At 71.6% G+C, this 56938-nt stretch carries 50 protein-coding genes and 1 pseudogene (1 of these 51 cut by a window edge); 24 read left to right on the forward strand and 27 right to left on the reverse strand.

From position 1 onward, the window contains the following. Positions 1 to 425 (reverse strand): annotated as a pseudogene (locus ABEA43_RS34515) (DNA-directed RNA polymerase subunit beta); the annotation flags it as partial. Between the two features lie 425 nt (positions 426 to 850). On the opposite strand from ABEA43_RS34515, the gene map reads away from it, so the two are divergent. The 4 genes from map to ABEA43_RS34535 all read left to right on the forward strand — a co-directional run bounded on the left by map (position 851) and on the right by ABEA43_RS34535 (position 4714). Then, positions 851 to 1618: a type I methionyl aminopeptidase gene (gene map / locus ABEA43_RS34520; protein WP_345568518.1), complete on the forward strand. Its 768-nt coding sequence runs from the start codon at positions 851 to 853 to the stop codon at positions 1616 to 1618. Between the two features lie 242 nt (positions 1619 to 1860). Continuing rightward, positions 1861 to 2625: an SDR family oxidoreductase gene (locus ABEA43_RS34525; RefSeq protein ID WP_345568520.1), complete on the forward strand. Its 765-nt coding sequence runs from the start codon at positions 1861 to 1863 to the stop codon at positions 2623 to 2625. A gap of 323 nt (positions 2626 to 2948) precedes the next feature. After that, positions 2949 to 4442, forward strand: coding sequence for an alpha/beta fold hydrolase (locus ABEA43_RS34530; RefSeq protein ID WP_345568522.1), 1494 nt, complete (start codon positions 2949 to 2951; stop codon positions 4440 to 4442). 29 nt (positions 4443 to 4471) lie between these two features. Continuing rightward, positions 4472 to 4714, forward strand: a complete 243-nt coding sequence (locus ABEA43_RS34535) for a hypothetical protein (RefSeq protein WP_345568524.1) — start codon at positions 4472 to 4474, stop codon at positions 4712 to 4714. Positions 4715 to 4743: 29 nt separating this feature from the next. Here ABEA43_RS34535 and ABEA43_RS34540 read toward each other — a convergent pair whose 3' ends face one another. Further along, the gene (locus tag ABEA43_RS34540; protein WP_345568526.1) at positions 4744 to 5928 is read right to left on the reverse strand and encodes a cytochrome P450; all 1185 of its coding nucleotides are present in this window, start codon (positions 5926 to 5928) and stop codon (positions 4744 to 4746) included. A gap of 164 nt (positions 5929 to 6092) precedes the next feature. Between ABEA43_RS34540 and ABEA43_RS34545 the strand changes: the two genes are divergently transcribed. Then, on the forward strand, positions 6093 to 7079 hold the full coding sequence (locus ABEA43_RS34545; RefSeq protein WP_345568528.1) for a LacI family DNA-binding transcriptional regulator: 987 nt from the start codon (positions 6093 to 6095) through the stop codon (positions 7077 to 7079). A gap of 127 nt (positions 7080 to 7206) precedes the next feature. Here ABEA43_RS34545 and ABEA43_RS34550 read toward each other — a convergent pair whose 3' ends face one another. From ABEA43_RS34550 to ABEA43_RS34590, 9 genes are all read right to left on the reverse strand, one after another. After that, entirely contained in the window at positions 7207 to 8193 is a 987-nt protein-coding gene (locus ABEA43_RS34550; protein ID WP_345568530.1) for a substrate-binding domain-containing protein, read from the reverse strand. Further along, positions 8190 to 9248 (reverse strand): ABC transporter permease, encoded by a 1059-nt coding sequence (locus tag ABEA43_RS34555; RefSeq protein WP_345568531.1) that lies wholly within the window; start codon positions 9246 to 9248, stop codon positions 8190 to 8192. The genes ABEA43_RS34550 and ABEA43_RS34555 overlap by 4 nt, the downstream gene beginning before the upstream one ends. Further along, the gene (locus tag ABEA43_RS34560) at positions 9245 to 10750 is read right to left on the reverse strand and encodes a sugar ABC transporter ATP-binding protein (protein ID WP_345568532.1); all 1506 of its coding nucleotides are present in this window, start codon (positions 10748 to 10750) and stop codon (positions 9245 to 9247) included. Before ABEA43_RS34560 ends, ABEA43_RS34555 begins: the two co-directional genes overlap by 4 nt. Then, positions 10747 to 11301, reverse strand: coding sequence for a hypothetical protein (locus ABEA43_RS34565; RefSeq protein ID WP_345568533.1), 555 nt, complete (start codon positions 11299 to 11301; stop codon positions 10747 to 10749). Before ABEA43_RS34565 ends, ABEA43_RS34560 begins: the two co-directional genes overlap by 4 nt. After that, complete coding sequence (locus ABEA43_RS34570; protein ID WP_345568535.1) at positions 11288 to 11470, reverse strand: hypothetical protein; 183 nt, start codon at positions 11468 to 11470, stop codon at positions 11288 to 11290. The genes ABEA43_RS34565 and ABEA43_RS34570 overlap by 14 nt, the downstream gene beginning before the upstream one ends. Positions 11471 to 11658: 188 nt before the next feature. After that, entirely contained in the window at positions 11659 to 12660 is a 1002-nt protein-coding gene (locus ABEA43_RS34575; RefSeq protein ID WP_345568537.1) for a LacI family DNA-binding transcriptional regulator, read from the reverse strand. Between the two features lie 70 nt (positions 12661 to 12730). Next, positions 12731 to 13813, reverse strand: a complete 1083-nt coding sequence (locus ABEA43_RS34580; RefSeq protein WP_345568539.1) for a glycoside hydrolase family 172 protein — start codon at positions 13811 to 13813, stop codon at positions 12731 to 12733. Positions 13814 to 14002: 189 nt separating this feature from the next. Beyond that, positions 14003 to 16024 (reverse strand): DUF8189 domain-containing protein, encoded by a 2022-nt coding sequence (locus ABEA43_RS34585; RefSeq protein ID WP_345568540.1) that lies wholly within the window; start codon positions 16022 to 16024, stop codon positions 14003 to 14005. Between the two features lie 215 nt (positions 16025 to 16239). Then, positions 16240 to 17661, reverse strand: coding sequence for an FAD-dependent oxidoreductase (locus ABEA43_RS34590; protein ID WP_345568541.1), 1422 nt, complete (start codon positions 17659 to 17661; stop codon positions 16240 to 16242). An 84-nt stretch (positions 17662 to 17745) separates the two neighbouring features. Here ABEA43_RS34590 and ABEA43_RS34595 point away from each other — a divergent pair, with 84 nt between their 5' ends. Continuing rightward, positions 17746 to 18369: a TetR family transcriptional regulator gene (locus ABEA43_RS34595; protein WP_345568542.1), complete on the forward strand. Its 624-nt coding sequence runs from the start codon at positions 17746 to 17748 to the stop codon at positions 18367 to 18369. A gap of 88 nt (positions 18370 to 18457) precedes the next feature. Here ABEA43_RS34595 and ABEA43_RS34600 read toward each other — a convergent pair whose 3' ends face one another. Beyond that, positions 18458 to 19288 (reverse strand): helix-turn-helix transcriptional regulator, encoded by an 831-nt coding sequence (locus tag ABEA43_RS34600; RefSeq protein WP_345568544.1) that lies wholly within the window; start codon positions 19286 to 19288, stop codon positions 18458 to 18460. Between the two features lie 84 nt (positions 19289 to 19372). Here ABEA43_RS34600 and ABEA43_RS34605 point away from each other — a divergent pair, with 84 nt between their 5' ends. From ABEA43_RS34605 to ABEA43_RS34620, 4 genes are read left to right on the forward strand one after another with little or no spacing between them, the layout of a single operon-like run. Beyond that, entirely contained in the window at positions 19373 to 20380 is a 1008-nt protein-coding gene (locus tag ABEA43_RS34605) for an ABC transporter substrate-binding protein (protein ID WP_345568545.1), read from the forward strand. Beyond that, positions 20377 to 21192: a siderophore-interacting protein gene (locus ABEA43_RS34610; protein WP_345568547.1), complete on the forward strand. Its 816-nt coding sequence runs from the start codon at positions 20377 to 20379 to the stop codon at positions 21190 to 21192. Before ABEA43_RS34605 ends, ABEA43_RS34610 begins: the two co-directional genes overlap by 4 nt. Beyond that, complete coding sequence (locus tag ABEA43_RS34615; RefSeq protein ID WP_345568548.1) at positions 21182 to 22207, forward strand: FecCD family ABC transporter permease; 1026 nt, start codon at positions 21182 to 21184, stop codon at positions 22205 to 22207. Before ABEA43_RS34610 ends, ABEA43_RS34615 begins: the two co-directional genes overlap by 11 nt. Next, positions 22204 to 23235, forward strand: a complete 1032-nt coding sequence (locus ABEA43_RS34620; protein WP_345568549.1) for a FecCD family ABC transporter permease — start codon at positions 22204 to 22206, stop codon at positions 23233 to 23235. Before ABEA43_RS34615 ends, ABEA43_RS34620 begins: the two co-directional genes overlap by 4 nt. Before the next feature lie 29 nt (positions 23236 to 23264). Here the strand turns inward: ABEA43_RS34620 and ABEA43_RS34625 are convergent, their stop codons facing one another. Beyond that, a complete protein-coding gene (locus ABEA43_RS34625; protein WP_345568550.1) occupies positions 23265 to 24242 on the reverse strand; it encodes a DUF3500 domain-containing protein in 978 nt (325 codons plus the stop codon). A 154-nt stretch (positions 24243 to 24396) separates the two neighbouring features. On the opposite strand from ABEA43_RS34625, the gene ABEA43_RS34630 reads away from it, so the two are divergent. Both ABEA43_RS34630 and ABEA43_RS34635 read left to right on the forward strand, forming a co-directional pair. Next, a complete protein-coding gene (locus ABEA43_RS34630) occupies positions 24397 to 25257 on the forward strand; it encodes an SDR family NAD(P)-dependent oxidoreductase (protein ID WP_345568551.1) in 861 nt (286 codons plus the stop codon). Positions 25258 to 25267: 10 nt separating this feature from the next. Then, a complete protein-coding gene (locus tag ABEA43_RS34635) occupies positions 25268 to 25759 on the forward strand; it encodes a MerR family transcriptional regulator (RefSeq protein WP_345568553.1) in 492 nt (163 codons plus the stop codon). A gap of 70 nt (positions 25760 to 25829) precedes the next feature. Here the strand turns inward: ABEA43_RS34635 and ABEA43_RS34640 are convergent, their stop codons facing one another. Continuing rightward, complete coding sequence (locus ABEA43_RS34640) at positions 25830 to 27167, reverse strand: cytochrome P450 (RefSeq protein WP_345568554.1); 1338 nt, start codon at positions 27165 to 27167, stop codon at positions 25830 to 25832. A gap of 174 nt (positions 27168 to 27341) precedes the next feature. After that, positions 27342 to 28052 carry a helix-turn-helix transcriptional regulator gene (locus ABEA43_RS34645; protein WP_345568555.1) on the reverse strand — a complete coding sequence of 237 codons (711 nt, stop codon included), beginning with the start codon at positions 28050 to 28052 and terminating at the stop codon, positions 27342 to 27344. Positions 28053 to 28138: 86 nt separating this feature from the next. Here ABEA43_RS34645 and ABEA43_RS34650 point away from each other — a divergent pair, with 86 nt between their 5' ends. Then, positions 28139 to 28543 carry a hypothetical protein gene (locus ABEA43_RS34650; RefSeq protein ID WP_345568557.1) on the forward strand — a complete coding sequence of 135 codons (405 nt, stop codon included), beginning with the start codon at positions 28139 to 28141 and terminating at the stop codon, positions 28541 to 28543. Here ABEA43_RS34650 and ABEA43_RS34655 read toward each other — a convergent pair. Then, positions 28540 to 29433 carry a diacylglycerol/lipid kinase family protein gene (locus ABEA43_RS34655; protein WP_345568559.1) on the reverse strand — a complete coding sequence of 298 codons (894 nt, stop codon included), beginning with the start codon at positions 29431 to 29433 and terminating at the stop codon, positions 28540 to 28542. The two genes, ABEA43_RS34650 and ABEA43_RS34655, sit on opposite strands and share 4 nt — an antisense overlap. Before the next feature lie 79 nt (positions 29434 to 29512). Further along, positions 29513 to 29728: a hypothetical protein gene (locus ABEA43_RS34660; RefSeq protein WP_345568561.1), complete on the reverse strand. Its 216-nt coding sequence runs from the start codon at positions 29726 to 29728 to the stop codon at positions 29513 to 29515. Positions 29729 to 29943: 215 nt separating this feature from the next. Between ABEA43_RS34660 and ABEA43_RS34665 the strand changes: the two genes are divergently transcribed. The 4 genes from ABEA43_RS34665 to ABEA43_RS34680 all read left to right on the forward strand — a co-directional run bounded on the left by ABEA43_RS34665 (position 29944) and on the right by ABEA43_RS34680 (position 34016). Then, positions 29944 to 30819: an alpha/beta fold hydrolase gene (locus ABEA43_RS34665; protein ID WP_345568562.1), complete on the forward strand. Its 876-nt coding sequence runs from the start codon at positions 29944 to 29946 to the stop codon at positions 30817 to 30819. Positions 30820 to 30843: 24 nt separating this feature from the next. Continuing rightward, positions 30844 to 32268: a sensor histidine kinase gene (locus ABEA43_RS34670; RefSeq protein WP_345568563.1), complete on the forward strand. Its 1425-nt coding sequence runs from the start codon at positions 30844 to 30846 to the stop codon at positions 32266 to 32268. Between the two features lie 162 nt (positions 32269 to 32430). Further along, positions 32431 to 33342, forward strand: coding sequence for a hypothetical protein (locus ABEA43_RS34675; protein WP_345568564.1), 912 nt, complete (start codon positions 32431 to 32433; stop codon positions 33340 to 33342). Between the two features lie 179 nt (positions 33343 to 33521). Continuing rightward, a complete protein-coding gene (locus ABEA43_RS34680) occupies positions 33522 to 34016 on the forward strand; it encodes a DoxX family protein (protein ID WP_345568565.1) in 495 nt (164 codons plus the stop codon). A 47-nt stretch (positions 34017 to 34063) separates the two neighbouring features. On the opposite strand, the gene ABEA43_RS34685 is transcribed toward ABEA43_RS34680, so the two are convergent. Together ABEA43_RS34685 and ABEA43_RS34690 are read right to left on the reverse strand one after the other, a co-directional pair. Further along, complete coding sequence (locus ABEA43_RS34685; RefSeq protein WP_345568566.1) at positions 34064 to 34951, reverse strand: alpha/beta hydrolase; 888 nt, start codon at positions 34949 to 34951, stop codon at positions 34064 to 34066. Further along, the gene (locus ABEA43_RS34690) at positions 34948 to 36114 is read right to left on the reverse strand and encodes an indoleamine 2,3-dioxygenase (protein WP_345568568.1); all 1167 of its coding nucleotides are present in this window, start codon (positions 36112 to 36114) and stop codon (positions 34948 to 34950) included. The genes ABEA43_RS34685 and ABEA43_RS34690 overlap by 4 nt, the downstream gene beginning before the upstream one ends. Positions 36115 to 36320: 206 nt before the next feature. On the opposite strand from ABEA43_RS34690, the gene ABEA43_RS34695 reads away from it, so the two are divergent. Beyond that, positions 36321 to 36995: a hypothetical protein gene (locus ABEA43_RS34695; protein WP_345568570.1), complete on the forward strand. Its 675-nt coding sequence runs from the start codon at positions 36321 to 36323 to the stop codon at positions 36993 to 36995. A gap of 59 nt (positions 36996 to 37054) precedes the next feature. Further along, positions 37055 to 39373 carry an ATP-binding protein gene (locus tag ABEA43_RS34700; RefSeq protein ID WP_345568571.1) on the forward strand — a complete coding sequence of 773 codons (2319 nt, stop codon included), beginning with the start codon at positions 37055 to 37057 and terminating at the stop codon, positions 39371 to 39373. Here the strand turns inward: ABEA43_RS34700 and ABEA43_RS34705 are convergent. Together ABEA43_RS34705 and ABEA43_RS34710 are read right to left on the reverse strand one after the other, a co-directional pair. Next, a complete protein-coding gene (locus ABEA43_RS34705; RefSeq protein WP_345568573.1) occupies positions 39348 to 40079 on the reverse strand; it encodes an alpha/beta hydrolase in 732 nt (243 codons plus the stop codon). The two genes, ABEA43_RS34700 and ABEA43_RS34705, sit on opposite strands and share 26 nt — an antisense overlap. A 76-nt stretch (positions 40080 to 40155) precedes the next feature. Beyond that, complete coding sequence (locus tag ABEA43_RS34710; RefSeq protein ID WP_345568575.1) at positions 40156 to 41109, reverse strand: alpha/beta hydrolase; 954 nt, start codon at positions 41107 to 41109, stop codon at positions 40156 to 40158. A gap of 175 nt (positions 41110 to 41284) precedes the next feature. Between ABEA43_RS34710 and ABEA43_RS34715 the strand changes: the two genes are divergently transcribed. Beyond that, positions 41285 to 42013 carry an alpha/beta fold hydrolase gene (locus ABEA43_RS34715; protein ID WP_345568578.1) on the forward strand — a complete coding sequence of 243 codons (729 nt, stop codon included), beginning with the start codon at positions 41285 to 41287 and terminating at the stop codon, positions 42011 to 42013. A gap of 149 nt (positions 42014 to 42162) precedes the next feature. On the opposite strand, the gene ABEA43_RS34720 is transcribed toward ABEA43_RS34715, so the two are convergent. Beyond that, positions 42163 to 43161, reverse strand: coding sequence for a LacI family DNA-binding transcriptional regulator (locus tag ABEA43_RS34720; RefSeq protein WP_345568580.1), 999 nt, complete (start codon positions 43159 to 43161; stop codon positions 42163 to 42165). A 116-nt stretch (positions 43162 to 43277) separates the two neighbouring features. Next, a complete protein-coding gene (locus ABEA43_RS34725; RefSeq protein ID WP_345568582.1) occupies positions 43278 to 44792 on the reverse strand; it encodes an alpha-N-arabinofuranosidase in 1515 nt (504 codons plus the stop codon). 159 nt (positions 44793 to 44951) lie between these two features. Between ABEA43_RS34725 and ABEA43_RS34730 the strand changes: the two genes are divergently transcribed. Further along, positions 44952 to 47015 (forward strand): beta-galactosidase, encoded by a 2064-nt coding sequence (locus tag ABEA43_RS34730; RefSeq protein WP_345568584.1) that lies wholly within the window; start codon positions 44952 to 44954, stop codon positions 47013 to 47015. A gap of 51 nt (positions 47016 to 47066) precedes the next feature. Here ABEA43_RS34730 and ABEA43_RS34735 read toward each other — a convergent pair whose 3' ends face one another. The 3 genes from ABEA43_RS34735 to ABEA43_RS34745 are packed head-to-tail and all read right to left on the reverse strand — an operon-like array spanning position 47067 to position 50304. Next, the gene (locus tag ABEA43_RS34735; RefSeq protein ID WP_345568586.1) at positions 47067 to 48413 is read right to left on the reverse strand and encodes an ABC transporter substrate-binding protein; all 1347 of its coding nucleotides are present in this window, start codon (positions 48411 to 48413) and stop codon (positions 47067 to 47069) included. A 44-nt stretch (positions 48414 to 48457) separates the two neighbouring features. After that, positions 48458 to 49381: a carbohydrate ABC transporter permease gene (locus ABEA43_RS34740; RefSeq protein WP_345568587.1), complete on the reverse strand. Its 924-nt coding sequence runs from the start codon at positions 49379 to 49381 to the stop codon at positions 48458 to 48460. A 2-nt stretch (positions 49382 to 49383) separates the two neighbouring features. Next, positions 49384 to 50304 (reverse strand): carbohydrate ABC transporter permease, encoded by a 921-nt coding sequence (locus ABEA43_RS34745; RefSeq protein ID WP_345568588.1) that lies wholly within the window; start codon positions 50302 to 50304, stop codon positions 49384 to 49386. 293 nt (positions 50305 to 50597) lie between these two features. On the opposite strand from ABEA43_RS34745, the gene ABEA43_RS34750 reads away from it, so the two are divergent. From ABEA43_RS34750 to ABEA43_RS34760, 3 genes are all read left to right on the forward strand, one after another. Then, the gene (locus ABEA43_RS34750) at positions 50598 to 51689 is read left to right on the forward strand and encodes a LacI family DNA-binding transcriptional regulator (RefSeq protein ID WP_345568589.1); all 1092 of its coding nucleotides are present in this window, start codon (positions 50598 to 50600) and stop codon (positions 51687 to 51689) included. Positions 51690 to 51855: 166 nt separating this feature from the next. Next, complete coding sequence (locus ABEA43_RS34755) at positions 51856 to 52443, forward strand: TetR/AcrR family transcriptional regulator (RefSeq protein ID WP_345568590.1); 588 nt, start codon at positions 51856 to 51858, stop codon at positions 52441 to 52443. A gap of 228 nt (positions 52444 to 52671) precedes the next feature. After that, positions 52672 to 53919: a serine hydrolase domain-containing protein gene (locus ABEA43_RS34760; protein WP_345568591.1), complete on the forward strand. Its 1248-nt coding sequence runs from the start codon at positions 52672 to 52674 to the stop codon at positions 53917 to 53919. Positions 53920 to 53933: 14 nt separating this feature from the next. Here ABEA43_RS34760 and ABEA43_RS34765 read toward each other — a convergent pair whose 3' ends face one another. Beyond that, positions 53934 to 56938 carry the 3' portion of a NaeI family type II restriction endonuclease gene (locus ABEA43_RS34765; RefSeq protein ID WP_345568592.1) on the reverse strand. The gene runs 58 nt beyond the window's last position, so 3005 of the gene's 3063 nt are visible here — the last part of the coding sequence; its start codon lies off the right edge, out of view; it ends in the stop codon at positions 53934 to 53936.

Genomic DNA, 56938 nt, shown 5'->3' on the forward strand with positions numbered 1-56938 from the left:
AGCGGGAAGTCGCCCATGAACACCGTCTGGCTCTTGATCTCACCGGTGGTGTTGTTGATGAACTCCGCCGTCACGAACATCGGGGCGGAGAAGGTCATGTCCTTGTCTTTGCACTCATCGACCGAGTGCTTGGGCGGCTCGAACCGATGGTCGCGGAACGACAAGGACATGGTCCCGGAGAAGTCTTCGATGGGACTGATCTCTTCGAAGATCTCTTCGAGGCCCGACTGGGTCGGGACGTCCTTGCGCCCGGCCTGGCGGGCCGCCTCTACGCGGGTCTTCCACCTCTCGTTGCCCAGCAACCGGTCGAAAGACTCGGTCTGCAGAGCGAGAAGGTCAGGAACTTCGAGGGGCTCCTGGATGCGCGAAAAAGAGACGCGATGGGGACCAGCGGGTACGGCGGAGGCATTAGGCGAGGCTGCCAACAGAGGTCCTTCCGAAAGGCACGGATGGAGGCGAACTGCGCGCATGCCAAACGCCCCGAACGAGCTCCGGGGCGTCGCGAGAGGCAGCGCGAGGGAGCAGCATAACGCACGTGACAAACAAAAATCCAATTTTGTTGTCACCGTCAACCTCGGTGCCGCCGTCAGCTTTACACAGCCAAGGTGGAGCCGTCAACTCTTCTGCGCGTACTGTGCGAGCAGCGCACCGCCTCGGACGACGTTCAGAGTCGTCAGGGGGAGGACGGCCGGCACTCGCCCGGTCGTGACCGGTGAGATCGGCCGAGTGGAGCTCCCCGGCACCATCCGCCCAGTGCGGGTAACGCTTTCTTGAGGGCACGGGCCTCCGGTCGACACGGTCGCAAGGACACGATAGTAATACCGGTATAGTTATCGATGAAGGAGGGGCCGTGATCGAGCTCAAGTCCGCCGGTGAGATAGCGGCGATGCGGGAGGCGGGCCGGATCGTGTCCGGCGTTCACGCCGCCGTGCGCGAACGGGCCGCCGTGGGAGTGTCGCTGAAGGAACTGGACCTGGTGGCCAGGACGGTCATCGAGGAGGCGGGGGCGGGAGCCTCGTTCCTCGGCTACCACCCGTCGTTCGGCGCTATGCCCTATCCCGGTGTCATCTGCACCTCAGTGAACGGGACCATGCTGCACGGGCTGCCGACGCCGTACCGGCTGCGTGACGGAGACCTGCTCAGCGTGGACTGCGGCGCTTTCATCGATGGCTGGCATGCCGACGGCACCGTCAGTTTCACGGTCGGCGAAGCTCGCGAGGAGGACCTCAAGCTGATCAGGGTCGCCGAGGAGACACTCGCCGCCGGCATCGAGGCCGCGCTGCCCGGCGGCAAGATGGGCGACATCGGCCACGCCATGTCCACGGTCGGGCGCGGCGCGGGCTACGGCATGCAGAACGACTTCGGCGGCCACGGCATCGGCCGGGCCATGCACGAGTCGCCGTTCGTGCCCAACGAGGCCCGCCCAGGACGCGGCTTGCGGCTGCGTCCTGGGCTGGTGATCGCCATCGAGCCGAGCCTCATGGCGGGCGGCGCCGACGACTACTACACGGCCTCCGACGGCTGGTCGCTGTGCTCGGCGGACGGCAGCAGGAGCGTGCACGTCGAGCACACGGTCGCCATCACCGAGGACGGCCCGGTCATCCTCACCCTGCCGTAGCCGGGCGCACCCCTGAACGGCGCTCGAGTACGTGTCATGCGATCCATGAACGAACACCGTCCGCGCGTCTCTCAGCGGCGCGCGCTTCGTGGCCAGGCTTCCGCTCCGCTGAGCATGAACCATACGTGAGCACCCCGACGGCCTGGCTGATCGCGCACCGATAACGTGGCGGACGCCACCGGAACGACCGAGCAGCTGCCCGGCCGTCCCGCAGGATGCGCTGAATCGAGGTAACCAGCCCTATGAACGACCAGAGCGCGAGTGAGCGGGTCGCCGTGGTCACCGGAGCCGGCTCGGGCATCGGCAGGCGCACCGCGCTGGCCCTGCACGCTGCCGGATACCGCGTGGTGCTGGCCGGGCGGCGGGCCGCGGCGCTTCAGCAGACCCTGGACGCGGCGGGCGACGGGGACGGCCTGCTCCCGGTGCCGTGCGACGTGGCGGATCCCGGCGCCGTCCGGCACCTGTTCGCGCGTACCCGCGCTCACTTCGGCCGCGTCGACGTGCTCGTCAACAACGCCGGCATGTTCGGGCCGTCGATCCCGTTCGACGAGATCGATCACGAACAGTGGTCGCAGGTCGTGGGGACGAACCTGACGGGCGCGTTCCTCTGCGCCCAGGAAGCGTTCCGGCAGATGAAGGATCAAGTGCCCGGCGGAGGACGGATCATCAACAACGGATCCCTGTCGGCGCACACCCCGAGGCCCCACGCCGCCGCGTACACCGCCACCAAGCACGCGATCACCGGCCTGACCAAGGCGATCTCCCTCGAAGGGCGCGCCTTCGGGATCGCGTGCGGGCAGATCGACGTCGGCAACGCGGCCACCGACATGACCGCGGCCATGACCCGGGGGGTCCCGCAGGCCGACGGCTCCCTCGCGCCCGAGCCGACGATGGACGCGCGCGAGGTCGCCGAGGCCATCGTGTTCATGGCCGGCCTGCCGCTGGAAGCGAACGTGCAGTTCATGACCGTCATGGCGACGGCGATGCCGTTCATCGGGCGGGGCTGACCGCCACCACCGGCGTCAGACCCGTCGGCGTCGAGGCACTCCTCGTGGAGCCGGTCCTTGCCGCTGCCAAGGTGTCCTGATTTCGGCGTCGGCGTCAACGGCGGAGCCGCCGCCTGTTAGATTCTGGAGTCATGATCAAGGGGAGGCGCACGCCCGCGGTCCGGCTACGGGCCGCTGAGGCGTAGGAGGGCGCTCCTCGGTTCGAGGAGGATCGGCGACCCCTCGACGGGGCTCTGATCCTGCCTCCGCGGCCGGTCAGTGCAGGTCAGGACCGGTCGTGTGCCGTGCGAGCAGCCCACCAGCCGATCAACGATAGGAGCAATGTGCCGAAAAGAACTTCTCGGCTCGTCACCGCCCTCGTGGCGGTGGCGGCGCTGTTAACCGTTCCGATGGCCGGAATGGCCAACGCGACGATAACCGGAGAGGACGTCACGGATGCCGTCGGCAAGCGCGGCATCACCTGGGGGCCGTGCGAGGAGGAGCCCACCGTGGAGTGCGGCACGCTGGCCGTGCCGATCGACTGGTCCAGGCCGAACGGGAACACCGTCAAGCTGACGCTCGCCCGCCGCAAGGCCACCGACCCCTCCGCGCGGATCGGGTCCCTGCTGACCAACCCGGGCGGACCCGGCAACTCCGGCGTGAACGACATCCTCCGCCCCTCCGGCTTCAGCGAGGACGTCCAGCGGCGGTTCGACATCGTCAGCTACGACCCCCGGGGCGTGGCCCGCAGCGGCTCGGTGACCTGCTCGGCCTCGGTGTACAACGAGATGCCGTACCCGGTCATGACCAGCCAGGCCGACTTCGACACGTGGGTCGCTTTCGACAGGAAGCTGCGCGCGGACTGCCGCAAGCTCACCGGCCCCCTGTACGACTACCTCGACTCGGCGAACGTCGCGCGTGACATGGACGCCATTCGCGCCGCGCTCGGCGAGGCCAAGCTGACCTCGTACGGCGTCTCCTACGGCACGCTCGCGCAGCAGATGTACGCCGAGATGTTCCCGAACCGGATCCGGGCCATGGTGCTGGACAGCAACATGGACCACAGCCTGAACGCCAAGGCGTTCCAGGTGACCGAGGCGGCCACCGTCCAGGACAGCTTCAACGAGTTCATCGCCTGGTGCGAGCGGGACACCGAGTGCGTCCTGCACGGGCGCGACATCCGGGCGCTGTGGAAGGGGCTGCTGGAGAAGGCGGACCGCGGCGAGCTGTACTGGCCGGGCGAGACCGACCGCCCGGTGAGGGCCCACAACCTCCTCTGGCTGGGCGTGGTGCTCAACGAGGCGCCCGTCTGGCGGCTGGAGGCCAAGGTGCTCCTCGCGCTGGACGGCGGGCCGGTGCCGGACGACATGCCGGGCCCTCCCGGCAACGGGCCCGTGAACGGTGAGTTCGCCGAGCTCCCGACCGCGATCCTCTGCGAGGACTGGAACCTGTCGCTCCGGAACTACGACGAGTACGCCGACGTGATGCGCAGCTCGAACGCGGTAGCGCCGGACATGCGGTACAACCCGATGCCGATGGGCGACATGCCGATCTGCCAGGGTCACCCGGTCAACAACCCGCAGCACCGCCTGCGGTACACCGGCAGCGCTCCGCTGCTGGTGGGCACCTCCATGCACGACCCCGACACCCCCTACGAGTGGTCGGCCAACGTGGCCCGCCAGCTGGGCTCCAAGGCCAGCCTGCTCACGTACGAGGGCTGGGGTCACGGCGTCTACGGCATGACGCAGTGCACCACGGAGGCGATGGACGGCTACCTGATCTCGCTGACCGTGCCCGCACAGGGCACCCGCTGCCCGGCGGAAGAGCCCCAGGGCTAGGTACGGCATAGCCGGCGGCTCGCCGCACGGTGGCCGCGAGGTACGGCAAGTTCGCTGTACCTCGCGGCCACCGCGCGGTGGAGCAGGCGGAGCGCGTCATCGGGCTCGTCGGCGAGCTGGAGCAGTACGAGAACACCTATCGGCTCTGTTACGACGGCCCAGGACCAGGTGCCCAGGTCCGGCAGGTCGACCGCGACCGTACGCACACCGGCGGCCTCCAGCAGCGGGCCGGCCGGCATCGCAACGTGCTTTCGGCGGCCGCCGCCGGTTGAGCTCGCGCCTCACCTGGAGCTGAGAGAGCTCATTCCTTGCTGACGATCAGCTTCGCCGGGCGGACGGAGAGACTGCCCTCGGTCCATGGCACGTCCCCGGCCCGCCCGGTCAGCCGCAGGTTCGGCTGCCGCGTGACCAGCACGCCCAGGATCTCCTGCAGCTCCATCCGCGCCAGGTTCGCGCCCAGGCAGAAGTGCGCCCCGCGCCCGAAGGTCAGGTGCGCGGCCTGCCGCCCCGGCCGCAGGACGTCCGGCTCCGGGAAGGCCGCCGGGTCGGCGTTGGCCGAGGAGATGGCGGCGATCACGGCCTCGCCCTGGCACACGGTGCCCGAAGGCAGCTCGACGTCCTCCCTGGCCACGCGCACGAACGGGATGTCACCCACCATCTCCAGCCTGAGCAGCTCCTCCACCGCGCTCTCGATCAGCTCGGGCTCGGCGACCAGCCGCGCGTACCCCGCACGCGGGTCGAGCAGCCGCAGGATCGACCTGGACAGCGCCGTCCCGGTCGTCTCGTGCCCGGCGAGGAACAACACGAGTGTGTTGGTCACCAGCTCTTCCTCGCTCAGCCGGTCCTCGCCGTCGCGGGCGTGGATCATCGTGGCCAGCAGGCCCTCGCCCGGGTTGTCGCGGTGCGCGGCGATCATCTCGGCGATGTACGCGCCGAACTCCGTGGCCGCGCCCAGCATCTCCTCCTCCGACAGGCTGGAGGTGGAGAGCATGGCGTCCGACCAGGCCCGTACCTTGTCGGTGTCGATGTCCGGCACGCCCATGACGTCGCAGATGACCTGTACGGGCAGCGGGAACGCGAGGTCGCGCACGAAGTCGAACTCGGCGGGCAGGGCGTCGATCAGCTCGGCGGTGAGCGTGCGCAGCCGGGGCCGCCACGCGTTGACCTGGCGCGGCGTGAACACCCCGGAGAGCAGCCTGCGCAGCCTGGTGTGCTCGGGCGGATCCATGCTGGAGAGCATCCCCGGCGCCTCCAAGAGGGAGAACCCGCTGAACATCCGGGGCGAGCCGGGCCCGCTGAGGTCCTTGCCGAACCGCGGGTCGCTCAGCACGGCGACCGTGTCCTCGTACGTCGTGGTGAGGTACGCCGTGCAGCCGCTGGGCAGCCGTACCTTCCCCAGCGGGTCCTTGTCGCGGCGTACGGCGTACGAGTCGGCCAGAGCCCCTTGTGGGCCTGGCCCGAACGGGTATTGCTCGAAATCGGCCATGGCTCGGACGGTAACCAGTGAGCGGGACGCCGAACAGACCCCAGATCGTCCTCGGGGAAACCGGTCCGGCTTCGTACCAGGTCAAGGGCTTGAGTGCGGCGAAGCGACGCCCTCCACGAGCCGGGCGGGAGTGTCCGGGCCCGCGATGGTAGAAACTTGATCTGATGCCCACTATCTACGATGTCGCCCGCGAGGCCGGCGTATCCGCCGCCACCGTCTCCCGCGTGCTCAACGGCGCCCAGACCGTCGATCCCGCGATGGTCGCCCGCGTCCTCACCGCGGTCCGCGAGCTCGGCTACCGCCCCAACGCGGTGGCACGTAACCTGCGGCGCAGCCGCACGACCCTCTGGGCCGTGATCATCTCCGACATCGGCAACCCGTTCTTCACCGCGACGGTCCGCGGCATCGAGGACGTCGCCCAGCAGGCGGGCTACTCGGTCGTCCTGTGCAACAGCGACGAGAACCCGGCCAAGGAGGAGACGTACGTCGCCGCGGCGCTGAGCGAGCAGATGGCCGGGGTGATCATCGCCTCCTCGGGGAGCGTCAAGGCGGCCAAGAGCCTGCTGGAGTCGCCGATCCCGGTCGTCGCCATCGACCGCGAGCTGCCGCGCGGCGTCGTGGACACCGTCGTGGTCGACAACGTCGCGGGCGCGCGCATGGGCACCGAACACCTGCTCGCGGCCGGCTACCGGCGCATCGCCTGCATCACCGGGCCCAAGGGGGTGAGCACCGCCGACCTGCGGCTGCGCGGCTACACCGAAGCGCTGCCGGGGCAGCCGGAGCAGGAGCGGATCGTCGTACGGACGGACTTCCGCGAGCAGGGCGGCTACGACGCCATGGCCTCGTTGCTGTCCTCTTCCGACCGCCCCGACGCGGTCTTCGTGGCCAACAACCTCATGACCGTGGGCGCGCTGCGCTGCCTGGCGGAGCGGGGGGTGGACGTGCCCGGGGAGATGGGGCTGGTCGGCTTCGACGAGATCCCGTGGGCCGACCTCGTCCGTCCCTCGCTCACCACGGTCGCGCAGCCCACCTACGAGCTGGGCCGGATGGCCGCCCGCCTCCTCGTGGACCGCATCGCCACCCCGTCCGCCAAGGCCGCCACGGTCGTCCTGCCCGCGGAGCTCCGCCCGCGCCAGAGCAGCACCCGCTGATCTCAAAGCCCGCGCCAGAGCAGCACCCGCTGATCTCAAAGCCCGCGCCAGAGCAGCACCCGCTGATCTCAAAGCCCGCGCCAGAGCAGCACCCGCTGACCCCGCCGCCCACGGGTGCCGAGGGGCGTCAGTTCTGGCCGGACAGGTCGTACTGCTTGTAGAGCTGGGCCGCGTTGTCCTTGGTGACCTGCGTCGTGCCGAGGACCTGCTTCTTCTCGGCCTGCTGGCCGTGCAGGATCTTGCTGACCGTGTCGGCGGCCTCCTTCGCGCCGGTCGGGTAGATGAAGGTGGCCGAGAGCTGGCCGAGCTGCACCGCGCGGATGCCGCCGTCGGGGATGGCCAGGCCGTCGATGCCGATGAACTTGATCTTGTCGGCCTTGCCCGCCGCCTGGGCCGCCAGGTAGGCGCCCAGCGCCATCGGGTCGTTGTGGCCGTACACGAGGTCGATCTGGGGGTGCTGGGCCAGCCACTGCTGCATGATCGGGGTGGCCTGCTCCTTCAGCCACTTGCCCTCGCGGTCCGCGATGATCTTGATCTTGGGGTTGGCCGCGATGGCCTCGCGGAAGCCCTTGTCGCGGTCGATCTGCGGCTGGTTGGACGTGATGCCGCGCAGCTCGACGATGTTGCCGCCGTCCGGCAGCAGCTTGACCGCCTCCTCCCCGGCCTTCCTGCCGATCAGGACGTTGTCGCCGCCGATGAAGGCGGTGTAGCAGTCGGTGTTCACCGTGCGGTCCAGGACGATCACCGGGATCTTCGCGTCGCACGCCTGCTGCACGGCCGCGGTCAGCGGGGCCGGCTCGGTGGGCGAGACGATGAGCGCGTCGACCTTCTGCGTGATGAAGTTCTGGACCTGGGAGACCTGCGTGGCGCTCGACTGCTTGGCGTCGGCGATGGGCAGCAGCTCGATGTCCGGATACTGCTTCAGGAAGTGCTCCAGCTGCAGGTTGAGCTGCGCCCGGTACGGCTCGGCGTTGTTCGACTGCGAGTAGCCGACGACGAACTTGGTCTTGCCTCCCGCGGCGGTGGAGGCGGACGGGGCGGGCGCCTTGGACGCGCACGCGGCGGCGAGCAGCACGCACAACGCGACGGACGACATGGACACGATGGCCTTCATGATCGAGACCCTCCTCGGAAGAATGTGAAGAGATCGGGACGCTGCAGGACGACCGCCACGACGACGATCAGTCCCTTGATCACGAGCTGCCAGTTGTCGCTGACGGCGTTCAGGCCGAGCACGTTGTCGAGCAGCGTCAGGATGAGAGCCCCGACGAACGTGCCCGCGATGGTGCCCTTGCCGCCCGCCAGCGACGCGCCGCCGATGACCGCGGCGGCGATGGCGTCCAGCTCGAACGACTGCCCGGCCTGCGGATCGGCCGAGGCGCTGTAGGCGGCGTCGATCGGCCCGGCGAACCCGGCGAGCATGCCCGACAGCGTGAACACCGCGATCGTGACCGCCGTGACGTTGACGCCGGACAGCCGGGCGGCCGTCGCGTTGCCGCCGACGGCGTAGACGTGCCGGCCGAACCGCGTCTTGGTCAGGATCAGGTGGAAGACGACGCAGACCACGATGAAGGCCAGCACCGGGTAGTAGATCCGGTCGAACAGGTTGTGCCCGGGCGTGCCGAACAACTGGAACGACTCCGCCTGCGGCGTCAGCTTGCCGTCGTCGCCGGCGATCTGGGTGCCGACGCTGACGTTGCCGCTGACCTGCCGGTCCAGGCCGCGTACGACCGACAGCATGGCCAAGGTCATGACGAACGACTGGATGCGCAGCCAGGCGGTGCCCGCGCCGTTCAGGAACCCGAAGAACGCGCCCACCAGCATGCAGACGGGCACGATCTGCCACGGCTCCAGCGAGAAGTTCGACAGCATCATCGCGGCCGTCATCGAGGCGATGCCCAGCAGCGATCCGACGGACAGGTCGATGCCGCCGGTCAGGATCACCAGCGTGACGCCGACGGCCAGGATGCCGCGCGAGGAGAAGGCGCCGATGGCGTTGGTGAGGTTCGTCTCGTTGAGGAACATCTCGCCCTTGGTGGCGATCCCGACGGCGAGGACCAGCACCAGGCCGATGTAGGCCTGCGCCGCGCCGAGGGCGGAGAGCGTGCGCCGCATCCGGTTCTCCCCCGGAGCCTTGGCGGGAGTGGGCGGGGCGGTCTTGGTCGTCACAGTGTCAACACCTCTTGTCGGGCCATCGCGGCCTCGAGAATCGCCTCCTGCGTGGCCTGGCCCCTGCGGAACTCGGCGGTGATCCGGCCCTCGCAGAGGACGAGGATCCGGTCGCACATGGCGAGCAGCTCGGGCAGCTCGGACGAGGCCACCAGGACGGCCTTGCCCGAGGCGGCGAGCTCGGACATCAACGCGTGGATCTCCGCCTTGGCCCCCACGTCGATGCCGCGCGTGGGCTCGTCCATGAGGATCAGCGACGGCGCGGTCAGCAGCCACTTGGCCAGCACGACCTTCTGCTGGTTGCCGCCGGACAGGTTGCCGACGGTGAACCGGATGCCGGGCGCCTTGACGCGCAGCTCGCGTACCTGCCGCTCGACGGCGGCCCGCTCCCGCCGGGCGTCCACGGTCCCGAACCGCAGGAACCGTTTGAGCGAGGGCAGGCTGGCGTTGAAGGCGATGGTGTTGCCGAGGACGAGGCTCTGCGCCTTGCGATCCTCGGCGACCAGCGCCACACCGCGCCTGATCGCCCGCCCGGGGCTCTTCGGACGGTACGGCCGGCCGCCCAGGGTCATCGAGCCCGCCGCCGGCCGGTGCACGCCGAAGATCGATTCCAGCAGTTCGCTGCGGCCCGCGCCCATCAGGCCGGCCACGCCGACGATCTCGCCCGCCCGTACGGACAGGGAGACCTCGCGCAGCGCGGTACGGCCCGAGCCCGGCTCGCCGGGCACCGACAGCCGCTCCACCCGCAGCAGCTCCGCCCCCGCCGACGCGCCGTCGGGGCGCGGGAACAGCTCGCCCAGCGGCCGGCCGACCATCATCTGGATCAGCTCGTCCCTGTCGATGCCGGAGCGCTCGCCGATGTAGCGGCCGTCGCGCAGGACGACCACCCGGTCGGCGATCTCGGCCAGCTCCTCCAGGCGGTGCGAGATGTAGATGACGGCCACGCCGCGCCCGGTCAGGTCGCGGATGACCGCGTACAGCCGCTGCACCTCGGCGTCGGCCAGGGCCGAGGTGGGCTCGTCCATGACCAGGACGCGGACGTTCTGCGACAGCGCCTTGGCCACCTCGATGAGCTGGCGTTCCGCGATCTTGCACTGCTTGACGAGCGTGCGCGGCGACAGGTCGAGCCCGAGGCCGCGCAGCAGCTCGGCGGTCCGTGACTCCATGGCCTTGCGGTCGAGGAGCGCGCGTTCGCGGCCGAGGAAGATGTTGTCGGCGACGGACAGCTCGGGCACCAGGTTGAGCTCCTGGTGGATCATGGCGATCCCGTGCCGCCGCGCGTCCTTGGGGGAGTGGATGGAGGCGGGCCTGCCGCCGATCTCGATCTCGCCCTCGTAGTCCTTGAACACCCCGGCCAGGATGTTCATCAGCGTCGACTTGCCGGCGCCGTTCTCCCCGAGCAGGGCGACCACCTCGCCCTCCGCCACGGTGAGCGACACCTCGTCGAGAGCCCGCACGCCCGGGAAGGACTTGCCGATGCCGCGCATCGCCAGCACCGTCACCGCAGGCTCCAGGCCGCGTACTGGAAGAGCGGATTGTGCTCGGTGGTGATGCGCATCGAGCGGGTGTACGGCATCGGCACCTCGACGTGGACGCCGCCGGAGCTCTGGTCGGCGTTGCCCACGAGCGGATGGACGAAGGGCGCGCCGAGCTTGCCGTCCACCAGGTCCTGAAGGGGCGCGTCGACGGCTTTCCTGCCGTCGAGCTCGATCGTGATCCTGCCGGTCCTGGTGACGTCGCCCTCGTCCCTGGTGAACCAGATCGCCTCGACCTCACCGGCCCCGGTGTGCTCGGCGATCACGCAGCCCGCCGCCGAGGTGCTCAGGCACGAGTAGCGGCCGCCGAACCCGTCGTCGTTGTCGCCCGTCCTGTCGAAGCTGGAGAACTGCTCGGTCTGCACGCCCACCGGCAGCTCCGCCAGCCGGTCGAGCCGCCGGTAGAGGTCCCAGCCGATCGGCCCCTTGCCGTCCACGGCCGCGTGCGCCGGCGCCGGGACCGTCAGGAGGCCGGTGGCCAGCGCCGCCAGCAGCAGGAAGTGCCTAGATCGCGGCATCGCCGAACCCTTCGAACTCGACGCCGAGCAGCCTGGTGAACGCGTGCGGCCATTCGAACGTCGACTGCCTGGCCATCGACTCGTTCGTGGCGCCGTCCATGTGATCCACGAGGTCGCGGGCGACGAAGTCCCGCCCGTCCGAGATGCTCAGCAGTCCGATACGTGCCACGGAGTTCTGTCCTTCCATCTCGGGAAATCGATTGCTGAGAAATCGATTTCCACCCAAGTTAGATCTCACCCTTCGGACCGTCAATGCCGTTTCACATCACAGAATCGCAACGGTGAAGGGTCGCGGCAGGCCGCCGCCCGCGCATCTGAAGAGCGGCGGGCCGCCGTACGCGCACCTGAAGAAAGGCGTCAGGTGGCGCGCGGGCGGGAGCTTTCGCGGGGGTGCAGCTCGGTCTGCAGCACCATCCGCGCCGCCGGGCGGGCCGGATTCTCGATCCGGTCGGCCAGCAGCTGCGCCGCCGCCCGCCCCAGCTCGTACGTGGGCTGGCGCACCGTGCTGAGCCCCGGCCGGAACAGCCGGGCCCAGGGGATGTCGTCGAACCCGATCACCCCCACGCGCCCGGGGATCGGCACCTCCCGCTCCGTGAGGCATTCCACCGCCCCCACGGTCATGAGGTTGTTGGCCGCGAACACCGCGTCCATCTCCACGTCGTCGTCCAGCAGCGCCCCCATGGCCGAATAGCCCCCTTCCTCCCGGAAGTCGGCGTGCCGGATCAGGGCGCGGTCCTGCTGCACGCCGAAGGCGCGCAGGGCCCGCTGGTAGCCCCGCAGCCGCTGCATCGCGGTCGACATGCGGCGCGGTCCCGTGATGCAGGCGATGCGGCGGTAGCCGGACTCCAGGAGATGGGTGGTCGCCACCTCGGCGCCCTTCTCGTTGTCCACCAGGACGGCGTCGACCTCGGTCTCGGCCAGCTCGCGGTCGATGGTCACGACGGCGGTGCCGGCGGCGACCAGCGCGCTGATGTCGGTCGAGTCGTCGGCGGGCGAGATGATCACGCCGGCCATGTTGTCGTGCAGCGCGACCGAGATGTACTCGGCCTCCCGCGCCCGGTTCTCGTCGGTGTTGCAGAGCACGACCGAGTAGCCGAACTGGCGTCCCCCGTCCTCCACCCCGCGTACGAGCGAGGTGAAGAACGGATTCCCGACGTCGGAGACGAGGACCGCCCACAGCGTGGTCTGCCTGCGCCGGAGATTGCGCGCCACGCCGTTGGGCCGGTAGCCGAGCTCCAAGACCGCCGCGTGCACACGCGCCGCCAGCTCGGGGTTGACCGTGGAGCGGCCGTTGAGCACACGGGAGACCGTCGCGGCGGAGACCCCGGCATGCCGCGCGACATCTTGGATTTTGCGCAACCTCATCCCATTTCGTGGTCCAGGCAATGATCGGAAGCAGCTTACCGCGCTACCTGGAAATCGATTGCTCCTAGGTGGGGAACGGACGCCGTTCCCCGACGGGCGCGAGCCCGAACGGACGGTGGGGGAGGGTCTGGTACCAGTAGGCGACCGAGGAGAAGTCGTCCGAGCGCTTGTTCGCGTGGCCGTGCTCGATCGTCACCCTGATGGACTCGGTGAAGGTGATCGGGTCCTCGACGTGGAAGCGGTAGAGGGAGATCTCGCCGCTCCAGTTGTCGCCGCCGGGCAGGGTGATGCCGTGGTACGGCGCGTGGTAGGTCTGCGTCGGGCACCACGCGGTGTTGAAGTAGTCCTCGGTGCCGGTCCCGTGCAGCGAGGGCGGGAACGGCTCCCCGTCGATGAAGATCATGTCATCGCCCTCGCCGTACCAGTTCCAGTCGCTCGTCTCGCGCAGGTTCCGGATGTTCAGCACGCACCCGACGTAGTGCCCGCGACCGGTGGCGTCGAGGAGGACGTAGTTGCCGTCGCCGGTGTCGTTGATGCCCTCGACCTGGAATTCGCGGTTGGACTGCGTGCCCTGCGGGATCCCGTCGGTGGGCCGCTCGCGGCGCCACTGGGCGTGGAAGTAGCCGAGGTCGTCGGCCGCCTCCCCGAACTCCTCGTAGTCGATGTAGTAGTAGAAGAACACCGGCTCGGCCGACAGCTCGCTGATCAGCTCGACCCGGGCCCGGCTGGCGAACGGCATGTGAAACCACGAGTTGAAGCTCTTGCCGTCCTGCGGGCTCATCTGCAGCGGCGCCGAGACGAAGTTCGCCGTCTTGGCGTGGCCCATGCCGAAGAAGTCGCCCAGCGGCACCAGCACGCTCGGGTACTCCTGGTCGTCCCAGGTGATCTTGAGGACGAGCCTGCGCAGGTAGTCCACGTCCACCGCGTCGGGCACGTCCCGCATCGGCAGCGCCACCGTGCACCAGATGTGGTTGATCGAGCCCGGCCCCCGGATGTCGGCCAGGGTCACGGTGCTGCCCGCCTCGACGGTCAGGCGGTCGTCGTTCCCGCCCGTGCGGTCGTAACTGGAGACCCGCCTGCGCCGCGAGGACCGCAGGCGCGGCAGGTCGCGCAGGCTGCTGCCGTGGTTGCCATAGCTCATGGTCATGTGTCCCTCGTCTCAATCCGGAGGTCTTGGTCGTCGCGGCATGTCGGAGCAATCGATTTCTCCAGAATGGAGAAGTAGGCGTCGCCGTCGTCAAGAACTCCCAAGCCACAGCTTGCCCGGACCGGGAATCGATATCCTCGCGCGAAGCGCCGGTCGCCCGTCCAGACGGGCGACCGGCGGCCTCCCGCGTCACATCAGGTATCCGCAAGGGATGTCGGAGGCGGTGCCCGCGACCTCGGTCCAGCCGGTCCAGGCGGTGGGACCGGTCTGTCTCCGGGAGAAGACGTGGGTGCCTTCAGGAGAGATGGCGAACGCCTGCAACTGGTTCCCCGCGGTGTTGCCGAGCGCCGGGACACAGCCGGCCGGGCCGCCGAACTGCTCCCAGGGCAGCCAGGCTCCGCTCGGAGCCGCCTGCTTGCGCAGGTAGACGCCCGCGTTGCCCGGGCTGAGCGCGAAGACGTGCAGCCTGCCGTCCACGCCCGTGCCGACGGATGGGCTGCCGCCCGTCGCGTCGCCGAAACTCTCCCAGCCCGACCAGCCCCCGTTGGCCGCCAGCTGCCAGCGGTGCGCGATCCCGGCACCGCCCGGTGCGGTGACGAACACCTCCAGCCGCCCGTCCGCGTTCCTGCCGACCACCGGGACCCCGCCCGCGGGGCCGCCGAACGCCGGCTCCCAGTCGCTCCAGGCGCCGTTGGGCGTCACCTGCCAGCGGTGCGCGATCCCGGCCCCGTCAGGAGCCAGTGCGAAGAGCTCAAGACGGCCGTCGGCGTTCTGTCCCACGGCGGGCACGGAGCCGGCCGGGCCGCCGAACGTCCCGTTCCACTCGCTCCAGGCGCCGTTGGGTGCCAGCTGGTAGCGATGGGCGATGTTCCCTCCGTTGGGGCCGACGGCGAAGACCTCCAGCCGCCCGTCCGCGGCCCGCGCCACCGTGGGCGCGCCGGCGGCCGGCCCGCCGAACGGCTCCCAGGCGCTCCACGGCCCGTTGGGGCTCAGCTGGTAGCGGTGCGTCATGGCCCCGCCGTCCGGCGTGACGGCGAAGACCTCCAGACGGCCGTCGGCGTTCTGTCCCACGGTGGGCACGCCGCGCAGCGCCTCACCGAAGCGCTCCCAGGCCGTCCAGGCGTCCGGCCCGGTCTGCCGCCGGTGGTAGAGACCGCTGCGGTCGCCGGCCACCACCCACATCTCGAGCAGCCCGGACGCGTTGCGGGCGATCGCCGGGTTGGCCGCGGGCGTACGCAGGTAGTCTCCCGGCCCCCAGATGAGCGGCGCCACGGACAGCCCGTTGTGCCACCAGCCGCTCTGGGTGACCCACCATCCGGTGGCGTCGTCCTGGACGACCTCCGTCGCATGGGCGTTGATGCGTCCGGCGAAGTCCTCGATCCGGAAGTTCAGCGGATCACGGCTGCGGTAGACGTCGGTCCCGTTGTAGCCGGCCCGCGGGCCGATGAACAGGTACCACCAGGCGCCGCGCCGGATCACCTGCGGCGACTCGGTCGCCACGAACCCGGCGTCGAACCCGTCGGCGAAGGCGACCCCGCGCCCGCTCCAGTGGATCAGGTCGGTGCTCGTCCGGTAGGCGACGATCGGCCGCCCGGTGCCCAGGCGGTCGGAGGTGGCCGTGTAGTACATCACCCAGTGGTCGTCCACCCAGGCCACGTAGGGGTCGCGGGCGTTCTCCCCGTCGCGGAACAGCGGCCCCGAGGCCACCTTCTTCCAATTCCACAGGTCGGTCGACTTCGCGACGCTCATCACCGTGTTGCGCAGGTCGGTGCCGCCGCCCGCGTAGAACATGTAGTACGTGCCCGCGCCGTCGGGCTCGATGACGTGCGGCGCCCACACGTGGGTCTCTTCCGCGTATCCCGGCCCGCCGGTGTACAGGACCGGCGCCCGGTAGTCCCATTGCCCGGTCAGGGTCTTCGAGGTGGCGTGCGCGATCTGATCCTCCGCCTCCCACGAGGGCAGACCGTCCGGGTTCTCCGGGCCGGTGATCCCGAACATGTGCCAGGTTCCGTCATGGCCGCGGATGATCGAGTGATCGTTGATGTAGGTCCGGTGGGTCGCGTCCCACTTCGGCGGTGTGTAGATCTTGTGGAACTCGCCGTTGGCCGCGTACTCCCGGCCGTCCGGAGCCGCCGCTGCCGGGGCGCTCAAGCTTGAGACCACGGCGAGCGGGACGAGTAAGGCGGCGATCAGAGATCGGGTTGAGCCCATGGAGCCTCCTTCGGGCATGGGCTGACCAGGCACGGTCTACGGGATCATCGATGGCATGCTGCCCGGTCAGGACTTCGCTCGTGCCGAGAAATCGATTGCTCGATCACAGTTAAAACGGCGCGAAGTGACCTGTCAATGCATGGCGGCCGATGGCGAGAAATCGATTTCGCCAGCGGCTCCGCCACCGTCGGCGATCGTCGGGCCGTGCCGCGGGCCTACGCCAGGAGGGGCCAGCACGGATCGCGGGTGAGGGCGTCCAGGTCGGGATCCGTGTCCGCCGCCCAGGCCGCGTAGCCGTCGGGGCGGACCAGGATCGCGCCGGGCAGGCCGTCCACCGGCTGGGCGCGCGTGGCGCCGAGGTCGTGCGGGAGGATCCCGGCCAGGTCGAGCAGGACGGGCCGGCCGGCCAGGAACAGCGACGGATCGAGGCCGGCGACCCGGTGACCGGCCAGCGGGTGGCCGCCGGGCAGCTCGTAGGAGTGCGACAGCCCCGACATCAGGCCTGCCAGGTGCCTGTTGGCCTCGGGCAGGCGGATCAGGCCGGTGAAGACCTCGCGCAGCTCGACGACGTCCGGGCCGGGCCGGGGGCTGGCGAGGACCCGCTGCGCCTGGGTGATGTGCAGGACCCAGGCCCCGGCGGGGTGCCGCTCGGCGTGGTAGGTGTCCAGGAGGTCCGCCGGGGCCCGGCCCCGCAGCGCCGCGGCCATCTTCCAGCCCAGGTTGAAGGCGTCCTGCACGCCCAGGTTGAGGCCCTGCCCGCCGAAGGGCGGGTGGATGTGCGCGGCGTCGCCGGCGAAGAACACGTTGCCCGACCGGTAGCTCTCGACCTGCCGGGTGGCGTCGCCGAACCGGGAGGCGTTGTCCACGGCGGCCAGCACGGTCTGCTCGCCGAACACGACGCGCAGCGATTCGGCGATCTCCTCGAACGTGACCGGCCTGTCCTTGGCCTGCTCCTCCTCGCCCGCCATGCCGCCGGTGAACCGGTAGCGGTCGCCGCCGATCGGCACCAGCATCACCCAGCGGTCGCCGGCCTGGCGGGTGAGCGTGCTGATGTGCCCGATGGTCTTCGGCACGAGGTCGGACACCGACGACAGCCGCACGTCGGCCAGCACCGCCGTGAACGTTCCCGGCTGGCCGGGGAACGGCGCGCCGAGCAGCTTCCTGACCGTGCTGTGCCCGCCGTCGCAGGCCACCAGGTAGCGGGCCTCGATCCGCCGGCCGCCGGCCGTCACGACCACGCCGTCGCCGGACTGCTCCACCGCCGTCACCGGCGTCTCGCGCAGCACCTTGACCCCCAGTGCGGTGGCGCGCTCCTCCAGCACCTCCTCGACCTCCCACTGCGGGATCGAGAGCGGGTAGGGATGCGCGGTGTCCCATGCCGTGCAGTCGAGCGGCACGGGCAGCATCGCGAAGTGCCCGCCTCCCGGCTCGCGTGACAGCGCCCTGGCCCGCATCGGCTCCAGCAGGCCGCGCAGCTCCAGCAGCTCCTGGGTACGCGGCTGGATCGTGCCGCCCTTGGTCTGCTCGATCCGGTCCGCCAGTCGCTCCACCACCAGGACGTCCACCCCGGCCAGAGCCAGCTCGCAGGCCAGTGTGAGCCCGGTCGGCCCGGCGCCCGCCACGATCACCTCGGTCATCGTCTTCTCCATTTTTCTCGACTAGGTGCAAATGTATACCCAGTGCAGAAAACATACGAGTGCAGAATTTGCTAGCGTAGAGGCATGACAGGGCTGCGGGAACGCAAGCGGGCACGGACCCATGCCGCCATCTCCGAGGCGGCCATCGCGCTCTTCCTGGAGCGCGGGTTCGACGAGGTGTCGGTGGCGCAGGTGGCCGAGGCGGCCGAGGTGTCGAAGCGGACGCTGTTCGCCTACTTCCCCGCCAAGGAGGACCTCGTCGTCCACCGCTTCGCCGACCACGAGACCGAGGCGGCCCGCGTGGTGCTCGCCCGTCCGCCGGACGCCGGGCCGCTGGCGGCGCTCCGCGACCACTTCCTCGACGGCCTGCGCAGGCGCGACCCGATCACCGGCCTCAACGACGTCCCGGAGATCCTCGCGCTCACCCGCATGGTCGTGGAGGCTCCGGCGCTGCGCACGAGGATGATCCGCTTCCAGGAGGCGTCAGAACGCGCGCTCGCCGAGGCGCTCCAGGACACCGCCGGCGTCCCCGCACTGACCGCCCGCCTGGCGGCCACCCAGGTGGTGGGCGTGCACTGGCTGCTGTCGATGGACAACTCCCGGGCGCTGCTCGGCGGCCAGTCCGCCGACGAGCGCTGCCCGGCGGCGGTCGCCGACGCCGGCCACGCCTTCGCCCTGCTGTCCGAGGGCCTGGCCGCGCACCTCTAACGGACGCCCTGGCCGACCTCGCCCACGCGAGCGCGTGCACCGGGCCCGGCCGTTCGCTCGGCTCCCGCGATCAGGGCACGCGCGGGCTTCAGCCGTTCGCCCGGCTCTCGCGCTCGGCGTAGCGGCCGGGTGTGCAGCCGTACTCCTTGGTGAAGGCCGTGATGAACGCCGACGGGCTGGAGTAGCCGACGCGGTGCGCCACCTCGGCCACCGCCTGGGACTCCAGCAGCACCCGGGACGTGCTGAGCCGTAGCTTGGTCCGCACCTTCGAGTACGGCATGCCGAACTCCCGCTCGAAGTCGCGCTGCAGCGTCTTGACGCTGACGTGCAGCCGCTCCGCCCACTCCGCCAGGCCGGCCTCGTCACCGGGGTCGTGAGAGAGCGCCCGTGCCACGGTCAGCGCGAATCCGGTTCCGGTGGCGTGGTGGCCGACGAAGTCCGCGGTGCTCGCGCCGAGCCCGGCCATGATGCGCGCGCGGGCGGCGAGGGCCTCGGCCTCGTCGCAGGCCGGGCGGGCGATGGCCTGGATGAGCCGGGCCGCCTCCTGGTCCACCGAGACCGCGCCGGCCCGCATCCCGCCGAGTGCCGCGGGAACCTCGCGCAGGCAGACCCGGTAGACGGTCTGCCGGTCGGCCGCGCGCACCTCATGGGTGACCGCCCGGTGCGCCCAGAACGCCTCGCGGTGTCCCACGAACTGCGTGCGTGCCCCGTGGCCGGTCGACAGCATGCCGTCGGGGGACCAGTAGAGCTGATGCAGGAAGTCCTGGCGGCTCTCCCCGAATTCGAGCACGGCCGCGGAGCGGTACTTGAGCACGAGGATGCCGTCGGTCCGGCCGAGGCCGTAGCCGTACTCCTCGCACCAGAGCGGGTCCGTGCCGACGGGCTCGGTGACCGTCACGGAGTGGCGTCTCGGCGACATCGGTTGGCCTCCCAGAGACATCGGCTGCACCTTTGGTAAGGGTAGCCTAAGCTCATCTCTCCGCTGGTGAAGGAATCCCGTTTGATGCATCACGTCCAGTTTCGGCATGCCGCCGGCGCCGCCGTCCTCACGCTCGCGCTGGCGACCGGCTGTGGTTCGGCAGGCTCAGGCGAGCAGCCGGCGTCCGCCGCCCAACCCGCCGCGACCCGCGTCTTCGCCGGGGACAACGGCCAGATCACCATCCCGGCCGATCCCAAGCGGGTCGTCGCCACGGGGTACGCGGTGCCCGCGCTCATCGAGGCCGACGCCGCGCTGGTCGGCATCTCCTCGTGGCAGCGCGGTCTGCCGCTGATGTCGGAGGAGGACCGGGCGACGTACGACCGCCTGGAGAAGGTCGCCGGCGAGGCCGCGGCCGAAACGAACTACGAGGCCATCGCGAAGGTCAAGCCGGATCTCATCGTCATCGGAGTCCCGGCGCCGGTGCTGGCCGACGTGGACGTGGAGCGGCTGAAGTCCATCGCGCCCGTCGTCGCGATCGGCCCCACCATCCCGTCCGCGTGGCGCGAGCTGTCCCAGCGCCAGACCGACGCCGCCGGCCGGGCCGCCAACTTCGGGCAGGCCAAGGCCGCGTACGAGAAGAAGGCCGCCGAACTGGCCGCCACGTACAAGGACGTGCTGGCCGGTGTGAAGTTCGGCCACGTCGGCGCGTATGGGGAGGTCTCCAAGGGCACCTTCCAGCGCGAGTTCGCCGGCTCCTGGGGCACCAACATCGCCCAGGACGTCGGCGTCACCTACTACGGCCAGGTCAAGGTGAAGGGCGGAGGCAGCAAAGACGTGTCGGAGTACCCCTCGATCGAGGAGCTGACCGCGAGCCTCGGTGCGGCGGACGCGATCACGTACTCGGTGCAGCCCGACGGCACGCCGAACGAGTCCGTCAAGTACGTGCTCGACTCCGCACTGTGGAAGAGCCTGCCCGCGGTCAAGGCCGGCAAGGCGTTCCCGATCCGCTACACGGAGGCGGCCACCTACGCCGCCGCGCTGACCACCCTGGACGCCGTCGACCAGGCCCTCGCCCCGCTGAAGGCGTCATGAGCGGCGATCGCGGCAACCCGGGGCCCAAGGTCGCGGCCCACCAGGCCGGCGGGACCGGCGTGATCCGCGTCCCGTACCCGATCGGCATCCGCACCACCGTCGTCGCCCGGCGAGAGCTCGTCACCCCGCTCATGCTCCGTCTCACCCTGGCGGGCCCCGGGCTGGACGGCTTCCACAGCTACCAGTGCGACGACCACATCAGGATCGTCTTTCCCGGCGCCGACGGCACGCTCCGGCTCCCGGTGCCCAACGACGAGCAACTGCTGGACTGGCCCAAGCCGTTCCCCCTGACGCGCAAGTACACCGTGCGGCGCTACGACGCGGCGGCGCGCGAGCTGGACCTGGACATCGTGCTGCATGAGGGCGGCGTGATGACGGACTGGGCGGCCGCCGTCGCCGTGGGCGACGAGGTGGCGATCGCCGGACCTCCCGGGGCCAAGACGTTCGCGCACAACTATGACCATTACGTGTTCGCGGTCGACGCCACCGCGTTGCCGGCGGCGGCCCGATGGCTGGCGGAGTCGCCGTCCGGCGTCTCCGCGCACCTGGTCATCGAGACCGACGACGCCGTGGAGCACGCCTACCCGCTGGACAAGCGCGACGGCGTCGAGGTGATCTGGCTCGTGCGCCAGGGCACGCGGTCCTCGCTGGCCGAGACCGTACGGGGGCTGCGGCTGCCGGACGTCCGCACGTTCCTGTTCGCGGCGGGGGAGGCGGACGACATCAAGCCGCTGCGCTCGTGGAGCGCGGGACGGATGGACTCGCTGTTCACCGGTTACTGGAAGCGCGGAGTCGCCGATCTTGCGGACTGACCCTTCCGGGCCGCGTACGACAAGGGGTGGTCGTGCGGCCGGGCGCCGCCGGCCGGTCGTCCTCGCCGCCCTCGTGGTGCTGCTGCTCGCCGTGGCGGTCGCGAGCGTCTGCGTGGGAGCGCAGGCGATCGCGCCCGCCGAGGTCTGGCGGGCGCTCACCGGCGGCGGCGGTGAGGCGTATCTGATCGTGCATGACATCCGGGGGCCGCGCACGCTCCTGGGCGTGTGCGTCGGCGCGGCGCTCGGCACCGCCGGCACGCTGGTCCAGACGCTGACGCGCAACCCGCTCGCGGAGCCGGGCATCCTGGGCGTGACCGCGGGGGCAGGCTTCGCGATCAACCTCGGCGGCCTGCTGGGGCTGGCGGGCGGGCAGGTGGGGCAGCTCGCGCTGGCGTTCCTCGGCGCCGTGCTGACCGCCGTCCTGGTCTACACGCTGGGCGCGGGCTCGCCGCTGCGCCTGGTGCTCACCGGGGTGGCGCTCAGCGCGGTGCTCGCGGGCATCTCGCTCGGCCTGCGGCTCATGCTGCCGGACGTCTTCGACCGCTACCGGTTCTGGTCCGTCGGGTCGCTGGCCGGGCACGAGCAGGTGCCGCTCACCCTTCCCGCCGCGACGATCGTCGTCGCGCTGGTGTGCGCGGCCCTGGTGGTCAGGCCGCTCACGGCGCTCATGCTGGGGGAGGAGGTCGCGCAGTCGCTCGGCGGGCACGTGCTGCGCACCAGGGTGTCCGTTTTGGTGCTGATCACCCTGCTCGCCGGGGCCGCCACCGCCGTCGCGGGGCCCATCGCCTTCTTGGGGCTCATGGTGCCGCACCTGGCCAGGCGGCCGGCGGGCGGGTCGATTCCGTGGCTGATGGCGTACACGATGGTGCTGGGCCCGGTGCTGCTGCTGGCCTCGGACATCGGCGCGCGCGTGCTGCTGCCGACCGGCGAGGTCCCGGTGGCCGTGGTGACGGCGTTCGCGGGCGCGCCCGTGCTCATCTGGGCGGTACGCCGGCGCGGGCGGGTGCCGTCGTGAGCCGGTCCGTGGTCCTGCGCGCGGGCGCGTACTCGATCAAGGCCGGCCGCAGGACGGTGGCGGTGTGCGGCACGCTGCTGCTTACAGGCCTGGGCCTGGGCCTGCTGGGTCTCTGCCTCGGCGGCGGGTCGTGGACGTCGCCGGGCGACGTGCTGGCCGCCCTGGCCGGCCAGGGCGACTCAGTCGTGGTGGTACGCGAGTGGCGCCTGCCCAGAATCCTCGCGGCACTCGTGTTCGGCGCGGCGCTGGGCCTGGGGGGCGCGGTCTTCCAGAGCCTGACCCGCAACCCGCTCGGCAGCCCCGACATCGTCGGCCTGGACGCCGGAGCCTACACCGGCGCGCTGTTCGCGATCACCGTGCTCGGCGGCGGCGCCGCGGAGCTGGCGGCGAGCTCGATCGCGGGCGGCCTGCTGGCGGCGGCGGCCGTCTACGTCCTGTCGCTCGGGTCCGGGCTGGGCGGCCTGCGCCTGATCGTCGTCGGGATCGCCGTGAACGCCATGCTGACGGCGCTCAACTCCTGGATCGTGCTGCGCGCGGACATGGACGTGGCCATCGCCGGCACCGGCTGGAGCGCCGGCTCGCTGAACGGCGTCGACTGGCACGAGGTCGCCCTGCCGTTCGCGGTCGTCGCCGCCTTCGTCCTGCTGCTGGCGGCGCTCTCTGCCGGGATGCGGCAGACGGCGCTCGGCGACGAGCAGGCACTCGCCTCGGGCGTGCACCTGAACCGGCTGCGGCTGCTGCTCGTGCTGGCGGGCATCGGCTGCACGGCGACGGTGACGGCGGTGGCCGGGCCCATCGTGTTCATCGCGCTGGCCGCGCCGCAGATCGGCCGGCTGCTGTCGGGCGCGGCCGGCGTGACGCCGGCGCCGGCGGCGCTGACGGGCGCGGTGCTGCTGCTCGCCGCCGACCTGGCCGCGCAGGTCCTGCTGGCCCCGGTCGCCCTCCCGGTGGGAGTGGTGACCACGGTGATCGGCGGCTGCTACCTCATCGGGCTGCTCGCCGGCCGGACGAGACGCGACGCCGGCTGACCGGCGCTTTCCCGCCCTGGCGGGAGCGGTCAGTGGTGGTCGGCGTAGTGCCGGGCGAGCAGGTCCTCGCCCCAGTCGGCACGCAGGTCGCGCCATACGGAGTGGATGTGGTTGGCGTCGTCCTGGGTGTTGTCGTACTCGAGCAGGAACGTGGGCCCGGCGACGCAGTAGTAGTGGCCCTGGCCTCGCTGGTCGGAGCCCGTCCACGCGAACGTCACCTTGTCGAGGCCCGCGTCGAGGGCGTTCTGCCAGCAGGTCTCGCCGTACCAGCCTGGGGCGCGGTCGAAGTAGCGGCGGATGAGCCGTTCGAGCAGGGCTCTCGACGGCGACGGCATGTCGGCGTAGGACAGCCCGCGGGGGATGCGGTCGAGCTCGGCCACCGGGTCGTTGCGGGTGAGGACGTCGTCGGGGGCCACCGCGCCGGTGATCGCGATCGACCGCTGGTGCGGCGCGAGGTCGGCGAGCAGGGCCCGGCCCATCTCCTCCTCGTCGGCCAGCAGCCGCAGACCCCGCCGCGGTCCGGACAGGACCATGGCCGGCTCGGCGCCCAGGAAGCTCGGCGTGACGGCGATCGAGTCGCCCACGACGGTGATGTGCACCGCGAGGTGGTGGCCGTTGACCCGCCACGCCCACGGTCCGGCCCCTTCCGGGTCGCCGAACACCCGGAACCAGTAGCGGTCGCCGTCGATCTCGTCCACGCCGGTCACCAGGCGGCGCCGTACGCGCTCAAGCTCGATGACGCCTCTCGCCGTACGGGCACCGGTCACGCCGCAGCCGAGGTCGAGAAGGGCGAGCGCGAGCTCCTGCTGTCCGGAGGTCATCTCGACCAGCGGCAGCCCGGGACGAGGACCGGGGAGATAGGACCATTCGGTGCGCTCCGCCGAGCCGAACGCCGCCGTCGCCGCGCTCCTCCGCCCGGTGTCGAGAGAGCCGAGGAATCGCCGCACCGCCTGCCGCATCTCCTGGACGTCGTGGGCGCTCTGCGAAGGTTCCTTATCTAACACCACAAAACGCAACATACTGCAAATAAAACGACATTGTGGTTGGCCGGACGTTCGCGGTCGTTTTCCACCTGCCCGCCCGGCTCGGCGCCGAGACCGAGGACGATCTCATCAGCCGTGGCTTGCGTTTGAGCGCGCTCGAAGTCGTAGCGTCGCCGCCATGACGACACAGACCTGGATCATCACCGGCGCGGCCCGCGGGTTCGGCCGCGCTCTGGCGGAGGCGGCGCTCGCGGCGGGCGACCGCGTGGTGGCGGCGGTACGCCGGCCCGAGAGCGTGGCCGACCTGGCGGCCGAACACCCGGACGACTGCCTGATCGCGACGTTCGACGCCCGCGACGTCGCCGCCGCCGCGGACCTGGTGCGGGACACCCTCGACCGGTTCGGCCGGATCGACGTGCTGGTCAACAACGCGGGCCGGGCCGTGGTCGGGGCGGTCGAGGAGATCGGCGACGCGCAGCTGCGCGAGCTGATGGATCTGCACCTGTTCGGCCCCGCCGCGCTCGTCCGCGCGGCGCTGCCCGCGATGCACGCCCAGGGCGCCGGGACGATCGTGCAGATGAGCAGCCAGGGCGGGCGGATGTCGTTCCCCGGCGTGTCCGCCTACTCCGCGTCGAAGTTCGCCCTCGAAGGCTGGTCCGAGGCCCTGGCAGGGGAGGTCGCGCCGTTCGGGATCCGCGTGATGATCGTCGAGCCCAGCCGGTTCAGGACCGGCTTCAACGCGGCCGGCGTGATGGAGTTCGCCGAGGCGTCGGAGACCTATCGTGACCTGCTCGCCGGCGTCCGCGCGGACCTGGCGGGGGCCGACGGCCTCCAGGAGGGCGACCCGGCGCGGGCGGCCGGCATCATCGTGTCCCTCGCGCACGGTCCGGAGGTGCCGCTGCGGCTGCCGCTCGGGAGCGAGGCGGTCGAGCGCATCTCGGGTGCGTACCGGCGGGGCCTGGCCGAGGTCGAGCGGTGGGCCGAGACCGCCCGCAGCGCCGACTTCGCGGGCGTCTCCGCCTCGGCCCGGCCGATTTAGGCTGGTTGCCATGGCCACCGACGATCTGATGACCCGGGCGCTCGACCGGCTCGGCGACGACGGCCCGCTGTCGGTCGAGGCGATCCACCGCCTCGCCGACCCGCCCCCGGTGTCCGAGCCGATGGTGATCGCCGAGGTCGCCGAGCTGCTCGACCTGTCGCCCCACACCCTGCGCTACTACGAGCGGGCCGGGCTGGTCGAGGTGGCCCGCGACGGCAACGGTCACCGCCGCTACGACGCCGAGGCGGTGCGGCGCCTGGTGTTCCTCACCCGGATGCGGCTGTCCGGCATGCCGATGCGCGACCTGCAGCACTACGTCTCGCTCGTGGACGCCGGCGAGGAGACGGTGCCCGAGCGGCTCGACATGCTGCTCGAACACCGCGACACCACCCGCCGCCGGATCCGTGAGCTGACCCTCTCCCTCGCCGCGATCGAGTACAAGATCGCCACGTACGGCGGCTCGACCGGCCCGGAGATCCAGGACCTCGGACGGCCCCGGTGACGCCGCACCCGCGAACCGGCGGCGGCCGGTTGCTCCTGACGGCCAGGCGGTAGCCCGGACGGCCCCGTGCTCAGCGCGCCCGCCGCAGCCCGCGCAGGAAGCTCCACAGCGGAGAGCGCGACTGCGGCGCCGCGGCCTCGGCAGGTGCGGACGGCTGCGGCATCGGGGCGCCGGCGGCTGGGGAGGCGGGGACACGGCCCTCCGCCAGCTGATACTGCACGGGCAGCGACCGCAGCGCGCGCATGAAGGGGGAGGGCCGCCAGGGCAACTGGTCGGGCGGCAGCGCCGGCTTCAGCTTCGAGCAGTGGTTGAAGAGCCGCTGTACGGCGATCGTGGCGATCTGGGTGGCCAGCCGCTGGCCCAGGCAGCCGTGCGGCCCCGCGCCCCAGGCGAGGTGCGCCCGCGTGCTGCGGATGGCCTGGTGATCGAGCGCCCCCGCGAACCGCGGATCGGCGTGGGCGGCGGCGACGGAGAGCATCACCGGGTCGCCGCCCCCGATCGTGTAGTTGCCCATCTTCACGTCCGTCATCGGGAAGCGGAAGGTCAGGTTGGCCATCGGCGGATTGAGCAGGGCGGCGCGGTTGACCGTCTCGTCGATCGCGCCCACGGACAGGCTCTCCCGCATGGTCGGATTGGAGACGACCTCGACGACCACGTTGCAGACCAGGCTGGCGGTGAAGTCCAGCAGGCCGGGCAGCATGAGCAGCTCGCGGGCCAGCTCGTCCAGGGTGAGGTCGGGGTCGGCCTCGATCATGTAGGACGGCAGGTCGTCCCCGGGGTGCTGCCGCTTGGCGGCAGCGAGCTCCGTCATGGACGCGTACAGGCGCTGGAACGCCGCGGCCGCGTCCGGGCCGGCGTCGATCATCCGCCAGATGTCCATCACGACCTCTTCGCCGCGGTCGGCGGTGAAGCCGAGCAGGCGGTTGGCGACCATCAGCGGCAGCGGCCGCGCGTACTGCGCCGCCAGGTCCGCCCACCCCGTCGTGCCGCCTTCGGACAGGACGCCGATGAGGTCGTCGGCGTACTGCTTGATGGCCTGCTCCAGGAGCTGGGCCTGCGGGCGGGTGTGGTCCTGGAACGGCGCGAGCGCCTTCGTCCACGCGGCCCGCAGCCGGTGCTGCGTCGCGCCCTCCGCGAACGCCGAGTTGTTGACCTGGAAAACCGGAAGCAGGGGCCAGTCCGCCGGTACGCGGCCCTCCCCGTACGCCCGCCACCTGTCGACGTTCTTGCTCCAGATGCCGCCCTTGTTCCGCAGGACGTGCAGCACTTCCTCGTATCCGACGACGAACCACACAGGGACACCGAGGAGATCGACGGGGGCGACCGGGCCGTACCTGGCGCGCAGGTATTCGTGCACGGAGCTGGGGTTCGCGTCGTAGTCCCTGGTGAGCAGTGCTTCCACCGACATGGATGCCAAGGTTTCAGCCGACTGCTGAGGCCACGGGCCGTTGGTCACAGTGATGAACTACCTCTCTCTGGTCGCCGCTCGCGCGCTGGGAGCTACCGGCCAAATCACTTAAGAGTTCTGTAGCATCACTTATACCGTGCGTTATGGCAAGAGGGATGATGGTGCCGTTACCGCCTACCGGGGATGGTTCTGGACCGGGGCGAGGCTCACGCAGCAGCGGTTGTCGCCCGGTTCGAGCAGGGCCCGCACCGCGGGCGGCGCGAGGCCCTCGACCAGCCCGGTGATCAGGGCGTGGTTCATGTGGCAGACCAGCTCGGTGTGCGCCTCCGCGAGCGCGTGGAACGGGCAGTTGGCCATGATGGTGCGCTCGCCGTCGCCGCGGGGCTCGTAGCCGCACTCGCTCAGCGTCCCGGCGGCGAGGTCGAGCGCCGCCTGCGGGGTGGCCGGGCGGCCCTCGGCGGCCATCGCGGCGGCGGCCAGGGCGGCTCCGTGCTCGGCGGCCACCCGCCCCAGGGCCTCCAGGACGGGTGCGCCGGTGGCGGCCGATTCCGTGATGGCGGCGGCCATGAGGCGTCCGGCCAGCAGGTAGTCGCGGCTCGGCAGGGAGACGGTGATCTCGCGGGGCGCGCGGCGGTAGAGCTTCGAGCTGCGTCCCGCGCCCGGTCCTGACCGGCCGGCGAGCCGGGCGTAGACGGCTTCGAGCAGTCCTTCCGCCTCCAGCCTGTCGAGGTGGAACTTGGCCTTGTGCCGGGCGATCCCGATGGCCTCCGCCGCCTGGTCGCGGCTGACGGGGGCGGCCTGCGCGCACACGAACAGATACAGCTCCTGGCGTACGGGCTCGGCGAGGGTGCCGATGCCTGTGACGTTCTGCTCGAATCCGCGCACACGCCTGCCTTTCTAAAGGACAGAAGTATTGACGTTACAGAGGTGGCCTTCTAACGTACAAACTATCATCCGTTAGGAGTCAAGCCATGGGCACAGATCTCGCCACCCGCCTGAAAAGCCCCTCCTACCAGGCCTTCGCGCTGTTGCGCACCGCGTTCACGGTCGCGCCGATCCTGTTCGGACTCGACAAGTTCACCAACATCCTGACCGAGTGGACGATGTACCTCGCGCCGTGGATCGACCGGCTCGTGCCCGGTGACGCCTCGACGGCGATGCGGATCGTCGGCGTCATCGAGATCCTGGCCGGCGTGCTGGTCGCGTTCGCGCCCCGGATCGGCGCGTACGTCGTGGCCCTGTGGCTCGCCGGGATCATCGTCAACCTGCTGACGCTGTCCGGCTTCTACGACATCGCGCTGCGGGACTTCGGCCTGATGATCGGGGCGCTGGCCCTGGGCCGGCTCGCCGAGGCGCAGGCCAAGATCGACGCCTAGGGTCCGCCGGGGGCGATGATCCGCCACGCCGACGGGTGCAGCGTCCAGGCATGGGAGGGCTTGGCCTGGGTCAGCTCCCCGTCGGCGTTGGTGGGGACCGGCTCGCCGTCGACGGCGATCGAGCGGCCCCTGAGAGTCACGACGTCGTCATGCGCGCGCTGCCTGCCGAGCCGCAGCAGGATCCCGAAGGTCAGGCGGGCCAGGGGTGACACGGCGAAAGAGACGACGACGTCCGCCAGGCCGTCGTCGGGCCGCGCGGCCGGCGTCAGCGGGGTGCCTCCGCCGATCGAGGTGCCGTTGCCGACGCCCACCATGAGGATCCGCCGGCGGCCGTCGGCGACGGTCTCGCCGTCCACCCGGACGCGCAACCGCCACCCCTTGGTACGGACGCCCGCGACCAGCGCGCCCGCGGCGTAGGCGGCCCGGCGCAGCCACGGCTTGAGCGGGCCCGCCTGCTCCGCGGCCAGCGCGCCGACGCCGACGTGCACGGCGTTCACCACGATGCCGCCCTGATCGTCGACGAGCACGTCCATCGGCCGCTCCCGGCCGTGCAGGACCGTCATCGCGGCCTCGCGGGGATCGAGCGAGATGCCCAGCGCGCGCGCCATGTCGTTGCCGGTGCCCATCGGGATCAGGCCGACCGGCCGCGCGGCCGGCTCGTCGCGCGCCAGCAGCTCCGCCACCAGCGTGTGCAGGCTGCCGTCGCCGCCGAGCACGACCGGCACGCGATCGGGGTGCTCGGCCAGCGCCCGGCCGACGTCCTGCGGCCGTTCCGTCACAAGGTCCACGACGTCGGCCGCGTCGCCGAGAGCGTCGAGTATCGCCCGACGCCCCTCCTCACCGGCCCCGCCCGCGGCCGGGTTGCCCAACACCAGCAGTCTCCGGGCCATCGCGCCTCTCTCCCGACGTGTTCGCAGCCCGATGCCCGTGATCCGCCCGCCGAAACCGCCGATCGGTCAGGGGGCCGTCCTAGCCGTACCAGCGCCAGCCGGTCCTGCGGGGACGTCCGGGCGTTTCGAGGCGGCCGGTGGCCCACAGAAGGGTGGACCACGGGTCGTCGACGACGGGCACGCCGGGGAACAGCCGCGCCAGGGCCGGCGCGCTCAGGTCCTGCTCGGGCACGCAGTCGCGGTGCAGCCCCTGGGCGATGTCGTGGGTGTGGACGAGGGTCTCGACGACGCCCAAGCGGCACGCGTGGCACGTCCACTCCAGGCGCGTCCTCCGGACTGTGGCCTGCGGAAAGCGTACTAACGCCGAAAGGTCGTACATAACGGCTAAAGCCGCCTTTGTGCTTGTCATGTCGAAGTTGCCATTTGCCGTTTTCCTGACCTTATGTGGATTAACGGGATGGCAGCGTGGAGCTTGACACGTCACTTCGGGACCACCGGAGAGGACACGCTGTGAAACACCGAGCTCCACGCCAGGCGAAGGCCCGCGGGCCCGCGCCCCGATCCCAGGTCCGCGCGGCCGTCGCGGCGCTCGCGCTGCTCGTGCCGGTCGGCATGCAGGCAGGCACGCCGGTGCGGGCCGCGGTGGATCCGTGCCCGTCGCCGGGCGCGGCCAGGTCCACCGTCGTGCTGGTGCACGGCGCGTGGGCCGACGCCTCCAGCTGGAGCGGCGAGGTGCGCGCGCTGCAGCGGGCGGGCCACACCGTACGGGCCGTGGCCAATCCGCTGCGCGGCCTGACCGGCGACGCCCAGACCGTGCGGGACTTCCTGGACACCCTCTCCGGCCCGGTCGTGCTCGTGGGCCACTCCTACGGCGGTGCGGTGATCACGAACGCGGCCGACGGCGATCCCGACGTCAAGGCCCTGGTGTACGTGGACGCCGCCGCGCCCGACGTGGGGGAGACCACCGGGCAGCTCAGCGGCTCCGGCTCGGCCCTCGGCGCCGACCCGGCCACCCTGTTCGACCGCGCGGCCTACGCCGGAGCGCCCGCGAAGGCGGCCGATCTGTACCTGAAGCAGGAGGTGTTCGCCCGCTCCTTCGCCTCGGACCTGCCCAGGGAGACCGCCGACCGGCTCTGGGCCTCCCAGCGGGCCGCCTCGACGGCCGCGTTCTCGACGCCGTCGAAGGCCGCGGCGTGGAAGACGATCCCGTCGTGGTACTTCATCGCCTCCGGCGACCGGATCATCGTCCCGAACTCGCAGCGGGCCATGGCCAGGCGGGCCAACTCGAAGATCACCGAGTTCGCGGGCGGCTCCCATCTGGCCTTGATCTCGCATCCGGGCGCCGTGACGCGGGTGATCGAGAACGCGATCTGCTCGGTGCGCTGAGCGATCGCCCGCTTGGGAGGGGGCATGCGCCGAGGACTACGGGACCGGGTGGGCGGGATGAGCCTGCAGAACCGCCTGGCGTTCTTCGCGGGCGTCGCGGTCTGCCTGCTCTGCCTCGTCTTCTCCTTCCTCTTCCTGAACGTGGCGCACCACGCGGCCACGCTGAAGCTCATCGACGAGGTGACCGCGGACGGTGAGCTGGCCGCGTACTACCTCGAACACGGCGAGCGCGTCGATCCGCTGCCCACCATCCCGCCGGACCTCATCCGTCCCGTCCAGGTGGTGGATCCGCGTGGGCGGGTGGTCGCCGCCAGCAGCGACCTGCGGGGCAAGCCCGCCATGTCCCGGCTGGTGCCGCAGCCGCCGCGCCGCACGGCCACCACGGTCGTCTGCGGTCACGTGCTCGCTCCCGGCCGGTGCGACATCGTGGTGGCGCAGCGGGTTCGCCGCGGCGACGGCGAATGGACGGTCTACGCCGCGGCGCCCGCGGTGCCGTTCTACGTCCACCCGTGGCTCCCGGCGCTGCTCCTCGCCGGGATGGTGGTGTTCACCGGCGGCGCGGCTCTCGGCGCCCGGTACCTGGTGAGCCGCTCGCTCGCGCCGGTGGCCGCGGTCCAGCGGCGCCTCGACGACATCCGCAACACCGACCCGAGCGGCAGGGTGCCGGTCCCCGAGGCGAGAAGCGAGATCCACTTCCTGGCCGGCAGCGTCAACCACTGCCTGAACCGGCTGGAGCGCGCGCTGGAGGAGCAGCGGCGCTTCAGCACCGACGCCTCCCACGAGCTGCGCACCCCGATCGCCGCCATGCGGGTCCAGATCGAGGACGCGCTCATGGCGCCGGACGACACCGACGTGGCCACGCTGTCGAACGCCGTCCTGCCCAGCCTGGACCGGCTGGAGGCCGTCGCCTCCGGCCTGCTGGTCCTCAGCGGGCTGGACCGCGGCGCGGGCGAGCAGCTCCAGCCGGTGGACCTGGCCGAGGTCGCGTCGATGGCGCAGGGCGGCCGATCCTGGACCAAGACCGTCGTCGACAACCTGGCTCCCGGCGTCCTGGTCAGCGGCCAGCCGTCGCGGCTGCGCGAGCTGGTCGCCCGGCTGCTCGACAACGCCGAGCGGCACGCGGACACCACCATCACGCTCACCGTCCGGCGCGACTACGAGCGCCTCGCGCAGGACGGCGGGTTCGCCTCCGGCACGGCCGTGCTGGAGGTCGCGGACGACGGCGACGGCATCCCGCCGGACCAGCGGGAAAGCATCTTCGAACGGTTCGCCAGGCTGGACAGCGCACGCAGCAGGGACGCCGGCGGGTTCGGGCTCGGGCTGCCCATCGCCCGGCTGATCGCCGAGAGCCACGGCGGCTCCCTGACCGCCCAGGAGCCCGCCCCCGGAGCCCGCGGCGCGCGCTTCCTCCTCTACCTCCCGCTCAGCTCCCCGCCCGGCCAGCGCTGACGACCCGCGCAGGGGGATTCAGGCCGGATGCGTGGATTCGGGCCCCGTCCGGCCCGGCGAATGGTTACCCTTTGCGTGAAGCCGGTTGCGGAGTGTACGCGGCCCTCGTCCGTCGTGATACCGCTGCCGTCAGCCCCTCGAACACGGGAAGGTGCGGCGAAAGTGGATGATTTCTCGCCGGTGCGGGTCATGCCAGGGCACGTGATGAGCGACGAGGCGATCGATCGGCTGCTGTCCGACCTCGCCGAGGTGTGCCGGCAGGCGTGCGCGGCCCAGGCGGAGGCCGAGCGGCTGCGTGATGAGCTGTCGGCCGCCAACGAGTGGGACGGTGAGCGCGCCGGGCTGCGGGTCGATCCGCGGCGGGCGCTCACCAACGAGCGCACGCTGCTGGCCGAGAACGTCGCCGACGAGCACTACCGGATCGCCCAGCGGCTCACCGCCTGGTGGGTCGACGCGGCGATCTGCGCCGCGGTCTCCGTGGTCTGCGGTACGCCGCTGACCGTGGCGCGGGCGGTGGCCGCCGACCCGAGCCTGTGCATGGAGAGCGAGGAGCTGGCCTTCCTGCCGCCCATCGCGGACGAGGACTGGCAGCTCGCCCGGCTGGCCGTGGACATGGACGAAGCGCTTCCTCCCGGGCAGCGGCCCGACGGCTGGACGGCGGTCGGTGGCTACGAGTTCGCGGCCCAGGTCGGGCTGTCGGTCCGGCGTGACTCCGCCGAGGGGCCGGTGCTGGTCGAGAACGGCGTACCGGAGGCGCGACGCCGGCGGCTGTGGGGGCAGACGTGGATGGCGTACCAGATGCCGCCGCTGCCGGAGACCGGCGGCTTCCTGGAGGCCCTGACCGGCATCGGCGCGCCGCCCGCGGTGACGGCGGCGATCACGCAGGCGTCCGACGCCGTCGACGCGGCCCTGAAGGCCCGCGTCCGCGCGATCGAGCTGGAGAACGAGCACAGCGACACCGACTCCGAGGAGGCCGACGAGCTGTGGAGGCACTACGACCGGCTGCCCGGCCTGCTGATCGGCTACGCCCACACGCTGACCGCGCACCTGCCCGCGCTGCGCGCCGCCCGGTGAGCTGATGACCTGGGCTTTCGCCTCCCCTAGGGTGCATCCCCTAGGCGCGGGGAGGTACGCGCCAGGCCCGGCGTACGCGCGAAGTAGCAGGCCGATTGTCTCCCCTGGCCGGACGTTCGCCGCGGCCGATTTCGTCAGTCTGGACTCAGACGAAAACGACATCGGCAGGGGAGCACGAGATGACCGCCACCATTGAGCACACGATCTCCAAGCTGGCCGCCTGGCTGTCCAGGCACAGCATCGACATCCTGCGGGTCAGCCTCGGGCTGGTCTTCGTGGCCTTCGGCACGCTCAAGTTCTTCCCAGGAGTCAGCCCGGCGGAGGCACTGTCGGTGGCCACGCTGGAGAAGCTGTCGCTGGGGATGCTGTCCGGCTACGCGGCCCAGCTCGTGATCGCCGGTATGGAGGTCTTCATCGGCCTCACGCTGGTGACCGGCAAGCTGCTGAAGACCGGGCTGGTCGTGATGGCCGGAGCGCTGGCCGGGTTCTTCGCCCCGTACGCGCTGTTCTTCACCGATCTGTTCCCCGGCGCCCCGACGCTGGAGGCGCAGTACATCTTCAAGGACATCGTGCTGGCCGCGGCGGCCATGGTGATCGGCGCCCGCGCGCTCGGCGCCCGCCTGGTGCCCGCCCAGGAGCGGGTTCATGACCTCCGCGAGCGGGTGGCCGCCTGAACGGCCCGCCGCGGCGGCGCCTCCCGGAACCCTTCCGGGAGGCGCCTTCACGTGCGGGCGGGCGGCAGCCCGAGCAGGCGGCAGGTCTCGGCGTGCAGGCGCGCGGACGGCACGGCCAGCTCCATCGGCGAGTCGAAGTGGTTGCGCCCACGCTGCTCGAACGCGGTCACCTCGCAGCCGCGCCCCCGCAACCGCGCCGCGAACTCGGACGACTGGCGCTTGAACTCCTCCGTCTCGCGCTCCCCCCAGGCGATCACCACGGGGCAGCGCATGCCGGGCAGGAACATCGGGCTGTGCTCGCCCACCTCGCTTGCGTCGATGCCGACGACCTCGTTCACGTACGTGCGCTGCACCGGGGTCAGGTCGTAGATCCCGCCGAGCAGCACCGCCCCCGCGATCGGCGCGTCCGGCAGCCCCCGCCGCCGCCAGGGGGTGGCGAGCAGCATGGCCGCCAGATGAGCGCCCGCGGAGGACCCGGAGACGACGATCCGATCAGGATCGATGCGATAGTCGGCCGCGTGCCGCCACAGCCAGGCGAACGCGCCGCGTACCTGGTCCACGATCTCGGTGAGCCGGGCGCGCGGGGCCAGGGTGTAGTCCGGCGTGACGTAGCCGGCGCCCGCCCCGACGATGGCCGGAGCCGGGAACGCGCTCTCCTCCTTGGACAGCGCCTGCCAGTATCCGCCGTGGATGAAGAATAGGGCCGGGCGCTTCCCCGCGTCCGCCGCCCGCGGGCCGTAGACGTCCAGCCGGTCATCGGGCCCCGGGCCGAAACGCAGGTCGAGGCGGGCCACGCCGGCCAGCTCGGCCTGGGCGAGACGGCTGCGCAGGGCATAGTCGTCCAGGTACGGCTGGAGGTCGTCCACCAGGCTGCTCGGCGAATACTGGGCGTCCAGTCGCTCCTGGTCGAAGTCCCGGTAGACGTACGCCGTCATGACAGCAGCCGTTCGACGGTCTCCTCGCGCGCCCTTTTCAGCAGGCCGGTGAAGTCGCTCCCGCCGGTGCCCTTGGCCTCAGCCCCGCGCTCGAACCGGTTGATGTAGCGCCCGGTGATGCCGATGTGCTGGGCCCTGAGCCGGGACAGGCCGGCGACGGCCGCGTTGTACGCCTCGGACAGCTGCGGCCACGTGCCCTGGTGCCGCGCGGCGAAGTCGCGGACCGAAGGGCCGGCCTCCAGATCCTGGAGGAAGCGCCGATGCGGCCCCGGCATGTACGCGCGCATGCCGGTCAGGAAGCCGGCGGTCTGCTCGTCGCGATGATCGACGTCGAGCCCGGCATCGAAGGCCTGGATGAGGGCGCTCTGCGCGGCGCTGCCGCCGGCCAGCACCAGAGGCTCACGATCCACGCCTTCGAACCGCAGCCCCGGCGCGGACCAGCCGCTGAGGAACGGCCTGATCCGGTGGTAGAAGACGTAGGAGTCGCACCAGCGCTCGACGTCGAGGAACGCCTCGACCACGCGGTCGAGCACCTTCACAAGAGCGGTCAGCGCCTCGGCGAACCGCGGGTGGTCCTCGTCGGCCGCGGCCTGCTGGGCCCGCACGAGCAGGGACAGCCCGGGGGCGCCGGCCAATTCGACCCCCACGGTCGCGAGGTAGAACCACTTCTCGTCCACACCGCCGAGGAACGTCACCTGCGTGTCGATGTTGGACATGCTCAGCGGCTCCGCCCTGTCGATGCGCCGCCAGTTGTTCAGCACGATCGAGGCATGGGCGACGATCGGCGCCCGGTCCAGCAGCCGGGCGAGCTCGTGCAGCGGGCGTGCCACCGGGGCGGGGAGCGTGCGGGCGAGCGGGGCGCTCCCGTGCACGTACGCGTTCGTCAGGCAGGTCAGCAGCAGCAGGGCCCGTTCCTGCTCGGCGCGGGAGGTCAGCCGGTCCGGCGTCAGCACGGGCATGGCCGCGAGCGCGGGCCGGAGGCGTCCGGTCATGATCAGGGCCGCGATGTTCCTTCCGGTCTGCTCCCAGGGGCGGTAGCAGGCCGGGAGCTCGTCCACCGGGTCCGCCACGGGGACGAATCCGCGGCGTTCGTCGATGGCGTACTCGTCCAGCGCGGTGACGCGCGGTCTGGCGGCGCGTGCAGGCGTCGTGTCGTGGGTCACTGGGCTCTTCTTCCTCGCTTCCTGGCTTCGGCGGTGCCCGAGAGCGAAGCGGCGCTGCCTCCATTGGATCACCTGCCGCCGCCTCCGGGCGGGAGAACGCGTCCCGTGGGTGTCGAAGCCCCTGCCCGGAATGCGGCGTCTCACGGCGGGACCGGCTGCAAGCCGAGATCAATCCCCGCGCAAGGCGCTGACCATAGCGTCGCGGCGTGTCCAAACGACTGGTTCTCGGCGGCGCCGCTCTCGCGGCTGCCGCGGCGATGACGCTCACCCCCACCGGCCCCGCCGCGGCGGCGGCTTCTTCCAGCCCGGCCGCCGCGGCGGCTCCTTCCGGCTCGGCCGCGGCTCCCGCGCCGGGCAAAGTGGCGAACAGGCTGCTGCGCGCCTGGCTGGCCGACGACCGCCCGGCTGCGGCGAAGGTCGCCACACCCGCCGCGGTGAACACGATCTTCACGTACGCCTACCGCGCGCCGGACCGCTTCGACGGCTGCTCGGGCAACGTGTGCCGGTTCGTCCACACGAGCGTGCGGGTGCCCGGCGGCCTCAACGGCATCGCGATGGTCGTGACCGGCTCGAAGGTCACCAAGGTGTACCTGTCGCGGCACATCGTCAAGCCCGCCACCGTGGCCGGCCACCTGCTCGCCGCCTGGAAGCGGGGCGACCGGTGGAGCGGTCTGGAGGTCGCGAGCGCGGGCGCGGTGAAGACGTTGTTCAAGGTGAAGTACGACCAGAACGGCGTCACCCACTTCTTCCAGGGGTGCGGCAAGGAGCCGAAGGGCTACTCGTGCGCCTACTCCTACGAGGGCGGAGCTATGTTCATGCACGTACGCGGCTCCAAGACCCGGGGGTACGAGGTCGGCTCGATCACCTACATCGCCGACTGATCTCGCCCGGCCACACATCACGGAGTCGGCCCTCAACAGGGCGGATAGGGTGATTTGTGGTGATTTCGTCGGGTGTGGGCGAGGGGGACGGGGTGGCGGAGTCGTTCGGGGGGCTGCTGCGGAGGTCGCGTCACGAGGCCAGGCTGACGATCGAGGAGCTCTCCCACGCGTCCGGCGTCAGCGTGCGGGCCATCGGCGACATGGAGCGCGGCGCCAGCAGGGGACCGCAGCGGCGCACCGTACAGGCGCTGGCCGAGGCGCTGCGGCTGGACGACGCGCGGCGGGCGGAGCTGTCGGAGGCCGCACGGGCGGGGCGGCCGCGACAGGAGACCCCCGCGCCGGGCGCGTGTGAGCTGCCGCGCGGCGTGGGCGACTTCACCGGGCGGACACGCGAGCTGGCCGCACTGCGCGAGCTGGCGGAGGGCGAGCAGGCCGCCGTCGTGGCCGCCGTCTCGGGGGCGGCGGGCATCGGCAAGACGGCGCTGGCCGTACGGGCCGCCGGGCACCTGTCCGGCCTGTTCCCCGACGGATGCTTCTACCTGGATCTGCGCGGCATGGACCCGGTCCCCATGGACCCGGGGACGGCGCTGTCCCGGCTGCTCAAGGCGCTGGGCGTGGCCGAGCGGCGCATCCCCGCCGACGAGGAGGAGCGCGCGGGCCACTATCGGGCCCTGCTGCGCGAGCGGCGCTGCCTGATCATCCTGGACAACGCGGCGCACGAAGCCCAGGTACGCCCGCTGCTGCCGGCCGGCGGCCCGGCGATGACGCTGGTCACCAGCCGCCGGCCACTGGCCGGGCTGGAAGGCGTGCACCAGGTCCCGCTGGCGCACCTGGCCGCCGGGGAGTCGGCGGCGCTCCTGCGCGCGATCGTGGGAGCAGAGCGCGCGCAGGCCGATCCGGACGGAGTGGCGCGGGTGGCGAGCCTGTGCGGGAACCTGCCGCTGGCGCTGCGCATCGCCGGGAACCGGTTGCAGAGCAGGCCGGGCTGGACGGCCGGGCAGCTGGCCGCGCGGCTCGGCGACGAAGGGCGGCGGGTGGAGTCCCTGGCCGCGGGCGATCTGTCGGTGGCCGCCGCCTTCGCGCTGTCGTACCGGCAGCTCTCCCCTCCGGCCCGCCGGAGCTTCCGCCGCCTGGCGCTGGCCACCGCACCGGACTTCGGGGTGCCCATGACGGCGGTCCTGGCCGAGCTCGGCCAGGACGAGGCAGAGGACGCCCTGGAGGAGCTGGTCGACCTCGGTCTGCTGCAGTCGCCGTACCCTGGCCGCTACCGCTTCCACGACCTGGTACGGCTGTTCGCCCGCGCCCGGCTGTCGGAGGAGGAGCCCATCGACGCCGAGCGGCAGGCGCGGCGCCGGATGGACGACTGGCTGCTGGAGGTCGCCACGGTCGCCGGGCGCTGGTTCGAGCCCGGCTACGGCGCGCCGCCGCAGGACTGGAGCTCCCTCGTCGAGCTGAACAGCGCGCAGCAGGCGCAGGAGTGGCTCCAGGCGGAGGGCGGGGCCTGGCTGGCGGCGCTGCGGCAGTCGGCCCGCGTCGGCGAGCACGCGCGCGTGGTCGAGGTGGCCGAAGCGATGCACTGGTTCTCGGACCTGTGGATGCACTGGGGGCACTGGCCCGAGGTGTTCGAGCTGTCCGCCACGGCCGCCCGCGCCATGGGCGACCGCCGGCAGGAAGCGGTGCATCTCAACTATCTGTCCTGGGCGCAGACCTACTGCCAGGCCCGTTTCGGAGAGGCGGAGTCGACCGCGCTGCGCGCCTTGGAGCTGGCCCGCGACCTCGGCGACGTACGCCAGCAGGGCTGGGCCCTGACCTACGCCACCTGGGCGCTGTGGGGCCGTGACGACCGGCCGAGCAAGGAGACCGCTCTCGGCCACATCCGGCAGGCGGCGGAGTGCTTCCAGCGGGCCGGCGACACGGAGGGCTACGCCCAGGCCGTGGTGAGCGTGGGCAACTGCCTGCGCAGGCTCGGCCGGGTGGAGGAATCCGTGCGGCACAACCTGGCGCTGGTGGAGCGGCTGCGCGATCCCGCCTTCGGCGGCTCGCCGGCCATCGTTCACCACGCCGTCGGCACGGCGCTGGACCTGGTGGGCGAGGGCTATCTGGAGCTCGAACGCTGGCAGGAGGCCGCCGACCACTACCGCCAGGCGTTGCCGGAGCTGCGGCGGCGCCCGATCGCCCGGGCCGTGGCGCTGTCGCTGACCAATCTGGGCCGGGCGCTGGTGCGGCTTGAGGAGGTGGAGGAGGCGCGCGCGGCGTTCCTGGAGGCCTTGGAGCTGTACGAGGGTGCCGGGGACACCGGGCGGGCGGCTCAGGTGCTGAAGGAGCTCGACCGGATCCCACTAGATGAGCCGGTCACGGGTCGGCGAAGCGCTGGATGAACGTCAGGGCGGTGCCGCAGACCTCGCGCCAGCCGTTGTCGATGGTCAGCGAGTGGGCGCGGCCGGGCAGTTCGACGATCTCGGTCAGATGGTGGGCGTTGCGGGCCTGGACCTCGTAGGCGGCGTGGGCGACGGCCCAGGGAGCGGTACGGTCCAGTTCGCCGGAGATGAACAGCAGCGGGCCCCGGTCGTGCGCCGTGGCGTTGAGCTCGTGCGGCGGTGCCTGGGGCACCGGTGTCACGAACGTCTCGTACAGGCGCCTGGCCTCCTCCTCGCCGGCCGTGCCGGCGAAAGCGTGGCGGAACCGGTCGTAGGTGAGCGCGACGGCCGGCTCGGGCGGCGGTGCCTCCCGGAAGGGCACCGGGCTGATGGCCACGGCGGTGCTCGCCAGGCCGCGTCCGGCGAGGATCTGCGTGAGCAGCGCACCGGTGGAGTGGCCGACGACGGCGGGCTTGCGCTCCAGGCGGGCGATCAGGCCTGCGAGGTGGTCCGTGATCAGGCCCGTGATGTGGCCCGTGATGTGGCCCGCCACCGTACCGGCCGTTCTGCCCGGGATGATGGGGGCGAAGCCCGCCTCGGCGAACACCTGAGCCCAGTGCTCCCAGCTCGACGGCCGCAGCCACGGGCCGCCGACGAAGACGACCGGGATCCGGCCGGTGGCGTTGGCGTGGCGGATCTGGGCGGCGACGTCGCAGGTGGAGGGCATGAATCCGTCCTGGGGTGGGGGAGCCGGCCCGTACGGTGGCGTGCTGGCGGCCCCGTACGGACCAGGAAGGGGTGCCTCAGCTCGCGGTGAGCGCCCGGCGGAGCGTGCCGGCGGCCAGCCCGATCGCCGACTCAGCCGCGTGCGTCTCGCGCAGCGCGTTCAGCATGACGAAGTCGTGGATGATCCCCTGGTAGCGCACGGCCGTCACCGGCACCCCGGCGGCGCGGAGGTGGTTCGCGTACGCCTCGCCCTCGTCCCGCAGCACGTCGGCCTCGCCGGTGATGATCAGCGCCGGAGGCAGGCCGGCCAGGTCCTCGGCGGTGGCGCGCAGCGGGGAGGCGGTGATCTCGGCGCGCTGGGCCGCGTCGGTCGTGTACTGGTCCCAGAACCACTGCATGCCGTCCCGCCGCAGGAAGTAGCCCTCGGCGAACTGGTGGTAGGAGTCCGTGTCGAAGGACGCGTCGGTCACCGGGTAGAACAGCACCTGCTGGCGCAGCGGCACCCCGCCGCGCTGCTTGGCCATGATCGTCAGCGCGGCGGTCATGTTGCCGCCCACGGAGTCGCCGGCCACCGCGATGCGCGCGGCGTCCAGGCCCTGCGACGCGCCCTCGGCGACGACCCACTGGGCCACCGTCCAGTTCTGCTCGATCGCGACCGGGTAGCGGTGCTCGGGCGACAGGTCGTACTCGGGGAAGACGACGGCGGCGCCGGCGCCCACCGCGAGCTCGCGCACCAGCCGGTCGTGGGTGTGGGCGTTGCCGAAGACCCAGCCGGCGCCGTGGATGTAGATGATCACGGGCAGGTCGCCCGTGCTGCCCGCCGGGCGGACGATGCGCGTCCTGACCTCGCCGGTGGGGCCGCCGGGGACCGTGATCCACTCCTCGTCCACGTCGGGCTTGTCCACCTCGCCGGACTGTACGTCGTCCACGGCCTTACGGCCCTCCTCCGGGGGGATCTGGAAGAGGTACGGCGGCTGGGCGGTGGCCTCGGCGAAGGCTTGCGCGGCCGGTTCGAGTACGGGCTTGCTCATGATCGCTCCATGGGGTGAAACAGGGCTTCCGTGCACCGGCAATCCAAGCAAGCGGTGTGGTGGGAAGGCGAGGCAGAAACACCGGCAGAAGTAGTTTTTCGCCTCGTACCCGCTGGTCACGGCCTGTTTGGATCAGCGCTGAGCACTGACACCCCGCCCGAGAAGGAGCACTTCCATGACGGAAAGCAGCACACCGGCAGTCGTCCTCGTGCACGGCGCGTTCGCGGACGCCGCCAGCTGGTCCGGCGTCATCGCCGAGCTGCAGGAGCACGGCATTCCCGTGGTGGCCCCGCCCAACCCCCTGCGCGGGCTGGCTGCCGACGCGGCCTACGTCGCCTCCGCCATCGCCCAGATCGACGGGCCCGTGGTGCTGGTGGGCCACTCGTACGGTGGCGCGGTCATCACCGTGGCCGGTGCGGCCGAGAACGTCGTCGGTCTCGTCTATGTCGCCGCGTACGTCCTGGAGAAGGGCGAGAGTCTGGGCGAGCTGCAGGGGCGCTTCCCGGAGCCGCCGCTCGGCGCGAGCCTGCGGCCGGCCTCGTACCCGGTCTCGTACCCGGCGGCGACCGCCGTCGAGCTCGCGATCGTCCCCGAGGCGTTCCCGCAGGTCTTCGCGGCGGACGTGCCCGCGGAGGTCACCCGGGTCCTGGCGGCGGCGCAGCGGCCGCTCGCGGCAGGAGCGTTCACCGAGCCCGCGAGCGCGGCGGCCTGGCGGACGAAGCCCTCGTGGGTCGTCGTCGCGGGCGCCGACCAGGCGATCAACCCGGACGTCCAGCGCTTCGGCGCCGAGCGGGCCGGTGCGACGAGCGTGGAGGTCGCGGGCGCTTCACACGCCGTCGCGATGTCACGGCCGAAGGAGGTCGCCGACGTGATCCGCCAGGCGGTCCAAGCCACGCCGGCCTGACGCGCCGCCATCGGGCGGCCAGCCGCCCGCCGGCCGCAGCCGCTCCGGTCGGTCGGCCGTCGGGTGCGACGGCTGCGCCGGTCGGTCGTCTGCCCGGCGCGGCAGCTGCTGCCGGGTCAGCCGTCCCCTGGCGCGGCGGGTGCGGCCGGTCAGTGGGTGGACTCGCGGATCTTCAGCTCGAAGGGAGCGGTGTAGGCGACGGTCGGGCGGGCCGGGTCCTGGATGCGGTCGGTGATCAGCTCGACGGCCTTGGCGGCCATCCACCGGTGATCGGGGGCCACGGTGGACAGCGAAGGCACCAGGTAAGCCGCCTCCCGGATGTCGTCGAAACCCACGAGGCGGACGTCGTCGGGGACCCGGACGCCGCGGTCGGCGAGGCCGCGGAGCACGCCCTGGGCGACGGTGTCGCTCACCGCGACCACGCCGTCCACCTCCAGGCCCGAGTCGACGAGACGGTGGGCGGCGGCCCGCCCCGACTCCAGGGACATCCCCCTGGCGGTGAACAGCAGGGCCGGATCGGCTTCGAGCCCCCGCGCGGCGAACGCGGCGAGGTAGCCGTGGTGGCGGCGCGTCACCACGTTCACGCCGTAGAGGGAGCTGCCGGTGACGACGGCGATCCGGCGGCAGCCCCGATCGATGAGATGCGCGGTCGCCGCCTCGGCGCCCTCCTCGTTGGGCATCGCGACGTGGTCGAAGCGGGCGGCGAAGTCCTGCTCGCCGAGCATCACGATCGGGTAGTCGCCGCCGGTCAGCCGCGAATCCTGGGGATCGAGCCCGACCGCGCTGAGGATCAGCCCGTCGAAGTGCAGGGCGTGCGAATGGGTGATCGCGTTGAGCTCCCCGGCCGCCGCCGCGCCGGTCTGTTCGATCGCGACCTGGAAGCCGTGGTTGCGCGCCTGGTCGATCACGTGGGCGGCGAGCTGGCCGAAGTAGGGGCGGTCGACCTCGGGCACGGCGAGCCCGATGACGCCGGTCCGCCCGGATCGGAGCGTCCGGGCGGAGACGTTGACGCGGTAGCCCGACTCGCGGATCGCCTCCAGCACACGCCGGCGAACCTGCTCACTGACCCCTGAGCGGTCGTTGATGACGTTGGAGACGGTCATCTTCGACACCCCGGACAGCTTGGCGACGTCGCTCATGGTGACCATGCCGCTCCTCAGGTCCTGGCCCCCTCCGGCCGGATTCGATCCGATCGACCCTGGCCGCGGATCTGAGTTTACTGCGCTTGACCGGCGGCGGCTAAGGCCGCCGGTCAGGGTGCCGGTCAGGAGACGGACGCCTCCACGGTGACGAAGGAGTGGGCGGGCAGGTGCACCCGCAGGCCGGCGGCCGTGGACGTCACCTGGTCATGGGCGCGCGGCGCGACCGTGTCCGGCGCGTCGGGGGTGTTGTGGTCCTGGAGCGCGCCGGCGGTGAGTATGCGGGAACGGACGTCCGTGACCGCGCCGCCGCGCAGGTCCAGCACGACGTCGGCCGGCTCTGCCGCGTCCAGGTTGGACAGGGAGACGAGCACCCGGTCGTCCTTGCGGCTGGCCGAAACCGAGACGGTCGTCAGCTCCGCAGAACCGACCGTGCGGGCCGGCGCGCCGGAGGGCAGGTCCACGCGGAGCGAGGCCGCGTCGTGGTGGCCCTTGTTCATCTCGAACACGTGGTAGGTGGGGGTGAGCACGAGCGCCTTGGACTCCGGGTCGGTGAGGATCATGGCCTGCAGCACGTTCACCGTCTGGGCGATGTTGGCCATCACCAGCCGGTCGGCGTGGCGGTGGAAGATGTCGAAGTGGATGCCGGCGACCAGCGCGTCGCGCAGGGTGTTCTGCTGGTAGAGGAAGCCGGGGTTGGTGCCCGGCTCGACGTTCCACCAGGTGCCCCACTCGTCCAGCACCAGGCCGACGTTCTTGCCCGGGTCGTAGCAGTCCATCACGTTCGAGTGCCCGGTGAGGAGCTCGTCGACGCGGGCGGCCTGGACCATCGTGCGGTAGTAGTCGTCGGTGCCGAACACGGTGGCGTCGCCCTTGTCCTGCCACGTGCCGGCGATGGTGTAGTAGTGCACCGACAGCGCCTGCGTGTATCCGGCGGGCCGGTAGGCGCAGCCCAGGTCGCCGAGCATCTTCATGAGCGTCTCGGTCCAGGCGTAGTCGTCGGAGTTGGCGCCGGCCGCGATCCGGTACAGCTTGTTGCCGCCGTGGTCGCGGCAGTACGTGCCGAACCGGCGGGCCTCGGCGGCGTACTGCTGAGCGGTCATGTTGCCGCCGCACCCCCACGCCTCGTTGCCGAGCCCCCAGAACGGCACCCGCCAGGGCTCCTCACGGCCGTTGGCCTTGCGCAGCCGGACCATCGGGGAGTCGCCCTCGCGGGTGAGGTACTCGACCCAGTCGCTCATCTCCCTGACGGTGCCGGAGCCGACGTTCCCGCTGATGTACGGGTCCGCGCCGAGCAGCTCGCACAGCGCCATGAACTCGTGGGTGCCGAAGTGGTTGTTCTCCTCGACGTTGCCCCAGTGGGTGTTGACCATCGACGGGCGCTGGTCCTTGGGGCCGATGCCGTCCATCCAGTGGTACTCGTCGGCGAAGCAGCCGCCGGGCCAGCGCAGGTTCGGGATGTTCAGGGCGCGCAACGCGTCCACGACGTCGAGCCGGAGGCCGCCGGCGTTCGGGAGGTCGCTGTCCTCGCCCACGTAGAAGCCGCCGTAGATGCACCGGCCCAGGTGCTCGGCGAAGTGGCCGTAGAGATGCCTGCTGATCTGCGGGCCTTTGACGTCGACGTTGATGACTGCGGACACGACGGCATTCACAGGAGGGGCGCCTTCCGGAGCTTTATCGATACAACAGCGGCTACTTTATCGATACAACAGCAGGTGTCAAGGGGCCGTGCGGGCGGCGGCATGGAAGGATGTTCACGTAAACATCTCTCGAACGACGACAGGCAGGCAGGAGTGGTAGTGACCGCTGACCATGCTGATCACGCTGACGGCGGGCCCCGCTGGCTTCGCTGGCCCTCCGAGCCCGCGCGCCCGCGGCTGGCCTTCGGCGCCGACTACAACCCCGAGCAGTGGCCCAGGGAGGTGTGGCAGGAGGACGCCGAGGCGATGCGCCGCGCCGGGGTGAATATCGTCTCCCTGGCCGTCTTCTCCTGGGCGCGGCTCCAGCCGGGGCCCGGCCGGTGGGCGTTCGACTGGCTGGACGAGGTCATGGACCTGCTGCACGCGTACGGCATCGCCGTGGACCTGGCGACCGCGACCGCGTCCCCGCCGCCGTGGCTGACCGCCCGGCACCCCGAGATCCTGCCCGTCGATCACGACGGCCGCACGCTGTGGCCGGGCGGGCGCCAGCACTGGCGCCCGACCTCGCCGATCTTCCGCGAGCACGCGCTGCGCCTGGTCCGGGCCATGGCGGAGCGGTACGGGCGCCATCCGGCGCTGGCCGCCTGGCATGTCTCCAACGAGCTGGGCTGCCACAACGTCTACGACTACTCCGACGACGCGGCCACCGCCTTCCGCGCCTGGCTGCGCGCCCGTTACGGCACCATGGAGGCGCTGAACCGGGCCTGGGCCACGGCGTTCTGGTCCCAGGCGTACGGCGACTGGGCGGAGATCCTGCCCCCGCGCCTGGCCGCGACCTACCCCAACCCGACCCAGCAGCTCGACTTCAAGCGGTTCTCCTCCGACGCGCTCAAGGACTACCTGCGGGCCGAGCGGCGCCTGCTGGCCGAGCTGACGCCGGGCGTCCCCGTGACCACCAACTTCATGGTCATGGGCGAGACCAAGGGCATGGACTACGCCGGCTGGGCGGGCGAGGTCGACTTCGTGTCCAACGACCACTACGTGCTGCCCGGGCCCCAGGGCCAGGACGAGCTGTCGTTCTCCGCCAACCTCACCGGCTGGCTCGCCGGGGGCCGGCCGTGGTTCCTCATGGAGCACTCCACCAGCGCGGTGAACTGGCAGCCGGTCAACCTGCCCAAGAAGCCCGGCGGCCTGGCCCGCGACTCGCTGACCCACGTGGCGTACGGGGCCGACGCGGTCTGCTTCTTCCAGTGGCGGCAGTCGGCGGGCGGCGCCGAGAAGTACCACTCGGCGATGGTCCCGCACGCCGGCACCGACAGCGAGGTCTTCCGCTCGGTCGCCGGCCTCGGCGCGACCCTGGAGGCGCTCGCGCCGGTCGCGGGCACCCGCCGGCGCCGCGCGGCCGCCGCGATCGTCTTCGACTGGGACTCCTGGTGGGCCGCCGAGCTGGACTCCCACCCCACGTCACGGCTGCGCTACCGGCAGGAGGCGCTCGACTGGTACTCGGCGTTCGCGGACGCGGGCGTGCGGGCCGACGTCATCCCCGCCGCCGAGTCGTTCGCGCACTATGACCTGATCGTCGCGCCGATCCTGCACGTCGTGCCCGGAGCGCTCGCCGAGCGCCTCGGCGCGTACGTGGCCGGCGGCGGCCACCTCGTCACCACCTACTTCTCCGGGATCGTGAACGAGCACGACCACGTGTGGCTCGGCGGCTACCCCGGCGCGCTCCGCGACCTGCTCGGCATCCGGATCGAGGAGTTCGGGCCGCTGCCCGACGGCGAACGGGTCGAGCTCGACCTCGGCGTGTCCGGCACGCTGTGGAGCGACCGGATCGACGTCACCGGGACCGACGTCAAGGTCGTCGCGCACTACGCGTCCGGCGACCACACCGGGCGGCCCGCCGTCACCACGCGTCCCGTCGGGACCGGCTCGGCGTCCTACGTCTCGACCAGGCTGGGGCCGGACGGGCTCGCGCCGGTGCTGGCCCAGCTCCTGGAGGTGAGCGGGGTGCGCACGGAGCTGCCCGCGTCCCTCGCCGGGGCGGTGGAGCTGGCGGTGCGCGCTGGTGCGGACGCCGACTACTGGTTCCTCGTCAACCGCACGGACGAGAACGTCGAGACCGGCGACGTGGCGGGGGAGGCGCTCGCCGGTCCCAGCCTGGCCGCCGGCCGCACGCTCGGCCCCCGGCAGGTGCGCGTGCTGCGCCGCCCGCACCGCCCCTGAGACCCGCCGCGCCTGCCGCCGCACGAATGCGCGGCGGCAGGCGCAAGGGGGTCACTGGATGCTGAAGCCCTGCTCCTGGCCGTACTTGACGGAGGCGTCCTGCCACGCCTTCAGCCCCTCCTGCAGCGTGGCCGCCCCGGTGTAGGCCTTGCCGACGGTGTCGTTGAAGACGCTGTTGGCGTACACCTGGTACGGCAGGTACGACCACCCGCCCACGACCTGCGTAGCCGATTCGGCGAGGACCTGGTTGACCTGCTGGTCCCCGAAGTACGGAAGCTTCTTGTCGCGGAAGGCCGGCGAGCTGAGCTGCGCGGTCGTGGCCGGGAACGCGCCGCCGTCCACGCGGGTCTGCGCGCCCTCGTCCACGCCGGCGTACTTGAGGAAGGCGTACGCGAGGGTCTTGGAGGCGGCGGCCTCCGGGATGGCCAGGGAGCTGCCGCCGTTCTCGGAGGTGGCCTTGGCGCCGCTCTCCCACTGCGGCATGGGGGCGACCCGCCACTTGCCGGACCCGGCCTTGACGCCGGTCTCCAGGTTGGCCGGCATCCAGGCGCCGATCACCAGCGTGGCGATGCTGCCGTCGCCCAAGCCCTTGTACCAGGCGTCGCTCCACGAGCCGACGGGCGCGAGCAGCTTGCCGCTGACGAGCTGCTGCCAGGCAGCGGTGAACTTCTGCGTGCCCGCGTCGCCGAAGTCGACGCCGACCTTGGTGCCGTCCACCCGGTACGGCTTGCCGCCCGCCTGCCAGATCAGGCTGGTGGTGAAGCCGGCGTCGCCGATGTCGTTGGTGATGTACGCCTTGGGGTCGGCCGCATGCAGCTTCTTGGCCGCCGCGATGTACTCCTCCCAGGTCGCCGGCACCTCGATCTTGTGCTTGTCGAAGACGTCCTTGTTGTAGAACAGCGCCATCGGCCCCGAGTCCATCGGCAGCCCGTAGATCCCCGTGCCGGAGTGGACCGAGCTCCACGGGCCGGGGGTGAAGGTGCCCTCCAGCTTGTCCGCCCCGAACGACGTCAGGTCGGTGACCGACTTGCCCAGCGCGAACTGCGGCAGCGCGAAGTACTCGACCTGCGCGACGTCGGGGACGCCAGAGCCGGCCTTGATGGCGTTCTGCAGGGCGGTGTACTGGTCGTTGCCGGTGCCGGCGTTGACCAGGTTGACCTTCACCTTCGGATATTTCGCCTGGAAGTCGGCCACCACCTGCTTGAGCGTCGGCTCCCACGCCCAGACCGTGATCGAGCCGCCGGCGTTCAGCGCCGCTTCGAGGTCGGTGGCCGACGAGCTCGTGGCCGGCGCGGCCCCAGAGCCGCCGCCGTCACCGGGGGAGCCGCAGGCGGTGGTGATCAGCGATACCGACAGTGCCGCACCCACCAGGAGGGCGTGGCGGCGGGTCATCGTCATGAATATCCCTTTCAGAGGTGTTCCTGAGTAAGGCGCGGCGCCGGTCACTCCTTGACGCTCCCGGCCGCCAGACCGGACTGCCAGTACCGCTGCAGCAGCAGGAACGCCGCCACCAGCGGGACGATGGTGAGCAGCGAACCGGTGATCACCAGGTTGAAGATCGCCTCGCTGCCCGCCGTGGACGCCTGGGCGTTCCACCTGTTGAGGCCGAGCGTGAGGGGGTACCAGGCCGGGTCCTTCAGCATGATCAGCGGCAGGAAGTAGTTGTTCCAGGTCGCGACGACGGCGAACAGCAGCACCGTGACGATCCCGGGCGCCAGCAGCGGCAGGCTGATCCGGAAGAACGTCTGGAACTCGCGGGCGCCGTCCACCCGGGCCGATTCGAGGATCTCGTCGGGCACGGCGTCGGCCGCGTACGTCCACATGAGGTAGAGCCCGAACGGCGTGACCAGCGACGGGATGATGATCGCCCACGGGGTGTCGGTCAGGCCGACGCTGGAGAACATCAGGAACGTCGGGACGGCCAGCGCGGTGCCGGGCACGGCGACCGCGCCGATGACGATCGCGAACACGGCCTTCTTGCCCGGGAAGTCGAACTTGGCCAGCCCGTACCCGGCGACGGTCGCCAGCAGGGTCGCGCCGCCCGCGCCGGCCAGCACGTAGAGCAGGGTGTTGAGCAGCCAGCGGGTGAAGATGCCGCCGTCGTAGGTGAAGGTGGCCGCGATGTTGCGGAACAGGGCGAAATCGGAGTCGAACCACAGGCCGAACGAGCTGAACAGCCCTTCCTGCGTCTTGGAGGCGTTGATGACCAGCCAGGCCAGCGGGAGCAGCGTGTAGACGAGCATGATCGCGGTGAGCGCGGTCAGCGTGGCGCTGCGCCGGTTCCGCGGCGACGCCGGGCGCCGGTGGCCGCGCCTGATGACCAGCGGGCCTCCCCTGGTACGGGGCTTGCGGGCGGTGGCGGTCACGGTCAGGCTCCCTTCCGCATGCCGCGGAGCTGGACGACGTAGGCGATGACCATCGTGATCAGGCCCATGACGATGGCGACGGTCGCGGAGTAGTTGAACTGCTGGCCGGAGAAGGACAGCGAGTAGGCGTACACGTTCGGCGTGAAGTAGGTCGTGATCGCGTTGGGCGCGAGGCTCTTGAGGATGCTGGGCTCGTTGAAGAGCTGGAAGCTGCCGATGATGGAGAAGATCGTGGCGATCAGCAGGGCGCCGCGCAGGGCCGGGAGCTTGATCGCCCAGATGATGCGGAGCTGGCTCGCGCCGTCGATCTCCGCGGCCTCGTACAGGGACGGGTTGACCACGCGCAGGGCCGAATACAGGATCAGCATGTTGTAGCCGACGAACTCCCAGGTCACGATGTTGCCGATGGAGACGAGCACCAGGGCGGGGGAGAGCGGGTCGGGCAGCGACAGGCCGAGTGAGTCGTTCAGGTTGCCGACGAGGCCGAAGCGGGTGCCGTACATGAAGCCCCACATCAGCGTCGCGACCACGGCGGGGACGGCGTACGGCAGGAACACCGAGATGCGGAAGAAGCTCGTCCCGTACAGCCGGCCACTGTCGATGGCGAGGGCCACCAGCAGCGCCAGGAACAGCATGATCGGGACCTGGACGACGAGGAAGACCGCCACCCGGCCGAAGGCGGCCCAGAACTGCGGGTCGCCCAGCGCCTTGACGTAGTTGTCCGCGCCGACGAAGACGGTCCCGCCGATGAGCTGCGTGCGGAACAGGCTCAGATAGACCGAGTACGCGATCGGCGCCAGGAACACGAGCCCGAACACCGCCAGGAACGGCCCGACGAACCGCCAGCCTGTCCAGGATCGCCGCTTCCGGGGCACCGCCGCCCCCCAGTCGCCCGGCGTGCTCGCCTGCGAAGTCGCGACCACCAGCTCAACTCCTCCCCTGCGTGGGTGTTTACGTAAACATTTCACGCGGATGAGGCGCCGGGCGAAGCGGTCGCGGGGGATGGTCCAGCGGTGATGTTTACGTAAACTTTCGTGCGGTATCGTGACACCGGCCACACGGCCCGTCAAGGTTTGCCCGACGCCAACGGCAGGCAGGTGGTGGCGAGATGAGCCCAGAGACGAGCCCTGAGACGAGCCCAGAAACGGGCGCTGAAACGGGCGCTGAGACGGGCCCGGAAGCGAGCCCAGGAACGGGCCCAGGAACGAGCGCCGAGATGAGCCCGGACGATCGGGAGCAGCAGGGGGCGCCGCCCCGGGGCAGCGCTCACCGCGGCACGTCCGGCATCCCCGGCGGGCGCCGCAAACAGCGCGTCTCCATGGCCGACGTCGCCAGGCTGGCGGGCGTCTCGTCGCAGACGGTGTCCCGGGTCTCCAACGGTCATCCCGGCGTGATCGACGCGACCCGCGAGCAGGTGCTCGCGGCGATGCGCGAGCTCGGCTACCGGCCCAACAGCGCCGCCCGCGCGCTGCGCTACGGCCAGTTCAACACCATCGGCGTCATCCTCTTCGGCCTGACCTCCACCGGCAACAGCCGCACCGTGGACGCGATCGCCACCCACGCCGCGGCCGAGGGCTACGCCATCACGCTGATGCCCATCGACGTGCCGACCCAGGACAACGTGCTGGGGGCGTTCACCCGCATGGGCGAGCTGGCCGTGGACGCGGTGATCGTCATCCTGGAGATCCACCTCCTCGACGCGGCCACCGTGACCCTGCCGCCCGGCGTGCACGTCGTGGTCGTCGACTCCGACGCCGGCGACCGCTACAGCGTCGTGGACACCGATCAGGCCGACGGGGCGCGACGGGCCGTCCAGTATCTGCTCGACCTGGGCCACCACACCGTCTGGCACGTCACGGGTCCGCAGACGTCCTTCGCCAGCCAGCGCCGCGCCCAGACGTGGCGGGCCACGCTCGAAGCGGCCGGCCGGCCCGTTCCCGCGCCCCTGCACGGCGACTGGTCGGCCGAGTCGGGCTACGCCGCGGGGCTCGCGCTCGCGTACAAGCCGGGCTGCACGGCGGTGTTCGTCTCCAACGACCAGATGGCGCTCGGGCTGCTGCGCGCGCTCCACGAGCGCGGCCGGTCGGTGCCGGGGGAGATCAGCGTGGTCGGGTTCGACGACATCCCCGACGCCGCCCATTTCGTCCCGCCGCTGACCACCGTCAACCAGGACTTCGCCGAGGTGGGCCGGAGGTGCGTGCAGCGGGTCCTGCTCCAGATTCGCGAGGGCCAGGCCGCGCGGCCCGGCACCGACCTCGTCCCGACCCGCCTGGTGGTCCGCCGCAGCACCGCCGCCCCGCCCTCCTGACCCGCCCGGTGGTCCGCCGCAGCACCGCCACTCCGCCCTCCTGACCCGCCCGGCGGCCCGCCGCTGCCCCCGCCCTCCTGACTCGCCCGGTGGGCCGGGGCACCGCCGTCCCGCCTCCGCCCCGCGTGGCTGAAACGGTCGTTCCAGCCGGCGCTATCGTGGGGGCATGGCAGAGGAGCAGCGGGCCTCCGCGCGTCAGGAGGAGCTGGTCGAGGCGGCCTATCGCTATGTGACGGAGCGGGGGATCTCGCGGCTGTCGCTGCGGCCGCTCGCGGACGCGATCGGTTCGAGCCCCGGCGTGCTGATGTTCCTGTTCGGCAGCAAGGACGGCGTGATCCGGGCCATCCTCGCCAGGGCGCGGCGCGACGAGCTGGCGATGCTGGCCCGGCTGCGCGCGGAGGCGGGGGAGGCCACGCTGATCGAGGTGGCCCGCGCGCTGTGGGAGTGGTCGTCGGCTCCCGAGCGGCGGCCGGTGCTGCGCCTCTGGGCCGAGAGCTATGGGCAGTCGCTGGTCGCCCCGGAAGGGCCGTGGTCCGGGTTCGCCCAGGACACGGTGCGCGACTGGCTCGGCATCCTCGCCGAGCTGCCCGCCGACGTGCGGCCGGGCGCGCCTGACTCGGCCGCCCGGTGCGGCGCCGTGCTCGCCGCACTGCGCGGCTGCCTGCTCGATCTGCTCGCGACCGGCGACGAGGAGCGGGTCGGCCGGACGATCGAGCTCCTGTACGCCCGCCTCGACGCCGCTCCGGGCCCTTGACGCGCCGTTCCCCGCCGTTCCCCGCCGCCGCCCGACCGCCGCCCGACCGCCGCCCGACCCCCGCCCGATCGCAGCCCGGCCGCACGTCGGCGGGTGGCTCAGCGAGGATGCCGAGCCGGCCGCCGCCCGGCCGGCGTGGCGCCGGGCGGAAACGCGGAGGAAACGACTCTTGGCGTTGCCTTGGTGCCACCCGGCCGGGTCCAGACAGGCGACAGCGAGGAGACCGGCATGACTCATGAGGAATTACGCCCTTCACGGCGCAGCACGCTCGGCCTGCTCGGCGCCGTTCCGCTCGCGGCCGGCGGCGTGCTCGCCGGCTCGGGCCTCACCGCGGCCGTGGCCGAGTCCGCCGGCACCGGGCAGATCCCGCAGGACCTGCGCCCGGGCGGCGCCTTCGACCGCTACATCAAGGACCTGGCCGACCAGGACAAGTTCTCCGGTACGGTGCTGCTGGCCCATCGCGGCAAGCGCGTCCTGGCCCGCGCCTACGGCATGGCGGACCAGGACAAGGGCGTCCGCAACGAGATCGACACGATCTACGCCCTGGCGTCGGCGTCCAAGCCGTTCACCGGGCTGGCGGTCGTCCAGCTCGCCCAGCAGAAGAAGATCAAGTTCCACGAGACGGTCGGCACCTATCTGGACGGCTTCCCGGAGGCGATCGCCGTCCGCGTCACCGTGCACCAGATGCTCACCCACACCGCCGGCATGAGCGACCCGAGGAACACCGGGCCGGACCCGCGCATCTTCACCAGCGTCGAGGAACGCACCCGGGACCTCGCCGAGCGGGCGCGGGCACAGACGCTGCGCTTCGATCCCGGGACCAAGAAGGAATACTCCAGCATGGCGTACGAGGTGCTGGGCGAACTGGTGGCGACGGTCTCCGGGCAGAGGTTCCACGAGTACGTCAAGGAGCACATCTTCACGCAGGCCGGGATGACCCGCTCCGCCTACTACACCACGGAGGAATGGCAGGCCGACGAGCGCATCGCGCACCCGTACATGCTGCAGAAGGACGGCTCGCGCATCGACGGCGTCCGCCACCTGGACAAGGACGGCGGCGCCGGTGACGTGCCGGGCACCAACTCGGCGCGCGGCTTCGTCGGATCCGGCGGCGGCAACGGCTTCTCCACCGCTCCCGACCTGGTGCGCTTCGCCACCGCCCTGCAGCAGAACGACCTGCTCAAGCAGGCCTACACCCGGCTGTACGTGAACTCCAAGGTCTCCGGGCCGCCCATGGGCAGGCCGCCGCCCGCCGACCCCGCCCGTACAGAGGCCTTCCACGCCTACGGGCCGACCTCCTCCATCTACAACGACCAGCACTACATCTCCCACGGCGGCGGCATCGCCGGCGGCTCCACCAACTGGAGCATCTACCTCGACATCGACTGGGTCGCCGTGGTGCTGTGCAACTACGACCTCGACATCGAGCCGATCATCACCCAGGAGCGTGGCCGGATCACCGCCCCCTACGCCTGACGTACGGCCGGGCTCTACGGCAGGAGCGGGGCCAGCCCCACGGGATCGCCCTCCTGCGCGATGACCCACGGCTCGCCGCGGATCTCCACCCGCGGCGCGCCGTGGTGGCGCGGCCCACGGCGGGCGAGCCGGATGCTCACGAGCTCGCCCTGACCAGGAACGGGAAGCGTCAGGGCCTCGGCGATCCGGCGGTGCTCATGATGGCCGCCGAGGACGACGATGCCTTCGAGACCGAGGGTGGCGCGGACCTCCCGGACGCGGGTCATGGCGTTCTCCTGCATGGCGACGGCGGCCACGGCGCTCGCGCCGACGACCTGGCCCTGCGCCCGCCGGAACAGCTCGCTGAGTCGCCCGGCGGCGCTGCTCTCGCGGAAGATCGCATCGGTGTCCTCGGCGGGCAGGCCGAGCAGCACGTTGCGGGGGAGCGGCGCGTGGTTGTGGATCCAGCGGACGGAGGCGTTCCCGAGCAGGTTGAGCCGGTGGCCGCCGCGCCGGGCGGCCCCCGCCGCCGCGAGCAGCCGGGGCTGGACGCGGAGCACGCCCATGCCCCAGAGCGAGCGTTCGTCGTCCGCCCAGAGGAGCACGCGCACGGCGCCGATCTCGTTCTGGGCGAAGGTCCATCCCGCGCCGCTGCCGCTGAACGCGTAGCCCGCCGCCACGCCGTCGATCTCGATCTCCTGCCCCACGCCGCCGGGGAAGCCGAACTCGTGGCCGAGCCCGATCGCCACCCGGGCCGCCATGCCGGCCTTCTCGGTCCGCGTGAGCTGGTCCCAGCGGAAGCGGCCGGTGTGCGCGCCGTCGTAGATCTGGTCGAAGGAGCGCCGCAGCACCCTGGCGGCACGCAGCCCCGTGGGATCCAGCTTGGAGAGTGCGCTGAAGACCTCGTCCAGATCGGGGTCGAGCTCGCCGGGCGGACGCCAGGCGGCTCGATCGGCGGCCGCGGGCCCGCGCCGGAGCTGACCGGCCCGCGCGGTGACCTTCGCCGCTCCGGCGGCGTCGCCGTCACGGGCCATCCGGTCCGCGATGGCCGCCACCTCGCTCAGCGCGGCATCGCGGGCGGCGGCGTCGCCGCGGGCCGCGTGCAGGGCGGCCAGCCGTTCCCAGGCTCTGGCCTGGGGGAGCAGCCGGCGGCCGGCCTGGTCGTCGGGGAGGATCCGCAGCCGTTCGACGCCCTGCCGGCACACCTCGACGGCGGTTTCGAGATCGCCGGCCTCTTCGTACGCGGACACCAGCGCGGCCCGTGACGCCAGGGTGTCCGGATGTCCCGGGCCCAGAACGTCCTCCCGCGTCGCCAGCACCTCCCGCAGCAGCGTGATGGCCGCAGGCAACCGGCCGAGCCGCTGATGCAGGACCGCGAGATGGTGCTGGGCGGCGAGGGCGTCCGGGTGGTCGCCGCCGAGCGCCCGCGACCTGCGGCTCAGCACCAGCCGGTGCAGCTCCATGGCCTCGTCCGCCCGGTCGAGGCGGGCGTAGGCCAGCGCCAGGTTGCCCAGCGTGACGAGCGTGGTCCGATGGCTGTCGCCGGCGGTCTCCGCCGCCGTCTCCAGCAGCGTCACGGCCTCCTCCGCCCGATCGGCGCGGAGATAGGAGAGCGCGAGGTTGTTGTACGCCATGAGCGTCTTGCCGTGGCCGGGCCCCAGCGTCAGCCGGCGGTCGGTCAGCAGTTGTTCCTGGAGGTCGATGGCGTCCCAGGGACGTTCGGCGGCCAGATACGCCAGGGCCAGGCCGTCCCTGGCGTCCTGGGTGTCGGGGTGGTCGGAGTTCAGGGTGCGCAGCCGGGTGTCCAGGATCCCTTCGAACAGGGCGATCGCCTCCTCCTCGCGGCCGGTCGGCCCGCAGGCGGTCGCCAGGTGGCCGCGGATCCGGGTCAGCGCCGGGTGGTCGGGCGGCAGCAGCGGCGTCGCGTGGTCCAGGACGTGCCGGGCGAGGGACGTCGCGCGGGAGAAGTCTCTGAGGGTGTTGATCAGCCCGAGCGCGTGGTCGTGCAGGTTGAGGAGGTCCGCCAGGACGATCTGGAGCCGGTGCAGGTCGTCGTCGTCGCGGCCGGTGAGCCGGACCGCGTACTCCAGCAGGGCCGTCGCGTGCTCGGCGAGCACGTCCAGGAACTCCAGCTCCCGCCACGCGTCCGGCGCCTCGATGTCGTAGATCAGCTCGCAGCGGCGGATGGCGTTCGCCATCGTCTCCCAGACCGCGCCGCTCGCGCGGTGCCGCACCGCTTCCTGGACGACTGTGCTGGAGAAGCGGACCCAGCCGTCCCTGAGCACCACCAGAGACGTCTCCGCGAGGGCTTCGAACGCGGCCCGCTCGCCCTCGGCGATCAGCATCCGGCCGGGGAGGCCCCGCCTGGCGAGCAGGGCCAGCTCCTCCAGCAGCCGGACCTGCTTCGTGGAGAGCCCGCGGAGCAGCAGGCGGACGACGGCGGACAGCGGCGAGCCCCGCCCCGGGCCGCTCGCGCCGTACAGGACGGAGAAGGTGTCCTGGAAGGAGTGGCCGATCGCCTTGGCCGCCAGCGCCAGGGTCAGCGGCAGGCGCCCCATCAGGGGCAGCAGGCCCTGCGCGGCCTCCTCCCTGCCGTCGCCCGCGGTGTCGCGCAGGTAGGCCAGGGCCTCCTGATAGGTGTACTCGCCGACCTCGACCGCCTGGCCCAGCGGGACGCACCGCCGGTCCCTCGTCGTGACGATCACCCAATCCGTGCCGCACGACCGCAGCGCCCTGGCCGCGGCCTCCGGATCCGTCACGTCGTCCAGAACGAGCAGGTAGGGCCGCCGCGCTCCCGAGGTGCGCTCCTCGCGCGAACCGAGCCCGGAGATCCTGGCGGTGCGGCGGCCCAGCAGGTCGTGGGCGGTGCTCAGGTCCACCCAGACGACCGGTGTCCCCCGGGCGGCGTGCTCGCGCGCGCACGCGGCCGCGAGCTGGCTCTTCCCGGAGCCCGCGGCTCCGTGGAGGATCACCGCGCCAGAGCCCAGCCGCTCCTCGACCAGCGCTCGCAGGTGCGTCCGCGGCTGGAAGGCGCGCGCCT

Origin of the sequence: Nonomuraea rosea, assembly GCF_039539705.1 — a bacterium.
GTDB classification, from domain to species: Bacteria; Actinomycetota; Actinomycetes; order Streptosporangiales; family Streptosporangiaceae; genus Nonomuraea; species Nonomuraea rosea.

Bases quoted from the DNA above. Each gene is read 5' to 3' on its own strand.
- ABEA43_RS34595 (WP_345568542.1), top strand. From the start codon at position 17,746: ATGACAGGGCTGCGGGAACGCAAGCGGGCACGGACCCATGCCGCCATC.
- ABEA43_RS34680 (WP_345568565.1), top strand. From the start codon at position 33,522: ATGACCGCCACCATTGAGCACACGATCTCCAAGCTGGCCGCCTGGCTG.
- ABEA43_RS34600 (WP_345568544.1), bottom strand. From the start codon at position 19,288: ATGTCGCCGAGACGCCACTCCGTGACGGTCACCGAGCCCGTCGGCACG.
- ABEA43_RS34705 (WP_345568573.1), bottom strand. From the start codon at position 40,079: ATGCCCTCCACCTGCGACGTCGCCGCCCAGATCCGCCACGCCAACGCC.
- ABEA43_RS34630 (WP_345568551.1), top strand. From the start codon at position 24,397: ATGACGACACAGACCTGGATCATCACCGGCGCGGCCCGCGGGTTCGGC.
- ABEA43_RS34590 (WP_345568541.1), bottom strand. From the start codon at position 17,661: ATGACCGAGGTGATCGTGGCGGGCGCCGGGCCGACCGGGCTCACACTG.
- ABEA43_RS34545 (WP_345568528.1), top strand. From the start codon at position 6,093: ATGCCCACTATCTACGATGTCGCCCGCGAGGCCGGCGTATCCGCCGCC.
- ABEA43_RS34735 (WP_345568586.1), bottom strand. From the start codon at position 48,413: ATGACGATGACCCGCCGCCACGCCCTCCTGGTGGGTGCGGCACTGTCG.
- ABEA43_RS34710 (WP_345568575.1), bottom strand. From the start codon at position 41,109: ATGAGCAAGCCCGTACTCGAACCGGCCGCGCAAGCCTTCGCCGAGGCC.
- ABEA43_RS34605 (WP_345568545.1), top strand. From the start codon at position 19,373: ATGCATCACGTCCAGTTTCGGCATGCCGCCGGCGCCGCCGTCCTCACG.
- ABEA43_RS34540 (WP_345568526.1), bottom strand. From the start codon at position 5,928: ATGGCCGATTTCGAGCAATACCCGTTCGGGCCAGGCCCACAAGGGGCT.
- ABEA43_RS34550 (WP_345568530.1), bottom strand. From the start codon at position 8,193: ATGAAGGCCATCGTGTCCATGTCGTCCGTCGCGTTGTGCGTGCTGCTC.
- ABEA43_RS34650 (WP_345568557.1), top strand. From the start codon at position 28,139: ATGGGCACAGATCTCGCCACCCGCCTGAAAAGCCCCTCCTACCAGGCC.
- ABEA43_RS34760 (WP_345568591.1), top strand. From the start codon at position 52,672: ATGACTCATGAGGAATTACGCCCTTCACGGCGCAGCACGCTCGGCCTG.
- ABEA43_RS34580 (WP_345568539.1), bottom strand. From the start codon at position 13,813: ATGACCATGAGCTATGGCAACCACGGCAGCAGCCTGCGCGACCTGCCG.
- ABEA43_RS34670 (WP_345568563.1), top strand. From the start codon at position 30,844: ATGCGCCGAGGACTACGGGACCGGGTGGGCGGGATGAGCCTGCAGAAC.
- ABEA43_RS34525 (WP_345568520.1), top strand. From the start codon at position 1,861: ATGAACGACCAGAGCGCGAGTGAGCGGGTCGCCGTGGTCACCGGAGCC.
- ABEA43_RS34565 (WP_345568533.1), bottom strand. From the start codon at position 11,301: ATGCCGCGATCTAGGCACTTCCTGCTGCTGGCGGCGCTGGCCACCGGC.
- ABEA43_RS34750 (WP_345568589.1), top strand. From the start codon at position 50,598: ATGAGCCCGGACGATCGGGAGCAGCAGGGGGCGCCGCCCCGGGGCAGC.
- ABEA43_RS34715 (WP_345568578.1), top strand. From the start codon at position 41,285: ATGACGGAAAGCAGCACACCGGCAGTCGTCCTCGTGCACGGCGCGTTC.
- ABEA43_RS34635 (WP_345568553.1), top strand. From the start codon at position 25,268: ATGGCCACCGACGATCTGATGACCCGGGCGCTCGACCGGCTCGGCGAC.
- ABEA43_RS34610 (WP_345568547.1), top strand. From the start codon at position 20,377: ATGAGCGGCGATCGCGGCAACCCGGGGCCCAAGGTCGCGGCCCACCAG.
- ABEA43_RS34720 (WP_345568580.1), bottom strand. From the start codon at position 43,161: ATGGTCACCATGAGCGACGTCGCCAAGCTGTCCGGGGTGTCGAAGATG.
- ABEA43_RS34585 (WP_345568540.1), bottom strand. From the start codon at position 16,024: ATGGGCTCAACCCGATCTCTGATCGCCGCCTTACTCGTCCCGCTCGCC.
- ABEA43_RS34755 (WP_345568590.1), top strand. From the start codon at position 51,856: ATGGCAGAGGAGCAGCGGGCCTCCGCGCGTCAGGAGGAGCTGGTCGAG.
- ABEA43_RS34685 (WP_345568566.1), bottom strand. From the start codon at position 34,951: ATGACGGCGTACGTCTACCGGGACTTCGACCAGGAGCGACTGGACGCC.
- ABEA43_RS34640 (WP_345568554.1), bottom strand. From the start codon at position 27,167: ATGTCGGTGGAAGCACTGCTCACCAGGGACTACGACGCGAACCCCAGC.
- ABEA43_RS34655 (WP_345568559.1), bottom strand. From the start codon at position 29,433: ATGGCCCGGAGACTGCTGGTGTTGGGCAACCCGGCCGCGGGCGGGGCC.